This window comes from Noviherbaspirillum sedimenti, assembly GCF_003590835.1.
GTDB classification, from domain to species: Bacteria; Pseudomonadota; Gammaproteobacteria; order Burkholderiales; family Burkholderiaceae_D; genus Paucimonas; species Paucimonas sedimenti.
In genome coordinates, this window is sequence record NZ_QYUQ01000002.1 from 686248 (window position 1) to 743918 (window position 57671).

Consider the following 57671-nt stretch of genomic DNA (forward strand, 5'->3'; position numbering starts at 1 on the left):
GCCAGCGCCACATTCGGTATGGGATGGAAATAGGTGTTGTACGCAACCAGCAGCGCGACGCGCGGATACTGCAATACCATCGCCTCCGGCAAAAGCTTCAACCAGGCGGTGGCGGTTCGCACTTCGCCAAGGGCGAGCATGCCGATCGCGTGACGATCCAGTATCCGGGCAATCAATTCCATGTCTTGCGCGCAGTGTGCATGACGCAACGCGTCGGCCGGAAACTGGTGCTCGGCGTGCCACTGCGCGGCCAGGCTGTGGAGCTCATGAAGCTGGTCCGGCTGCATCTTGCGCAGCCGGCTTTGCAGCAGATCGGCAAACAAATGATGGTATCGATACCATACCCGATCCGCATCGAGCGGAACCAGGAACAAATGGTTGCGTTCCAGGTGAAGCAACATGGCCTGGCTGTCGGACTCGCCGGTGAGCTTCTGGCAAAGTTCGGCATTGAATCGATCCAGGATTGATGTCCGCATCAGAAAGGACTGGATCGCGCCGGTTTGATTGGACAATACTTCGTCGGCCAGGAAATCGATGATGTGGCGCTCCTTGCCGGAAAAGCTGGCGATGAAGCTATCCTTGTTCTGCCCTTGGGCCAGCGACAGGGCCGCCATTTGCAAACCGGCTGCCCATCCTTCGGTATGGAGGCGCAGGGTTTCGCTCTGGCGCTGCGACAACTCAAGTTTCATTACGCGATTAAAAAACTCTTCAGCTTCTTGCGGCGTGAAGCACAAATCGGTTTCCATGAATTTCGCCAACCGGCCATGACTGTGCAGGCGGGCCACCGAAAACGGCGGTTCCTCGCGGGAGGCAATGACGATATGCAGGTTGGCGGGCTGATGGTCGAGCAAAAACCACAAGGCGTCGTGCACCGCTTTCTCCGTCACCAGATGGTAGTCGTCCAATACCAGGATCAGGCGGTGGTTCAAGCCGGCCAATGCGTTGACGAAGCCGGTCATCAGCGAAGCAATCGGCGGCGGATTGGGCGATTGCAGAATGCGCATCAACTCAGGTTCGAATCGAGGTGCTTGATTGCGGATCGAGGCGACCAGATGTGCAAAAAAACGCACGGGATCGTTGTCGTCCCGGTCCAGCGATAACCAGGATACCTGATGCGCCCCGTTATGCACCCATGACGAAACCAGCGTGGTCTTGCCGTAGCCGGCCTGCGCGCATACCAGTGTTAAGCCATTGAACGGCTCATGATCGAAGCGGGCCGCCAGCCGCGGCCGAGACACGAGGTCGGCACGCACCCTGCTCCCGGTAAGTTTCGTCACCAGGATGTCGCTGTTTGCCAAGCGGGCCTCCTTCGCTATCGTGAGCCGGAATCACCTAGTCTACTATGCAGCAGCGGCCGCTCGAAAGCCCTTTATTACTGCAACCGATCCGCCGGCGCAATGATGCGCCTGCTGCGGTCCTGTCATTTCAAAGTGAAATTCAGCGGCCGGGTTGGATCGATGCCCAACTATAGCAGCGACAAACCGGCTTCGGGACAGGCCTGGATCGGCACCGATCGGGTGTCTGATCCAGGCCACAGGAGTGATCTTTGCAATCTTGATCAGGGCCAGTCGTTCGCGCACCCGACGTGCTAATGGCGGGTCACGCGGCGGCGACAGCGAGCGCTCATTGCCGCCGCTGATCTCAATGCGGTCCGTTACGGAACGGGTCGACGTTGGCGGGCAAGGCGTTGAAATCGATCACTTTCCAGACATAGTCTTTCTGCTGCTGCGACAGCAGCTGATAGCGCGGCCAGAAGAAGAGGTGGTCGTCTCCGGACATGAACGAGTTGTTGTCGAAGACCATGCGCTTGGGGCATAGAATGCCACAGGTGTAATTGGTCCAGTCATTCCAGGCAGTCTGGCCGTCGAAGAGCTGGCTGGGTCGGCCGGTACGGGCGAAGGTCGATACATACCTGATGAATTTGTCCGACAGACTCTTCCGCGAAGTCGCGTTGCTGGCATCCCAGGCGAAGTGCATGAAATTCGGTTCGTTCGTCACGTAGTTCCCGAACAGCAGCGCGATGTCGATGCCATGGTAAGCGCCAAGGGTATTCTTCCACGGAGAGGGCGTATCGTCCCAGTTGAAGTTGTAACGATAGAGTCGGTCGGGACCACTGGTCAAACGCAGAAGCCGGACCACGTTGTCGATGGTGAGATCGAGCGCATATGAGATCGCTTCGTGCGTTTGCGTATAGATCGGCTGGAACTCGGGCTTGATCAGGTCGTTGGTCGTCACCGTGCCGGGCGCGGCATAGTTGACCAGATTCCAGAACGCTTGCGGACTCGGCTTGCCCATCCCGAACGAGTAGGCAAAGTACGAGCCCTCGTCGTGCGTGGAGCCGATCATCAGAGGCACCTGGTTGTAGATGCCCGCCACCAGATCGACCAGTCCACCCTTGCGAATGACCGTGCCATCGGTAAAGTGCCCGGGTACGATGGGCGACGGCGTGAATTTCATGATCTGCGCCGCACTGGCGTTGCGCAGAATCGCGCTGATCTGCGCATTGCTCATCCCGGCCCGTTGCGCCGCCGCCTGCGCAGTGTCGGACGCACTGCCCATGTCCACCAGCAGCTTATCGATCATCGAATTGGCCGCCACGGTGCCGACGGCTGCCGGATAGCTGTTGGGGACGCCCGACATGCACATCGCGCGATGGAATTTGTTGGCCGCCAGCGGCGACTGCAGCAGCCCCCAGGCATTGATGCAGCCGGCCGACTGGCCCGCCACCGTTACCAGCCCCGGGTTGCCGCCAAAGGCGCGGATATTGCTCTGCACCCAATCCAGACCGCGTACCAGATCCAGCGTCGCAAAATTGCCCGAATCGTCCTTGGCGTTGCCGGTCTTGAGCGCCGGATGGTTCAGAAAGCCCAGCATGCCGAGCCGGTACTGCACCGTTACCACCACCATGTTGGCCTTGTTGGCGAGATAGGCGCCGTTATACAGAGGCTCTTTTGCCGATCCCTTGGTGTTGCTGCCGCCGTGAATCCAGAAGAATACCGGCAGGTTGTCGGCGTTCGTGTTGGGCCGCCACACGTTCAGGTACAGGCAATCCTCGCTGCCCACCGGCTGGTCGAAGGTAGCCGGATCGGGTTCGCCGAAGAAGTTGCCGACCTGGGCGCACATGCTGGCGAAGCTGGTGGCTGCTTTCGATCCGCTCCAGGGCAGCGGCGGCTGCGGTGCGCGCCAGCGCAGGTTGCCCACCGGTGGCTGGGCAAAGGGGACGCCGAGAAACGCCTGGGTGTTGCTGGCGTCGAATTTGCCATAAATCTGGCCGGCGTCCAGCGTGCGGGTGAGGTTTTGGTCATAGACAGCCGATGCGCTGAGCGACAGGCCGAAGCTGGCGCAGAAGAGTGCAGCGCGAACGAGCGCACGGGGAAAACGCCGGTAATCGCTTAGTTTCATTTTGTCTCATCCATATCTATGTTTTATTAAAAAGCAAACTATTTTTTAGCGAAGCATATAGATGATCTAAAACAATGTCCCTACCCCTTAGGGTAAATTTGGGAGTGGTATTAGCATGAAAGATGTTGGATTCAGCCGACTGGGTGGCGGATTTTTCGGCGCGAACGTACGCGCAGCAGAATGCAGGGATGCCCCGGATTCTGCTGCACGTTAATTAGGGCTTGTTATGAGAATGGAGGCATTACGTCAGTAATGCTCGGCGGGTTTCAGTTGGATGAAAAAGTCTGGAAGGGAACAGGCGCAAAGCCCTGTTTTCCGAGTTTCTTTGCCAGTGCTGCCAGCGCCGCCACGCCTTCTTCGACGCCGGCGACCTGTTTCCTGGCTTGGCCCCCAGGACCGCAGCAGCTGCCAGTCTCCGACAAGATCCTGAATCAGATGGGCCGTATACACTACGCCGTCGCCGACAAATTTTAGGCTGTGCGGGCAGGGCGCTGTGACGGGTAAGGGCAAGGTATTGCCTTGGTCGGCAGGATCGATCATGTTCATGCGCCGCAGCGGCCAGGATTTCTCAGGGGGTGAAAAGCGGTTGGGTGGAAACGTTGCGCTGCAATTATAGTGAGGTAATGGCATTTGCGGCAACGCCCCCAGGAACCGTCGGCCGGTGCCGGGCAGAGATCCCAGCATTCTCGCTCAACGCCATCATCTCCATTGTTTGCTCCACGCCTGACTGTATCTGCCATAGGTCCCTTGCGCTATATCAACAAAACTTTCTCGACAGTTGTCACTTTGGATACTGGTGACAGTAATATGTAGCGGGATATCCTGCCTCCGCACGCAACGATCACAAGGCTGGAATTCGTCAAGAACGCACAATAAACAGGAGGCAGGCCATGGAAGAGAATCTCGTCCGGCGAATCGCATCCAATCCCCGGTATCAGAAACTTGTCGCGGTGCGCACGAAATTCGGCTGGACGCTGGCCGTGCTGATGCTGATAGTCTATTACGGCTACATCCTGCTGATCGCTTTCAACAAGGAATTGCTCGCCAAAAGAATCGGCGATGGCGTGATGACCTGGGGAATACCGATCGGCCTCTTCGTGATTCTGTTTACCGTGATCATCACCGGCATTTATGTCTCGCGCGCCAACAAGGAATTCGACGACCTGACCGCAGCGATCCGCAAGGAGGTGCTGTGATGGCCGACTTCAAGCATATTCCCGCCAGTCTCCTGCTGATGACTTGTGCAGGCGCCGCCTGCGCTGCCGGCGATTCGCTCGGGCAGGCTGTCAAGCAGCCGACCAACTGGACTGCGATCGCCATGTTCGCGGTGTTCGTGGTATTTACCCTGTTCATCACCAAATGGGCGGCGTCCAAGACCAAATCCGCCGCTGACTTTTATACGGCGGGCGGCGGCATCACCGGCTTCCAGAATGGCCTGGCGATCGCCGGCGACTACATGTCGGCGGCTTCCTTTCTCGGTATTTCAGCGGCGGTGTACCTCAACGGCTATGACGGCCTGATCTATTCGATCGGCTTCCTGGTCGGCTGGCCGGTACTGACCTTCCTGATGGCCGAGCGCCTGCGCAATCTCGGGCGCTTTACTTTCGCCGATGTCGCCGCCTATCGTTTTTCACAAACGCCGATCCGCGTGTTCGCGGCTTCCGGCACGCTGGTGGTGGTGGCGTTTTACCTGATCGCCCAGATGGTTGGCGCCGGCCAGTTGATCAAGCTGCTGTTCGGCCTCGAATACTGGATGGCGGTGGTCATCGTCGGCACCCTGATGATGGTGTACGTGTTGTTTGGCGGCATGACGGCAACCACCTGGGTGCAGATCATCAAGGCGATCATGCTGTTGTCTGGCGCCACCTTCATGGTCTTTATGGTGCTGTACCAGTTCAATTTCAGTCCGGAGGCACTGTTTGCGAAAGCGGTGGAGGTGCATCCGAAGGCGCAGGCGATCATGGGGCCGGGCGGTTTCATCAAGGATCCCATTTCGGCGATTTCGTTCGGCATGGCGCTGATGTTCGGTACCGCTGGCCTGCCGCATATCCTGATGCGCTTCTTTACCGTGCCGAGCGCGAAGGAGGCGCGCAAGTCGGTGTTCTGGGCCACCACCTGGATCGCTTATTTCTATATGCTGACCTTTATCATCGGTTTTGGCGCGATCGTCCTGGTCAGTACCAATCCAGTCTACAAAGATATGGCGGGCAAACTGCTGGGCGGCGACAACATGGCGGCAGTGCACCTGGCCACAGCAGTTGGCGGTAATGTCTTCCTCGGCTTCATCTCCGCCGTGGCGTTCGCCACCATTCTCGCAGTGGTGGCCGGCCTGACACTGTCGGGTGCTTCGGCGGTATCGCACGACCTGTATTCCACCGTCATCAAGAAGGGCAGGGCCAGCAGCAAGGACGAACTCGGCGTTTCCCGCATTACCACAGTGGTGCTGGGTGTGGTGGCGGTCATCCTGGGGATCGTCTTCGAGAAGCAGAACATCGCCTTCATGGTGTCGCTGGCCTTCGCCGTCGCGGCATCGGCCACCTTTCCGGTATTGTTCATGTCGGTGATGTGGAAGGATTGCACCACGCGCGGCGCCACCATCGGCGGCTTCATCGGCCTGGTCACTGCGGTGGGCCTGACCATCCTGTCGAAGTCGGTGTGGGTGGATGTGCTGCACAATGCCACGGCGATTTTTCCCTACACGTCGCCGGCGCTGTTTTCCATGACCGCGGGCTTCGTCGGCATCTGGCTGTTTTCGATCATGGACAATAGCGAACGGGCACGCCTGGACCGCGCAGGTTATGAAGCGCAGAAAGTGCGTTCGGAAACCGGCATCGGCGCGGCGGCGGCGTCCGGCCATTGAGCGGGCGGGGGGGCTGCGGCATCCTCGAGGGACGTCCCATGTCGCTGCATAATCTGATCGGACAACGTCTGCTGGCCCTGTTCATGCTGGGCTGGCTGTTGTTCAATTATCCCTTGCTCGCCCTGTTTGGCAGTGGCGAAAACTGGTTCGGCTTGCCGGCGACGTATGTGTACCTGTTTGCCGTGTGGGCGTTGCTGATTGCCCTGATGGCATGGGTGGCGGAACATCGGCAGGACAGGCAACAGCGCACGGCGCAGCCGGACCAGATGGACGACGCCAACGCTGCCGGCGCGCCCGGCGCCGTGGATTGACATGCTGCATGGCTGGACCATCGCGCTGGTATCGTTCGCGTATCTCGGCCTGCTGTTCGCGATCGCCTTTTACGGCGACCGGCGTGCCGCGGCGGGCGCCAGCATCATCGCCAGTCCCTATGTCTATGCCTTGTCGCTGGCGGTGTATGCCACTACCTGGACGTTTTACGGCAGCGTCGGGCGTGCTGCCGTCAGCGGCATCGGTTTCCTGCCGATTTACCTGGGGCCGACGCTAATGGCAGCATTGTGGTGGATCGTCCTGCGCAAGATGATCCGCATCAGCAAGGCCAATCGCATCACCTCGATCGCCGATTTCATCGCTTCCCGCTATGGCAAGAGTGCGCTGCTCGGCGGCATGGTGAGCGTGGGCGCGGTGGTCGGCGTGGTGCCGTATATCGCGCTGCAGTTAAAGGCGGTGTCATCCAGCCTGGCGGTGCTGACGCGATATCCAGACATCCAGGCGATGGGCGCGACCACGGGCGCGTTCTGGTCGGATACCGCACTGTATCTGGCGCTGCTGCTGGCGGCATTTACGATCCTGTTCGGCACCCGCCACCTCGACGCATCCGAGCGTCACGAAGGCATGGTGGCGGCGATCGCGTTCGAGTCGCTGGTCAAGCTGCTGGCGTTCCTGGCGGTGGGACTCTACGTCGGCTACGTCATGTACGATGGCTTGGCCGACCTGTTCCGCCAGGCCCGTGCGCTGCCCGCGCTGGCGTCGCTGCTGAGCCTGGATGGCGCCATGGCGGTGGTCAGCGCGGGCGCCACGGCAACCGAGCAGGCCGGTTTCGGCAGCTGGGCCGCGTTGATCGTGCTGTCCATGCTGTCGATTCTTTGCCTGCCGCGGCAGTTCCAGATCGCGGTCGTGGAAAATATTGACGAGCGCCATGTGGCCCGCGCCATCTGGCTGTTGCCGCTGTATCTGCTGGTGATCAATATCTTTGTGTTGCCGATCGCCTTGGCCGGGCGCATGCATTTCCCCGATGGCGGCGTCGATGCCGACATGTTCGTGCTGATCCTGCCCTTGCTGGAAAACCGCCAGGCACTGGCGCTGCTGGTCTTTATCGGCGGGTTGTCGGCGGCTACTGCCATGATCATCGTCGAGACCATTGCCCTTAGCACCATGCTGTGCAACGACGTGGTGATGCCGCTACTGCTGCGCGCCAAACGCCTGCGCCTTGAGCAGCGTCGCGATTTGAGCGGCATGCTGCTCAATGTCAGGCGGGGCGCAATCCTGCTGCTGATGCTGCTGGGCTATGCCTATTCCCGTCTCGCCGGCGAAGCGTATGCGCTGGTGTCGATCGGCCTGATTTCCTTTGCCGCCGTCGCCCAGTTCGGGCCGGCCATGCTGGGCGGCATGTTCTGGAAAAACGGCACGCGCAGCGGGGCGTTGGCAGGATTGAGCGGCGGCTTCCTGTTGTGGGCCTATACGCTGTTGTTGCCATCGTTTGCCCAGTCCGGCTGGCTGCCGGCAGGCTTCATCGCGCAGGGGCCGTTCGGCATCGAATGGCTCAGGCCGCGGCAGTTGTTCGGCTTGCAGGGCCTGGACCAGATTTCGCACGGCTTGTTCTGGAGCATGCTGGCTAACCTCGGCGGCTATGTCGGCGTGTCGCTGTGGAGCAGCCCTGATGGGGTAGAAAAGGCCCAGGCGCTGCTGTTTGTCAATGCGGATATGCGTGGCCATGCCGCCATGGATGCGCGCCTGTGGCGCGGACGGGCGTCGGGCGATGCCTTGCTCGGCCTGCTGCGGCGCTTTCTCGGCCCGGCCCGTGCTGAGCAGGCTTATGCGCGATTTTTGCGCGAACGTTCCCGCGAGCAGTTATCGGCCGGTGACGCCGGCCTGGTGCGTTTCGCCGAGATCGAACTGGCCGGTGCGATCGGCGCTGCCTCGGCGCGGGCGATGGTGGCCTCGGTGGTGGATGAGGAGCCGCTCGGCCCGGATGAAGTGTTGGCAATCCTCGACGAGACTTCGCAGGTGATCGCCTACAGCCGTCAGCTCGAAAAGAAATCGCGCGAGCTGGAGGCGGCCTCGGCTGAACTTCGGGATGCCAATGCGCGTCTGACTGAACTGGACCGGCTCAAGGATGATTTTCTCTCGACCGTGACGCACGAACTGCGTACGCCGCTGACTTCGATACGCGCCTTCTCGGAAATCCTGCGCGACCATCCAGAGCTGGCGCTGGACAAGCGTATTGAGTACCTCGATATCGTGATTCGCGAGAGCGAGCGTCTCACGCGCCTGATCAACGACGTGCTTGATCTGGCCAAGATCGAGGCCGGCCGCGCGGAGTGGCATGCGGAAACGCTCGACTTGCGGGAGGTGATCGACGCTGCCGTCAAGTCCACCAGCCGGCTGTTTGAAGAAAAAAACATCCACCTGACGCTGGATTTGCCGCATCAGACGTCGCCGGTGCTGGCCGACCGCGACCGCCTGATGCAGGTGATGCTCAACCTGCTGTCGAATGCGGCGAAGTTTTGCGACCCGGTGGACGGCCGCATAGGCGTCAGCCTGCAGGCGCAGGATGGCCAGCTGCGCGTGGCGGTGCGCGACAACGGCGCGGGCGTGCGGCCGCAGGACCGCGAAATCATCTTCGAGAAGTTCCGTCAGGGCGGCGATACCCTGACCGGCAAGCCGCAGGGCACCGGCCTTGGCCTGCCGATCAGCCGCCGGATCATCAGCCATTTTGGCGGCAAGCTCTGGCTGGAAGACGCACCCGGCGGCGGTGCCCGGTTCGTGTTTACCCTGCCGGCGCAGTCGCCGCAGCCAGGCGGGCCAATGCAGTCGACTGACTCGACTAACGGGAGCTGAATTCATGCGCAGCAAGATACTGATCGTCGACGATGAGCCCAATATCGTGCTGTCGCTCGAATTCCTCATGCAGCAAAGCGGCTATGACGTTGCCATCGCGCGCGATGGCGCGCAAGCATTGCAACAGATGGCCGCCTTCCAGCCCGATCTGGTTTTGCTTGATGTCATGCTGCCGATGATCAATGGCTTCGAGGTGTGCCAGCAAATCCGCGAAAACCCAGCCTGGAATGCGGTGAAGATCGTGATGCTGTCGGCCAAGGGCCGTGAATCGGAGGTGAGCAAGGGCCTGGCCCTGGGGGCCGATGCCTATGTCACCAAACCATTTTCCACCAAAGAGCTGGTCGGGCAAGTGGCAGGCCTGCTCGCTGGCGGCGCTTGAGGGAGTGTTGCATGCTTGCGAGGCTATTCGCCAGATACCGCTTCGCGTTAACGCTGACGCTGTTGCTGGCGCTGCAGATGGCGATCGTCGCGGCATTCTTGCTGGTTGCCGGTAGCGCCCTGGCGGCGGGCCAGCGCGCGGCGCTGCTGGCGGCGCTGGCCTTGCTGTTGCTGCTGGCGCTGGGCATGGCCTTGAAGGCGCTGTTCGATGCCTATCTTGCGCCGCTGGCGCGCCTCGGCGAGGAGACGGCATTGCTGGCGGCGAATCCGGCGCATCGCGTCGCGCCGCAGGGGGCAGGCGAGGTGCGCGCGCTGGCTGCCAGGCTGAACGTACTGGCGGCTGCCAGCCAGGCATTGCGTGACGAAGGCCAGGCGCGGGTCGCACTGGCCGGCCGCGCACTGGCGGAAGAAAAGCAGCGCCTGGCGGCCTTGATGTCCGAGCTGGCGGTCGGCGTCCTGGTGTGCAATGTCGGGGGCCGCATTTTGCTCTACAACAAGCGCGCGCGGCAATTGCTGGCGGGCGGCGCGCACGGCGTCGCAGGCATTGGATCGGAGACGGCGCCGATCGGGCTGGGCCGTTCGCTGTTCGGGATGATCGAGCGCGGCCTGGTGGTGCATGCGCTGGAACAGATTCAATATCGCCTGCGTCAGCATGCGCCGGACGATGCGGGGGGGCAGCAAGTGGCGGCATCACGCTTCGTTGCGACCCTGGCCGGCGGACTGCTGGTGCGCGCACGGATGGCGCCGGTGCTCGATGAGGCAGGCGCGCTGAACGGCTTCGTGCTGGTGCTGGAAGACATTACCCGCGAGGTGGAAGCCGATAGCCGCCGCGACGCCTTGCTGCAGGCGCTGACCCGGGATGCGCGGGCAGCGCTGGCCAATCTGCGCGCGGCGGTGGAAACCATGCAATCCTTTCCGGATATGGAGGAGGCCAGGCGCCTGCGCTTCATTGCCGTCATTGACGACGAGTCGCAACGCCTGGTGCGCGAGGTCGGGCGCGCGCTGCGCGAGCATGGCGGCGAGCCCGACAGCCGCCGCGAGTTCGAGGAAATGCGCGCGCTCGATCTGTTGGCGCTGCTGCAGCGGCGGATCGAATCGCCGGCGTTGCGCGTGCGCCTTGCTGCCGAAACTGATATCGATACTGCCGCCGATACTGCCGCCGTGACCGGGACTGTGGCCGGGACTGTGGCCGGGGCCGGGGCTGATACTGCCACGGCCGCCGTCGCTACCGGTGCTGCCGAACTGTGGCTGGCGGTCGACAGCTATGCGCTGAGCCGGGCGCTGGCAACGTGGTGCCAGCGGCTGGCCGATGAGGCCGGCGTGACCGAGTTGCGCCTTGGAGTGCGGCGGGCCGGCGGCCTGGCCCGGTTCGAATTGTCATGGGCAGGCGCGGCGCCGGGGGCGCAGGCGTTGCAGGCATGGGAGCAGTTACCGCAGGCGCCTGGCGCCGGTGACGCGGCGGGTGGCCTGGGCGCCGTGCTGGTGCGCCACGCCGGCGAGTCCGTGTATCGCTTTGATGCCGCCAGCGGCCAGTCGCGCTATTGCCTGCTGCTGCCGGCCAGCGCGGCGCCGGCGCCGCTGGAGATCGCCGCCCGCGGCGCGGGCCGGCCGGTATTCTATGACTTCGACCTGTTTCAGCAAGCCGGCGAGGATGCCGGGCTCGATCAAATGCCACTGGTGCAAATCAGCTATACGGTGTTCGATACCGAAACCACCGGCTTGCAGCCGGCCGGCGGCGATGAAATCATTTCCATCGGTGCGGTGCGCATCGTCAATTGCCGCCTGCTGCAACAGGAATACTTCGACCGCCTGATCCGCCCGCGCTGTCCGCTTTCGGATGAGTCGATCGCCATTCACGGCATCACCGAGGCGATGCTGGCGGCGCAGCCGCGCGTCGAACAGGTGCTGCCGCAATTCCAGCGCTTTACCGAAGACACGGTACTGGTCGCGCACAATGCTGCTTTCGACCTGCGCTTCCTGCAGATGCAGGAGGCGCACACCGGCGTGCGCCTGCGCCAGCCGGTGCTCGACACGCTCTTGCTGTCGCAGGTGATTCACCCCAACCAGAGCGAGCATACGCTGGAGGCGATTGCCGCCCGGCTCGGGGTGACGGTGGTCGGGCGTCACACGGCACTGGGTGATGCCATTGTCACCGGCGAAGTGTTTCTGCGGATGCTGCCGCTGCTGGCGGAACAGGGCATCCGCACGCTGGCGCAGGCGCGCGACGCCGAGCAGCAGACCCGTTATGCGCGCTTGCGCTATTGATGTGGATTCATGGGGGTGATCGGGCCATGGAGAAAATCGTCAATCTCGACCTCGATGCCGCTTTCGGCAACAACACGGCGGCGGCGCGCGGCTTCGCCCGTGATCTGGATCGCGTACGCCTGGCCCTTGCCGAGGCAAACGATAGCGCAGCCATGCAGAAGGTCGCCGCCGAACTGCGTGCACTGGCGCGGCGCGCCCTCGAAATGGCGCCGGCCGAAGTCCTGACCCGGCTGATCTCTGCGCTCAACGATGCGCTGACACGCAGGGTGATCGCGCTGGTGTGCGCGCAGGCGCAAATGTCGCAATTGGCGCCGTCGGACTGGTGCTGGATCGCGCTGGGCAGCGAGGGGCGGCAGGAACAGACCTTCGTCAGCGACCAGGACAATGGCATCATTTTCGCTGACTGCGACGACCCCGATGCGCGGCGCGCGCAACTATTGCCGCTGGCCTTGCGCATCAACCTGATGCTGGCCGACTGCGGCTTTGCTCTGTGCCGCGGCAATATCATGGCAAGCAATCCGCAGTGTTGCCTCAGCCTGCACGAATGGCGCGGGCGCTTCCTCGCGTGGATGATCGAGGGGGATCCGCAGGCGCTGTTGAATGCCACCATTTTTTTTGACTTCCGCCCGCTGCATGGCGCGGCTGGACTGGCGCACACGCTGTGCGCCTGGCTGGCGGCGAACGCCGCAGATAATCCGCGCTTCCTGTTGCAGATGAGTGAAAACGCCTTGCGCCGCGAGGCGCCGCTCGGCCTGCTGCGCGACTTCGCGGTGGAAAAAAACGGCCCGTTCGCTGGCACCATCGACCTGAAACTGCAGGCTGCCACGCTGTTCGTCGATGCTGCACGCGTCTTTTGCCTGGCCTGCGGCAGCTACGCCAGCAATACCGCCGATCGGCTGCGACTGGCGGCACAGGAACAGCTGCTGGATGCGAGCGAGGCGGCGGCATGGATACAGGCGTTTTATTTCATCCAGCGATTGCGGCTGACAACTCAGCACGCCAGTGACGTGCGCGGCGAGGACATGCACAACCATGTCGATCCTGCCCGTCTTGCAGTAGCCGACCGGCGTGCCCTGCTTGCTGCCTTGCGACAGACGCGGACATTGCAGCAGCACCTGGCGCTGGCGCATCCGGGCAGCGGCCGGGAGGGGTAGGCGGGGGATTTGATGTCCCTAGGCCTGTTACCTGGCGGTATCCTGGTAGGCTATAATATTTGTCAGTAATGCAACATTCTTCCGGGTTAGGCGTGCTCGGGCGCTTTGCCGCCGGCGATGATGCATATCTAAAAAAGACAAACTTTCTTAAGGGACGTTTGTTCGGGCAGGCAAAAACTCAATTCGGGTGGCTAATATTGATGGAATATTTGTAGCCGCTTCGATTGCTCACTTGCATGGAGACGACAAAAATGATGCGTTTGATTTCAATGGCTGGCGCGATATTGCTGCTTGCGTTCAGCAGTGCGGCATCTGCCGGGAATGCGGCGCCGAAGAGCGCCTCGCTGCCGGCCGCTTCATCTTCACCCGGCACCGGCGCGCCGCTGCATCCTGACGCGCTCACCGCGGATGGCGGCAAATATTATGGCCCCTTGGTCGACGGCAAGCTGCACGGGACCGGTATGATCGAATGGGCGAATGGCATCCGATATGAAGGCGAGTTCGAACATGGGCAGTTTTCAGGAAAAGGAAAACTCAAGTCGACAAGCTTTGAATACGAGGGGGAATTCAGGAATGGCATGATGGCCGGTCACGGGCGCTCTGTCGGAACCGACGGCGCAGTCTATGTCGGCCAGTTCGCAAACCAGCTTTTTCATGGACACGGTCGCTATGAAACTGCCGGGAAGGAGTCTTATGAGGGCGATTTCGTCAAGGGCGAATTTGACGGTAATGGCGTGCATCAGCGCAGCGATGGTTCCCGGCATGCTGGCTCCTTCCGGGACTGGCGTGCGCACGGTCTGGGTACATATACGGACACGAAAGGCAATATTTATGAAGGCGTTTTCGCAGATGGCGATCTGAACGGAAAAGCGCGGCTGAGCGGTAAGGACGGCCGTCGCTACGAAGGTGAATTCAGGAACTGGCAATACCATGGTCAGGGCGTTTTCCGCGCTGCCAACGGCGATGAATACAAAGGCGGGTTTGCGTACGGCGTATTCGATGGTAATGGCACTTATACATATGCAAGACCGCAGAAAGACGGTCGCGTCAAAGATGTCGGCACCTGGCGCTACGGACGATTGGAAGATCCTGCGGCGGAGCGGCAGGCGAAGGACAATGTCGAAATTGCCTTGTACAACCAGAATGCATTGCTCGCCAGGACCCTGGCAGCTTTATCGCCGCGTGAACCTGGAAAAATCAATCTTTATCTGCTGGCTGTCGGCGGCGATGGTTCGCAAGAAGTTTTTCGACGGGAAGTGGAATTTGTCCGGACGCAGTTTGATCGTGATTTCGGCACACAAGGACGTTCGGTGGCCTTGATCAATAGTCGCAGCACAGTTGCGAAAGTGCCCATGGCGACACTGACTAGTGGACTGTAACAATTGATTCGGGAGTGATTCGCTTGCTTGGATCGAAGTACTTCCACTTCACTGGCTTTGGCTGGGTGTTGTAGTGACGGATGTAACGCATGAGTTTTCTCTTGAGATCAGTCAGCGATGTGAAAACGCCCCGCGCAATGACGTCGCGTTCGATTTTTGCAAACCACAGTTCGACCTGATTCAGCCAGGATGAATATGTAGGAGTGAAATGCATATGCACCGTGGGATGCGCCTCCAGAAATGCCGCGACGAGCTTGGTTTTGTGCGCGGAGAGATTGTCGGCGATGACGTGGATTTCTTTGCCCTTGGGTTGGTTGGCGACGATGTCTGTGAGGAAGGCCACGAACTCAGCCGAGGTGTGTCGCACAGCGGTCTTGCCCAGCACCTCGCCAGTCCTGGTGTTGAAGGCGGCATACAACGACAGCGTGCCGTGCCGGTAGTATTCGAATCCATGGCGTTCGGCGCGTCCGGGCGACAACGGCAGCACTGGGTCTTTCCGATCCAGCGCCTGGATCGCAGTTTTTTCGTCCACGCAAAACACGGCCGCGTGCTGGGGCGGATTCATGTAGAGGCCAATCACATCGGCGGCCTTGGTTTCAAAGTCGGGATCGTTGGAGGCGAGATAGCCTTCGAGGCGATGCGGCTTGATGCCATGCTTGGTCCAAATGCGCGCGACCGCCATGTGCGAAATCCCCCCGCCCAGTTCGGCAGCCAGCTTGCGTGTCGACCAGTGCGTCGAACCATCGGCCGGTTTGTGTTTCGTGGTTCGGGCCAGTACGCGTGCCTCGATGCGGTCGGTGACCTTGTAGCGTTCCCGCCCGGCATGGCGCGAAAACAGTCCGGCAAGCCGGTCTGCGGAAAAACGCTTGCTCCAGAGATCAATGAAGCTGTCGCTGCAATCGAGCTTGGCGCGGATATCGGCCCAGGTATGGCCATCGGCCAGCAGCAAAATCAGCCGGGCGCGACGTGCAGTATCTGCCCGTCCATTCCTCGCACTGACCTGTTGTTGGAGCTCCATGCGTTCGCTTTTGGTGAGTATCATCATGCCCTCCATGAGCATGAGTATACTTCGTTTTTAAATGTTACAGTCCACTAGCATACGCGAAAGCGTGAACACGATCGCCAGGCGGATGGACAGGGAAAAAGACATCCTGTTCCTATTCCTGACCAGTCATGGATCGAAAAAACATGAATTGACGCTGAACCAGAACGGCATCGAATTGCGTGATCTCGAAGCAAAGGAACTCGGCAAGCTGTTGAAGGAGTCTGGCATTCGCTGGAAAGTGGTGCTGGTCTCGGCTTGTTATGCAGGCGGGTTCATCGATCCGCTCAAGGATGAGCATACGATGGTGATTGCCGCCGCGCGCCATGACCGTACCTCATTCGGCTGTTCGGATGAAAATGATTTTACCTATTTCGGCAAGGCGTTTTTCCAGGAGTCCTTGCCGGGTGCCCGATCCTTTGGAGAAGCCTTCCGCACCGCCCGTACCCTGGTGGCGCAATGGGAAGCCAAAGATTTCAACAAGGTCGAAGGCGGCAAGGATGACGAACAAATGCATTCGGAACCGCAAATCCATCACCCCGGATTGATCGAGCAATACCTCGATCGTTGGCGGGCGCAGCTCGTGACGCCCCGGCCGGGCATGGCAGGGCCAATGTCTAAATCAGTATCCGATGAAAAATAATTCAGCTTCGGCGTATTGCGGATGATGCTGTTTCCACGCTAAGCCTTGCCCGGCGCCTTGCGGTCCTTACGCGGCATCGGTGCTGTGCCGCCATCCAGCACCGGCGCTTGCTTTGCAGCCGGTGCCCGGCGCTGGTCTGCTTCGATGAAATTCTCCAGCGCCTTGAACACGTCATCGAACACTTCCTTGCCGAAGGCCTGTTCCATCTCGCGGTAGCGGGCATCGATCAGCGGCGCGATTTCCGTGATCAGCTGGTCACCTTTCGCCGCCAGCCGCACCATGACGCGGCGCTGGTCTTCCGGCATGCGGTTGCGGCTGATCAGGCCCAGGTCTTCCATGCGCGCCAGCACGCCGGCCATGCTGGGGCTGAGGATCTGGCACATCTCGCAGATTTCTCTCGGTTCAAGTTGCTCATATTCATCCAGCGCCCGCAGGATGCGCCATTGTTGTTCGGTCACGCCGAACCGGTTCAGTGTGGGGCGGAAATTCGACATCAGCTGCTCGCGCGCCTTGAGCAATAGCTGCGGCAGGTTTCGGTAGGTAATGCGGGGCTGCATTCAGTCTCCTTGGTTTTATTGTCAGCCTATCCAGTGATTGGATTATACCGCTTGACTCAGGAATATATTAGTGACTATATTACTCACATGTTAGTGAATTATTTTGGCTAAACGAACTTAAAAAAGCGCAGCGTGTCAGGCGCCGCCAATGACCAATCCAACGATATAGAGGAAACAGACATGCCGGACAATCTCGAACAACGGATTCGCTCGTCGCAGCTGCGCGACAAAATTACCACCGCTACCGCGGCGGCAGCATGGATCAAGGATGGCATGACGATCGGCATGAGCGGCTTCACCCGCGCCGGCGATGCCAAGGTGGTGCCGCTGGCGCTGGCCGAGCGCGCCCGCCACGAACCCCTGAAGGTGACCCTGCTGACCGGCGCTTCGCTGGGCGGCGAAGCTGACCGTCAATTGACCGAGGCGGGCGCCCTGGTGCGCCGCATGCCTTTCCAGGGCGACCCGACGCTGCGCGCAGCAATCAACAGCGGCGAAGTGATGTACGTCGACCAGCACTTGTCGGAAACCGTCGAGTTCCTGCGCAGCGGTCAGATCGCCCCGGTCGATGTGGCGATCATCGAGGCGATTGCCATCACCGAAACCGGCGCCATCATCCCCACGACTTCGGTGGGCAACAGCGCCAGCTTTGCGATTCTTGCCGACAAGGTCATTGTTGAAATCAACCTCGCGCATGCGCTGGAACTGGAAGGCTTGCACGATATCTTCATTCCCAAGCGCCGCCCATTGCGCGAGCCGGTGCCATTGACGAAAGTATCCGACCGCGTCGGTACAACCGCGATCGAAATCCCGGCGGAAAAAATCGTCGCGATCGTCATCACCAACCAGCCTGACAGCACCGCGGCAAACCTGCCGCCGGATGCGGATACCGCGGCGATTGCCGGCCATCTGGTGGAGTTTTTCAAGAAGGAAGTTGCGGCGGGCCGCCTGACCGAGCGCCTGATGCCTTTGCAGGCCGGTATCGGCACCATTGCCAACGCCGTGATGTCGGGCCTGATCGACAGTCCCTTCAAGCACCTGACGATGTATTCGGAAGTGCTGCAGGATTCGACTTTCGAATTGTTTGATGCCGGCAAGATGGATTTTGCCTCGGGTTCGTCGATCACGCTGTCGCCGCGCAAGGCCGGCGAAGTCTTCAGCAATTTCTCGAAGTACAAGGATCGCCTGGTCCTGCGGCCGCAAGAGATCAGCAATTATCCCGAGCTGGTGCGCCGCCTGGGCATCATCGCCATCAATACCGCGCTGGAAGCCGATATCTACGGCAACGTCAATTCCACCCATGTCATGGGCACGAACATGATGAACGGCATCGGCGGATCCGGCGATTTTGCCCGCAATGCCTACCTGGCGGTGTTTGCCACCAAGTCGGTCGCCAAGGGCGGCAAGATTTCCAGCATCGTGCCGATGGTCGCGCATACCGACCACAGTTCGCATGATGTGGATATCCTGGTCACCGAGATCGGCCTGGCCGACCTGCGCGGGCTGGCGCCGCGCGAACGCGCACTAGCCATCATCAACAATTGCGTGGCCGAGCCATACAAGCAAATGCTGCAGGAGTACGTCGCCGCAGCCAACGCACGCGGCGGCCAGACCCCGCATATCCTGGAAAAAGCCCTGTCATGGCATGTGAATTTCCTGCAGCATGGCAGCATGTTGCCCGCGGCCGTCGCGGCTGACCTGATGCAGGCCGCCTGAAGCTCGCCTACCACCAAGCTGAGATCTAAATCCCCGCCGGGTAGGTCTCCGGTGCTTCGCCCGCATGCCAGCCGCTGGAGGGTTCCAGCGGCTCGACCGCGCGGGTTTCGTCGAAATGCAGCACGGCGTCGAACTGCCGTGTCAAGCGCGCATGCAGGTAGTGGCTGTGGCGTTCCGTCTGCGGCCGGTAGATCACGCCGATGGCGCGCTCCAGGTACTGTCCGGCGAGCGCTTGCGTGGCGGGATTCGCCGCGTTCAGGGGCAACAGGAAGCGCGGCACGCCGCTGTGGTGGAATGCCGCCTCGATACTGCCGGACAGGGCCGGGCGCACGCGCTTGCGCTCGGCCGGCGCATCCCAGTCGGAGGCGGCCGTGACGGTGCCGTGATGGGTGGTGAAGCCGACCAGCACCGCCTGCCTGCCATATGCTTCGCGCGCCAGTTGTCCGAGCGTCCATTCGCCCTGGTCGCCCATGTCGGTGGCGCGGGCGTCGCCGACATGGGAGTTGTGCTCCCACACCACGATCCTGGCCGGCTTGCCTGCGCCATGCGACAGGTGCTGCGCCAGCGCCTCGAGCGTGTCGGCCATGTGGCGGTCACGCAGGTTCCAGGACGAGACGCGGCCGCGGAACATGGTGCGATAGTATTCCTCGGCATGCATCACCAGCCGCGCATTCTGCTGCGCGTGGAACCAGGCTTCCGCCGCATCGGCTTCCTCGCGGCGCACATAATCGAAGGCGCGTCCCTGCATTTCGCGCAGTTGCGCAATCACCGCATCTTCGCAGGAGGCCGACAGGTCGAGGCTGGCGCCGTAGCCGTAGCGCTGGCTGTCGCCGCCGTAGTGGTCGAAGCAGGCGTAACGCGCGCGCGCCTGCTGCGCTGCCGGCGGATCGACCTGGTCGAGGTAGCGCAACAATTCCGCCATCGAGGTAAACAGGCTGTACAGGTCGAGCCCGTAAAAGCCGGTCTGCGGCATCGACGACGGCAGGCGCCGATTCCAGTCATGCAGCCATTCGACGAATTCGAGCACGTCGGTATTGCGCCACATCCAGGTCGGAAAGCGCTTGAAGCCGGATAAGGCGGCATCGCCGTCGCGGTCATCGCCTTTGCCGCGCACGTAACGGTTGACGCGGTAGGCGTCCGGCCAGTCGGCCTCGACCGCCACGGCGGTAAACCCCAGTTCGGCGATCAGGCGCCGGGTGATGCGCGCGCGCTCGCGATAGAACTCGTGGCTGCCGTGGCTGGCTTCGCCGAGCAGCACGAAGCGGGCGTCGCCGACCAGTTGCAGAAGTGGATCGTAATCGCTGGCGTCGCCATGCAGCGGCAGCGCCGCCGCCGTAACTGCGCCGACGAGGCGGGAATCGATGTGCGCCGCCATGTTATCAATGCAGCAGCTGGCCGTCTTGCGGCTGTGGCGAACTGGCCATATGGTGCGGCACGACGCCGCTTTCGATGAAACTTTTCATGCGGATCAGATCCTCGTCCAGTTCGCGTGCCGGGTCGGCACCGGCCAGCGCGTCGGCGGCGCCAGATGGCGAGCGCAAGCTCAGGCGCAGCGTTACCCGGGTGCCCTGGCGCGTGGGTTCGAACTCGACCCGGCCATCGTGGCCGAAGGCGGCATCGTGTTCGCTGTGCCACGCCAGCATGCGCGGGCGCTCGCGTTTGCTCCAGACCGTATTCCACTCCAGCCTGGTGGTGGGCGTTTCCTGCGCGATCCAGTGGGCGCGCCCATCGCCCAGATCCTGCACCGCCAGCAGCTTCGAAAAGAAATGCGGAAAGTTTTCAAAGTCGTTCCAGGCATCGAACACGGCTTCCGGCGTGGCATGGACTTCGATCGACTGTTCCAGGTGGATGGCGGCGGCTTCATCCGGCTGCAGCCGGTGCGACTGGCGCAGTCTTTCGATTGCGCGCCCCAGCAGCGCCATGCCGGCGCCGGCCAGCACCATGCCGGCTGGGCTCCTGCGCGTCAGTCCGAAGGCGCCGAGGGCGCCGCCGGCCCCGGCCAGGGCCTGCAAGGCCGGTTGCCACGCGGACTGGCCGGCGCTGCGGCGCCGGCCTTGCAGGGCCGGCACACCGACCGCAGTGGCATAGACGGTCAGCCGGTCTTCGACCGAAGTCACGCCCGGAATCCTGCGCGCCCGCGCCAGCAGGGATTGCCGTTCGTCGGCGAGAATGGCGCCGCTCAGGGTCAGATGGCCGCCGTCGGCCGTGACCGAGATCGCATGCGGGTGCGATACCAGCCGCCCCAGTTGCGCGCGCAGGCGGGCGGTCAGGACCGGTTCATCGACGATCTGCCGTCCGCTCAGGGTGCGCCGCAGCTTCGAGCGGACGCCATCGAGACGGTTGCCGAGGTCGCGGCTGGTGGCGGCGCGCGCATGACTGGCGCTCACGCCCATGCTGTAAAGTTTATCGCGCAGCAGTGCGCGTCGGCGCCGGCCATGCCTGGGGTCCGAGAAATACATGAGGGCAGCGCCGAGCGCCGCCCCGGCCAGCCATTTTTCCCATCCTTTTCCTGGTGTCTGATCATGTTCCACGGCTTGCTCCTTTCTGTCGATAGGGCGCAACTTCGTCCCTGCTCATAGGTTCGGCGCCTTTGCTGCGCGCGCAGCCTGGGCGCGATCTGCTTGCGCCAGCAGGTCGATGACTTCATCGTCGCTGGTCTGGTCGAAATGCTCGTACCACTGGCCGACCGCCTGAAATAACTCCGGGCTTTGCAGGCAGACGATGTCGTCGGCCTGCCCGCGCAGGCTGCGGCACGTGTCCGGCGGGGCGACCGGGATGGCGACAATGACGCGCGCCGGCTTGCCGGCTTTGGCCGCCTGCAGTGCCGCCTGCATGCTGGCGCCGGTGGCCAGGCCGTCGTCGATCAGGATGAGGGTGCGGCCTTGCAAGTCCAGGGGCGCTCTGCCGGCCCGGTACAAGCGCTCGCGCCGCGCCAGTTCAGCCGTTTCGCGACGCGTGGCCTGCTCGACCGTCGCCATGGTGATGCCGAGGCTGTTGAGGACGTCGCGGTGCAGCACCGACCAGCCGCCACTGGCGATGGCGCCCATGGCATATTCCTCATGGCCGGGAACGCCGAGCTTGCGAACCAGTAATACATCCAGCGGCAAGCGCAATGCTTGTGAAACGGCAAAAGCCACCGGCACACCGCCGCGCGGCAAAGCCAGCACCAGCACGTCGTCGCGCCCAGCATAGGCAACCAGCCGCTGCGCCAGCAATGCGCCTGCTTCCATGCGATTCTTAAAGCGATGCAAGACGACCATGATGCCTTCAGTATTGTCTGCCCGTTCAATTGGACTATGCCGGCGGCCAATAGGTCGCTGAAGATGAAAATTTTTATGGGCGTCGGGGCGACGATCATGGACGCCGATACAGGCCAGTCAGCTGTGCTTGCGCCAGCACATGCCCATGCATGGCATTTTCCAGTTGCGCCTTGTCCGGTGAATGCAGATCCGGCAACACGACGTCGAGCGCATATAACTTATGAATATAGCGATGGCGTCCGACCGGCGGGCAGGGGCCGCCATAGCCGGTGCGATGCCAGTCGTTGCGGCCTTGCCGCGTGCCGTGCGGCAAATCATGTGGCGCCACCCCTTGCTGCAAGGCGCCGCTGTCCGGCGGCAAATTATAGATGACCCAGTGTACCCAAGTCATTTGCGGCGCCGCAGGATCTGGCGCATCGGGGTCATCGATAATCAGCGCCAGGCTTTTGGCGCCAGGGGGCAGGCCGGCCCAGGCCAGCGGCGGCGAGATATCCAGGCCATCGCAGGTGTGCCGGGCGGGAATCTCCGCGCCATCCTGGAAAGCACTTGAACTGAGGGTAAGGGTCATGATTATCCTGGCAAGGCTATCCTGGCAAGACCTGGGGGGCCCAAAACGCCCACCGCGCCCGCCGATTCCTGATCGCTGATCTGCATTCGACCCGGCGAGCGGCTTGCAGGTTTGCGCATTGCGCGCCTGGAGCGGCTGTGATCTGCGCTGGCGCAAACAATCGCGGGGCCAGGCTAGCCGCATTCCAGTTGATAGGCCTCGGCCATGCGGCGGGCCTTTAACCTGGCCTTTTCAGCAGTCTTGCCAACGGCCATGCTGGCATCTTCCTCGCGCCATTTTTGCCGCTGTGCCAGCCCGTCGCATTTTTTCTGGCGCGCGGCGCGGGCCTTGGCGGCTTTTTGCGCGGCCTTGTCGTCCCGCGCTTCGCGCCGGTGGCGCGTCTGCTCAAGCTGCTGCAGTTCCATCTTTTGTCGTTCCAGAGCGGGGTCGGCCGATTGCGGTTCCGGCCCCACCGTATTGTGCGCCGTGTCGATGGTGCTGGATTTGCCGCCTGGGCAGGGCGTATCGCGATAGCTGACGGCGCCGCCCGTCTCGCATTTGTAGATCGCCAGGGCCGGCAGGGGGCAGGCGAGCAGCAGCAGGGAAATCAGCAGACGCATGGTGGCAGGGCTCCTGTTAAGGGTTTCAGACCAGAGGGTTTCAGACCCGCGGGTTTCAGATCAGTTTGCCGGGATTCATCAGGTTCAAGGGGTCGAGCGCCTGCTTGATGGCACGCTGCAGGCCGATTTCAACCGGGGATTTATAGCGCAGGATTTCCTGGCGCTTGAGGGCGCCCAGTCCGTGTTCGGCCGAGATCGAACCGCCGAAACGGTGCACGCTGTCATGCACCACGCGGTTGACTTCGGCCTGGCGCGCGAGGAAATCCTCGTCGCTCATGCCAGCCGGTGCCGAGACGTTGTAATGCAGGTTGCCGTCGCCCAGGTGGCCGAAACACACCAGGCGGCAAGCGGGAAAGGCTTGCGCCAGCAGGCGGTCGGTGGTGTCGATGAATGCGCCGATGCGGGAAATCGGCACGGCAATGTCGTGCTTGATGTTCTTGCCTTCGGCGGCTTGCGCTGCCGAAATGTGTTCGCGTAATTGCCACAGGCCGGCGGATTGTCCCAGCGATGCGGCAAGCACGGCGTCATCGACCAGGCCGGATTCCAGGGCGGCGCCGATCACGCCTTCCAGCAGCTGCCTTGCATGCGCTTCCGATTCCTGGTCGGATAGTTCCAGCAGCACATACTGTGGGTGCGCCTTGCCGAATGGCGCACGCAATGCCGGGAAATGTTTTCGCACCAGTTGCAGGCACACATCCGACATCAGCTCGAAGCCGGTCAGCGCATCGCCGCAGCGTTCGCGTACGGATGCCAGCAGTTCGAGCGCGGCGGCGGGGCTGCGCAGCGCCGCCAGTGCGGTCAGCTGGGCGCGCGGGCGCGGATAAAGCTTGAGCACGGCGGCGGTGATGATGCCCAGCGTGCCTTCGGCGCCGATGTAAAGATCGCGCAAATCGTAACCGGTATTGTCCTTGCGCAGGCCGCGCAAGCCATCCCAGATCTCGCCCTCGGCGGTCACCACTTCCAGCCCCAGGCACAATTCACGGGCATTGCCGTAGCGCAGCACCGCGGTGCCGCCGGCATTGCTGGAGAGGTTGCCGCCGATCGTGCAACTGCCTTCGGAGGCCAGCGACAGCGGGAACAGCCGGTTGGCGGCGCTCGCCGCGTCCTGGACGTTTTTCAGGATGCAGCCGGCTTCGGCAACCAGGGTATCGTTGACGACATCGATTGAACGGATGCGATGCAGGCGCGTCAGCGACAGGACGATCGCCGCGCCGCTGGTGTCCGGCACGCTGCCCAGCACCAGTCCGGTATTGCCGCCCTGCGGCACCAGCGGCACGCGGTATTGCCGGCACAGGCGTACGATGGCGGCCACTTCGGCGCTGCTGCCCGGCTGGATCACCGCCAGCGCCGCGCCGGTGTGGCGGCGCCGGTGGTCGGTGAGGTGGCCGGCCATGTCGGCCGCTGCGGTGAGGACGTGCGCAGCGCCGACGGCGGCGCGACAGCCCTCCAGGAAGGCTGTCATCTGGAAGCCTTGTCGATGGCTTGCCTGGCCAGTTTCTTTGCGGCCTGTTTGTGGGGGCGCAGGTAAGCCAGCGCGCAAAAGAAATAAATGCAGGTGAGCGCGACTTCGACCCAGCCCAGGGTCGCCGACAAGGGCAGGCGGTCGCTGGTGGCGCGCACGATGCCTTCGGCAAAATACAGCAGGATCAGCATGGCCGACCATTGCAGGGTGTAGACGTCGCGCCGCAAGACGCCGGCCAGCGGCAGCAGCAGCGGCACCACTTTGAGGACCATCCAGGAGCCGCCCGGCCGCAGCGGCGCCAGGAACAACTCCCAGGCAATGCACAGCAGGATCAGCGCAACCAGGCTGGCGCTGGCGCCCAGGTAGCATGCTTTCGACAGGCGCGGCGTCATCGTGGCCCCCGCAGCTTGCAGGCGGTTTCGGCCAGGCGTTTGCCCAGCGCGATGGCCAGGGTCCTGGTGTCCTCGGTAAAACCGTTGTCGCCATTCAGGCCGGACCAGTGGCTGGCGCCATACGGTGTGCCGCCGCTCTTGCTGCTCATGAGTTCGGGATGAGTATAGGGCAAGCCCAGCACCATCATGCCGTGATGCAGCAAGGGCAGCATCATGGTCAGCAAAGTCGATTCCTGGCCGCCATGCAGGCTGGACGTGGAGGTGAATACGCAGGCCGGCTTGCCGGCCAGTGCACCGGCAAGCCACTGGGTCGCTGTGCCGTCCCAGAAATATTTCATGGCCGACGCCATATTGCCGAAGCGGGTAGGCGAACCAAGCGCAAGACCGGCGCATTCTTCCAGGTCTGCCAGTTCGACGTAGGGCGGGCCCTCGGTGGGAATGTCGGGCGCGGTGGCTTCCGCCACCGTGGATACCGCCGGTACGGTGCGCAGACGGGCATCGCAGCCGGCGACGCTCTCGACGCCTTGTGCAAGCAGTTCGGCCAGCTGGCGGGTAGCGCCATGGCGGGAATAATACAGGATCAGGATACTGAGGTTGGATGTGCTCATACTGCTATTATATGGCGCTTTACCAGTGCCGATCCTTGTTGTCGGGCAAGCCGCAACATACAAATGCCGGACAAGCCGGCAACTACAAAATTTCATGACGTCATCGCCAATCCTGTCGCAGCTTCGCAGTTTTTCGTGGTCCCAGGTGCGTGACCTGTTCCGCTTCGCCACGCGCCGCCTGAAAGAGGAACATTTGCCCGAAGTGGCCGGTAGCCTGACGTTTACTACTGTGCTGGCGCTGGTGCCGATCGTGACGATTGCGTTTGCGATCTTTACGATATTTCCGGTATTTAATACTTTCCGCGCCGCGCTGGAAGCGTATTTCATTCAAAATCTCATGCCCAAGGCGATGGCCAACAACATCCTGGGCTACCTGAACCAGTTCGCCGCCAAGTCCAAGGGCCTGTCGGCAGTCGGTGGCATATTCCTGTTCGTCACTGCTGCCATGACGCTGGCGATGATCGACCGTGTCTTCAACCAGATCTGGCGCGTCAAGGCCGTGCGGCCGCTGCCGCAACGGGTGCTGGTGTACTGGGCGATCGTGACGCTGGGGCCGCTCCTGATCGGCATGTCGATCAGCGTCACCTCTTTAGTGTTCACCGCCACCAATGGTGCCGTGATGCAGCGTTCCGGTTTTGGCCCGCTGCTCTACACGCTGATCTCGGTGCTGCTGACCACCGGCGCCTTCACGCTGCTGTACGTGGTCGTTCCCAACCGCGTGGTCGACTGGCGCGATGCGATCTGGGGCGGCTTCCTCGCCGGCGTGGCATTTGAAATCGCCAAGCGCCTGTTCGCCATTTACATCACCAAATTCCCGACTTATACGGTGATCTATGGCGCGGTGGCGGCGATCCCGATTTTTCTGATCTGGATTTATCTGTTCTGGATGATCACCCTGTCCGGCGCCTTGCTGGCGGCCGCACTGCCGGTGGTCAAGTATGAACGCTGGTGGCATCAGCCCACGCCAGGCAGCGAATTCGTCGATGCGATGGCGGTGCTGCAAGTGTTGAGCAATGCCCGCGCCAGCGCGGCTTCGGCGGCGGTCGATACGCGCACGATCCGGACGCTGACCCGGCTCGGCTTCGACGAATCCGAAGCCTTGCTGTCGAAAATGCTGGAAGCTGGCTGGGTCGGGCGGATGCGGCCGGAAATGCCGCATCGCAACCGCTGGAACAAGCGCGTCAGCGAAAGTTACGACAACTGGACATTGCTGGCCAATCCGCAGCAATTGAAGCTGGCTGATGTCTATCGCCTGTTCGTCTTCAATACCGCCCATAATCCGGACCTGGCGCGCGAGGTCGAAAGCGCCGTCGAGCAAGGTTTGCAGCAGACGCTGGCGGCACATTTTGCCGGTAGTCGGCAGACGGGTGTTTGAACTTTATTGCTTTTAGGGGAATAATACGCTGATCAAGCGCCCGCCGGACATGCGTAAAGCTTGCCGGCTGCTATTGATCAATCCTGTCGATCGTGCATTGCAGCTAGATTTTTGCCTGTGCTTAAGTTACATTGATAAAAACTACAACACCCTCGGGATGACACATGAAAGTATCCGAAATCCTCAAAGTCAAAGGCGACATCCTGTATACCGTGACGCCAGACACCGCCATGCTTGACGCCGTGCACACGATGGCGGAAAAGGACATCGGCTCGCTGGTGGTAATGGAGTTCGGCTCCCTGGTCGGCATGCTGAGTTTTCGCGAAGTCATGAAAACCATGGACCGCAACAATGGCTCGGTCGGCAACGATACGGTGCGCAAGCACATGGATGACCATCCGATTACCATCACGCCGGAGACCGAAGTCAATGAAGTGCGTCGCATCATGCTGGAAAAGCATGCGCGCTACGTGCCCGTCATGGACGCCAAGACCCTGTATGGCGTGATCTCGTTTTACGACGTCGCGCGCGCCGTGCTGGAAGCACAAAGCTTCGAAAACAAGATGCTGAAAGCCTATATCCGCGACTGGCCGGCGGAAGGCGACGAATAAATAGCAGGAGTAATGGCTATCCGGGCCGTTCGCCGCAGCCATGCGCGGCGCGCGGCTTTTTTTAATTTCTGCAACGCGCCATGAGCCAACCCAGCCAGTACTCCCTGATGCGGCAACGCCGTTTCGCGCCATTCTTCTGGACCCAGTTTCTCGGCGCTTTCAACGACAATGTCTTCAAGACGGCGTTGCTGACCATTCTCACCTACGATACGCTGAGCTGGACCGAACTCGATCCGGGCCTGCTGAACAACCTGATTCCAGGTCTCTTCATCCTGCCTTTCGTGCTGTTTTCCGCCACCGCCGGCCAGCTTGCCGACAAGTTTGAAAAGTCGCGCCTGGTGCGCTATGTGAAGCTGCTGGAAATCCTCATCATGCTGGTGGCGGCGGTCGGCTGGATGACGCATAATCTCTGGCTGCTGGTGGCGGCAGTGGCTGGCATGGGTCTGCACTCGACCATGTTTGGTCCGGTCAAGTACGCTTATCTGCCGCAAAAACTGCAACAGGATGAACTGGTCGGCGGCAATGGCCTGATCGAGATGGGCACCTTCGTCGGCATCCTGCTGGGCGAAGTGCTGGGCGCGGTGCTGGTGGTGTGGCGGCCCTGGGGTCTTGAATTGGTCACCGGCGTCACCATCGCCATCGCCATTCTCGGCTGGCTCGCCAGCCGCGGTATTCCGCATGCGCCGGCGGCGCAGGCCGATCTGAAGATCAACTGGAACCCGCTGACCGAGACCATCCGCAACATCGGTTTCTCACGCCAGAACCGCCCGGTATTCCTGTCCATCCTCGGCAATTCCTGGTTCTGGTTCTATGGCGCCATCATCATCGCGCAATTCCCGCTGTACGCCAAAAATGTGCTGCACGGCGACCACAGCGTGTTCGTGCTGCTGCTGACAGCGTTCTCGTTCGGCATCGGCGCCGGTTCGCTCCTGTGCGAGCGCCTGTCCGGCCGCAAGATCGAAATCGGCCTGGTGCCCTTCGGTTCGATCGGCCTGTCGGTATTCGGCTTCGACCTTTATCTGGCCAGCCTCGGTTACGTCAATACCGCTACCGTCGACTTCATCGGCTTCGCCGCCCAGCAGGGCAGCTGGCGCATCCTGCTCGACTGCATCATGATCGGCATGTTCGGCGGCTTTTTCATTGTGCCGCTGTTCGCCATGATCCAGACCCGCTGCGACCGCCAGCATATCTCCCGCACCATTGCCGGCATGAATATCATGAATGCCCTGTTCATGGTGGCGGCGGCGCTGGTGGCGATGGTCTTGCTGAAATCAGGCTTCACGATCCCCGAGATTTTCATGGCGACCGCGCTGATGAATGCGCTGGTGGCCGTCTACATCTTTTCGCTGGTGCCGGAATTCCTGATCCGCTTCATTGCGTGGCTGCTGATCCATACCATCTATCGGGTCGAGTGGGTCGACACCGACCGCATCCCCGAAGCAGGGCCGGCGCTACTGGTGTGCAACCATGTCAGCTATGTCGACGCCCTCGTCATCATGGCTGCCAGCCCGCGGCCGATCCGCTTCGTGATGGACCACCGGATTTTCAAGGTGCCTGTGCTGTCCTGGATTTTTCGCAGTGCCAAGGCGATTCCGATCGCCCCGGCCAAGGAAGACCCCTGGCTGATGGAAAAATCCTTTGTCGATATCGCCCAGGCCCTGCACGAGGGCGAACTGGTGTGCATCTTCCCGGAAGGCAGGCTGACCGGCGACGGCGAGCTCAGCGAATTTCGCAGCGGCGTGCGCAAGATCATCGAGCGCAGCCCGGTGCCGGTGATTCCCATGGCCTTGCGCGGCCTGTGGGGCAGCATGTGGACGCGCAGCCCCGGCAACCCGGTGGGACGTTCCTTCAGGCGCGGGCTGTGGTCGCGCCTGTCGCTGGCGGTCGGCGCGCCCGTATTGCCGCAGCAAGCCACGCCGGATTTCCTGCAGCAGCAGGTGGCCAACCTGCGCGGCGACTGGAAATAGCCCGGCGCTGGTAGAATGGCGCCTTTCGCAACCTCACAATTCCTATCATGGCTGGCAATACTTTCGGCACCCTGTTTACCGTAACCACTTTCGGCGAATCGCATGGCAAGGCCATCGGTTGCGTAGTGGATGGCTGCCCGCCCGGGCTGGTGTTGTCGGAAGTCGATATCCAGCCAGAACTGGATCGCCGCAAGCCCGGCACCTCGCGCCATGTAACCCAGCGCCAGGAATCGGACACGGTGGAAATTCTCTCCGGCGTCTATGAAGGCAAGACTACCGGTACGCCGATTGCACTGCTGATCCGCAATGAAGATCAGCGCAGCAAGGACTACGGCAACATCCTGGATACCTTCCGTCCCGGCCATGCCGACTACGTCTACTGGCACAAGTACGGCATCCGCGATCCGCGCGGTGGCGGCCGTTCTTCGGCACGGCTGACCGCGCCGGTGGTGGCAGCAGCGGCGATTGCACGGAAATGGCTGCATCAGCAGTACGGCACCACCTTCCAGGGTTGCATGAGCCAGTTGGGCGAGATCGTCATTCCCTTCGAATCCTGGGAACATGTGCCGAACAACGCCTTCTTCGCCGCCAATGCCGCCATCGTGCCGCAACTGGAACAATACATGGATGACTTGCGCGGCGCCGGCGACTCCTGCGGCGCGCGCATCGACGTGGTGGCGCAGAATGTGCCGGTGGGCCTGGGCGAGCCGATCTACGACAAGCTCGATGCCGAGATCGCCTATGCCATGATGGGCATCAATGCCGTCAAGGGCGTGGAAATCGGCGCCGGCTTCCGTTCGATCGCGCAAAAGGGCACCGAGCATGGCGACGCCCTGACGCCCGAAGGCTTCGTCGGCAACAATGCCGGCGGCGTACTGGGCGGCATTTCGACCGGGCAGGACATCACGGTGTCGATCGCCATCAAGCCGACGTCCTCGATCCGCAGTCCGCGGCCCTCGATCGACCGCGCCGGCAATCCGGTGACGGTGGAAACCTTCGGCCGCCACGACCCGTGCGTGGGCATTCGCGCCACGCCGATCGCCGAAGCGATGCTGGCGCTGGTGTTGATGGACCATGCCCTGCGCAACCGCGCGCAGTGCGGCGACGTCAAAGTCGATACACCGAAAATCGCGGCGCAGGCACCGCTCAAATAAGCCGGCGCGGCATCGGTTTATTGCGTTGTTGTAATGTTTACATTGGCGGCGGCAGCCTGTGCAAAATTATCCTATTCTTGGATAAACGACAACGAGGTGAAATCATGCATATCCGGATCCGGCAAGCGCTTGTAAAGGGGCTTTTGATGGTACTGACTGGCTTGGCCCTGTCATCTTGCGAAACGGTGCAGACCACCCAGGCTGGCGTGGTCGGCGTTGATCGCAAGCAAATGATGGCGGTGTCTTCCGAGCAGATCGACCAGGCATCGCGCCAGACCTACGCCAAGCTGGTTGCGCAGGAGCGCGGCAAGGGCACCCTGGATCGCGACCCGGCGCAAGTCAACCGGGTGCGCGCCATTGCCAATCGCCTGATCGCGCAATCCGGCGCATTCCGTCCGGAGGCGCGCAACTGGCAATGGGAAGTCAATGTGATCACGGCGCCCGAAGTGAACGCCTGGTGCATGCCAGGCGGGAAAATCGCCGTGTACACCGGCTTGATCGAGAAGATCCAGCCAACCGACGACGAGCTGGCGGCGGTGATCGGCCACGAAATCGCCCACGCCTTGCGCGAGCACGCGCGCGAGCGGGCGTCCGAACAGGCCATGGCCGGCACCGGCATCTCGATCCTGGCGGCCGTGGCAGGTCTGGGCGACATCGGGCAAAAAGGCATGGAATACGCGTACATGGGCTTGCTCGGCTTGCCCAACTCGCGCCGGCATGAAACCGAAGCCGACCGCATCGGTGTCGAACTGGCGGCGCGCGCCGGCTATGACCCCCGCGCGGCGATCACGCTGTGGCAAAAAATGGGACAGGCGGGCGGCGGCGCGCCGATCAAGTTCCTTTCCACCCATCCGTCCCGAGAAGACCGGGTTGCCGACCTGACGGTGTATGCGCAGCGGGTCATGCCGCTGTATGAGCAGAGCAGAAGAAGATAGTACGCAGAGCTGATGAAGACGGGATTGGCAAAATTGCATGAATTGAGCGAATTGCGCCTGCGTATGCCTTTGCAGGCGTTTTTTATTGAAGCGACAATGCCCAGCGGCTTGAGTTTGTGGCGCACAAATATGGCATAATCGAACGCTGTTTACCTGATTCTGCGCATAGACGCACCCACCCGAAACATGGCTCAAACGCTCTACGACAAACTCTGGGATTCGCACGTCATTCATGCCGGCGAGGATGGCACAACCCTTTTGTATATCGATCGCCACCTGCTGCATGAGGTCACCAGCCCGCAAGCCTTCGAGGGACTGAAGCTGGCTGGCCGCAAGCCGTGGCGGATTGCCGCCAACCTGGTGGTGGCCGATCACAACGTCCCGACCACCGACCGCGCCGAAGGCATCGCCGACCCGGTGTCGCGCCTGCAGGTCGAAACGCTGGACGCCAACGCCAATGAATATGGCCTGACGTATTTCAGCATGCGCGACAAGCGCCAGGGCATCGTCCACGTGATCGGGCCGGAGCAGGGCGCCACCCTGCCGGGCATGACGGTGGTTTGCGGCGACTCGCACACCTCCACCCACGGCGCCTTCGGCTGCCTGGCGCACGGCATCGGCACTTCCGAAGTCGAGCACGTGCTGGCGACGCAAACCCTGCTGACCAAGAAATCCAAGGCCATGCTGGTGCAGGTCGACGGCGTGCTGCCGGCCGGCGTCACCGCCAAGGATATCGTGCTGGCTGTGATCGGCAAGATTGGCACGGCAGGCGGCACCGGCTATGCGATCGAATTCGCCGGTTCGGCGATCCGCTCGCTGTCGATGGAAGGCCGCATGACCATCTGCAACATGGCCATCGAGGCGGGCGCCCGCGCCGGCATGGTGGCCGTGGACGATACCACCATCAATTACGTCAAGGGCCGGCCGTTTTCGCCGGTCGGGCCGCACTGGGAGAACGCCGTCTCGTACTGGCGCACCCTGCATTCCGATGCGGGCGCGAAGTTCGACCTGGTGGTCACGCTCAATGCCGCCGAGATCAAGCCGCAGGTCACCTGGGGCACCTCGCCGGAAATGGTGGTGCCGGTCGATGGCCGCGTGCCGGACCCCGATCATGAAAAGGATGCGGTCAAGCGCGACGCCATGGAAAAGGCGTTGGTCTACATGGACTTGAAGCCCAACACGCCGATCGAGAACATCCGCATCGACAAGGTATTCATCGGCTCCTGCACCAATTCGCGCATCGAAGACCTGCGCGCCGCCGCCGCCGTCGTGCGTGGCAAGTTCCGCGCCTCCAACGTCACGCTGGCGATGGTGGTGCCGGGCTCGGGCCTGGTCAAGGAACAGGCCGAACGCGAAGGCCTCGACAAGATTTTCCGCGACGCCGGCTTCGAGTGGCGCGAGCCGGGCTGCTCGATGTGCCTGGCCATGAACGCCGACCGGCTGGAGCCGGGCGAGCGCTGCGCTTCCACCTCGAACCGCAATTTCGAGGGCCGCCAGGGGCAGGGCGGGCGCACCCACCTGGTGTCGCCTGCCATGGCTGCGGCCGCCGGCATCGAAGGGCATTTTGTTGATGTGCGCAAGCTGGGTTGATCCAATTCAGGGGGAGAAAAATGAAAAAAATATTCGTGTTCCTGATGTCCGTGATGCTGCTCAATGCCTGCAATACGATTGAAGGCATGGGCAAGGACGTGAAAAAAGCGGGTTCCGCGGTGGAAGAGGCTGCCCGCCGCTAGGCGGTTGGCGGCGGAAGCGCAGGCTTCCGTGAAAACAAGGGCGCTGCAGTCAGCGCTGATACGGTTACTGAGATAGAAAATGGATAAATTTACGGTTCACGAAGGTCTGGTGGTGCCGCTTGATCGCGCCAATGTCGATACCGACGCGATCATCCCCAAACAGTTCCTGAAGTCGATCAAGCGCACCGGCTTCGGCCCCAACCTGTTCGACGAATGGCGCTACCTCGACCATGGCGAGCCTGGCGCCGACAACAGCAAGCGCCCGCTGAACCCGGACTTCGTGCTGAACCAGCAGCGCTACCAGGGCGCTTCGATCCTGCTGACGCGCAAGAACTTCGGCTGCGGCTCCTCCCGTGAACATGCGCCGTGGGCGCTGCAGCAGTATGGCTTCCGCGCGGTGATCGCGCCCAGCTTCGCCGACATCTTCTTCAACAACTGCTTCAAGAACGGCGTGCTGCCGATCGCCCTGACGGAACTACAGGTGGATCACCTGTTCAATGAAGTCAAGGCCTTCCCCGGCTACAAGCTGGTAGTCGACCTCGAACAGCAAGTGGTGCGCACCGCCGATGGCAGTTCCAGCTACGGCTTCGAGGTGGATGCCTTCCGCAAGCATTGCCTGCTGAATGGCCTCGACGATATCGGTCTGACCCTGCAGAAGGCTGACCTGATCCACGCCTACGAAGAGCGGCACCTGGCGACCCAGCCCTGGCTGGCCAATACGATTTAATTTCAGTTAAATAATCATGAAAATTGCAGTCTTGCCGGGCGACGGCATCGGCCCGGAAATCATCAGCCAGGCGGTCAAGGTCTTGAACGCACTGGGCGAATCGTTTGAAATGGAAACCGCGCCGGTCGGCGGCGCCGGTTATGAAGCGCACGGTCACCCGCTGCCGGAAGGCACCCTGAAGCTGGCGCTGGAAGCCGATGCCGTGTTGTTCGGCGCGGTCGGCGACTGGAAGTACGACACGCTGGACCGTCCGCTGCGTCCGGAGCAGGCAATCCTCGGCCTGCGCAAGAACCTCAACCTGTTTGCCAACCTGCGTCCGGCGATCCTGTATCCGGAACTGGCAGGCGCCTCGACCCTGAAGCCGGAAGTGGTCTCGGGCCTGGATATCCTGATCGTGCGCGAACTGACCGGCGACATCTATTTCGGCCAGCCGCGCGGCGTGCGTGTATGCCCGGACGGTCCCTTCATGGGCAGCCGCGAAGGTTTCGATACCATGCGTTACTCCGAGCCGGAAATCCGCCGCATCGCCCATGTCGCCTTCCAGGCGGCGCAAAAGCGCGGCAAGCGCTTAACCAGCGTGGACAAGGCCAACGTGCTGGAAACCTTCCAGTTCTGGAAAGACATCGTCACCGAGGTGGCCAAGGAATATCCGGACGTCGCGCTCGACCACATGTATGTCGACAACGCCGCCATGCAACTGGTGCGCGCGCCGAAGAAATTCGACGTCATCGTCACCGGCAACATGTTCGGCGATATCCTGTCCGACGCTGCCGCCATGCTGACGGGTTCGATCGGCATGTTGCCCTCGGCTTCGCTGGACGCCAACAACAAGGGTCTGTACGAACCGTCGCACGGTTCCGCCCCGGACATCGCCGGCAAAGGCATCGCCAATCCGCTGGCGACCATCCTGTCGGCCGCCATGATGCTGCGCTATTCGCTGAACCGCGCCGAACAGGCCGACCGCGTTGAAGCCGCTGTCAAGAAAGTCCTGGCGCAGGGCCTGCGCACCAGCGACATTTACGAGGAAGGCACCACCAGGGTCGGCACCGAGGAAATGGGTAACGCTGTGGTGAAGGCGCTGGCCTGAGCCTGAAGAAGCAAGAATTTTGAAATTGATGGCGGGGCGACCCGCTTAGCATTTGAGGAAACATGATGAAACAGGTTGGCTTGGTAGGTTGGCGCGGCATGGTGGGTTCGGTCCTGATGCAGCGCATGCAGGAAGAAAACGATTTCGATCACATCGAACCGGTGTTTTTCTCCACCTCGAATGCCGGTGGCAAGGCCCCCGCGCAGGCGAAGAAGGAAACCACGCTCAAGGATGCCAACAGCATCGACGAGCTGAAAAAGTGCGACGTCATCATTACCTGCCAGGGCGGCGACTACACTAGCGAGATTTTCCCCAAGCTGCGCGCCGCCGGCTGGAACGGCTACTGGATCGATGCTGCGTCGACCCTGCGCATGGCCGATGACGCCATCATCGTGCTCGACCCGGTCAACGCCCATGTGATCAAGGATGGCCTGAAGCGCGGCGTCAAGAATTACATCGGCGGCAACTGCACCAACTCGATCCTGCTGATGGGCGTCAACGGCCTGTTCCGCGAAGGCCTGGTCGAATGGGTCAGTTCCATGACCTACCAGGCCGCTTCCGGCGGCGGCGCCAACCACATGCGCGAACTGCTGAAAGGCATGGGCGTGGTCCACGCCGCCGTGGCCGACGAACTGGCGACGCCGTCTTCCGCGATTCTGGACATCGACCGCAAGGTGGCGCACACCATCCGCAAGGACGTGCCGACCGAATACTTCCCGGCGCCGCTGGCCGGCGGCCTGATTCCCTGGATCGACAAGCAGCTCGATAATGGCCAGTCCAAGGAAGAGTGGAAGGGTCAGGCCGAAGTCAACAAGATCCTCGGCAATACCGACACCATTCCGGTGGACGGTCTGTGCGTGCGCATCGGCGCCATGCGCTGCCACAGCCTGGCGCTGACGCTGAAGCTGAAAAAAGATTTGCCGCTGGCCGAGATCGAAAACATCATCCGTTCCGGCAATCCGTGGGTCAAATGGGTACCGAACGACCGTGCCATCACCGAGCAGGAATTGACCCCTGCCTCGATTACCGGTGGCCTGCAAATCGGCGTCGGTCGCGTGCGCAAGCTGAACATGGGGCCGGAATACCTGTCGGCTTTCGTCATCGGCGACCAGTTATTGTGGGGCGCTGCCGAACCCTTGCGGCGCATGCTGCGTATCCTGCTGGAAGACTGAGGCGCCTCGGCGACGACCTCTTCGGTTGTTGTCATGCCGCAACATCAACCCGCCAAGATCCCTGCCAGACAGGGGGCTTGGCGGGTTTTGCGTCTGTTCAGAAGATGGTTCCGCTTGCGAACGTAAGTCCATGATGATATGTTAAAAGTAAGCAACAAAAAATAACGTTCGTCGTGCTCGCGAAACCTGCAACACGCTCCCATGGAATGCCCTCTTATGCCAATTAACATGCATTCAAGCAATCATTCTCAGCTCGCATCTTTCAGCATGAAAACGCTGAGCGCCGCTGTTCTTTCAGCCGTGCTTTGCACCAGTGCCTATGCGGCTGGATTGGGCAAGCTGACCGTGTTGTCGTCGCTGGGGCAGCCCCTGCGCGCAGAAATCGAGCTGACTTCGGTGGCGAAGGAAGAAGCCGGCACGATCGTGGCGAAGCTGGCTTCGTCCGAAGCTTACCGGCAAGCCAATATCGACTTTAATCCGGCGCTGTTTTCCTTGCGCTTTGCCATCGAAAACCGGGGCGACCGCCATTTCGTCCGGGTGACCTCGGCCCAGCCAATCAATGAGCCCTTTGTGGCGATGCTGCTGGAACTCGGCGGCGGCAACAATCGCCTGGTACGCGAATATACTTTCCTGCTGGATCCGGCCGATTTGCGCATGGGGCCGTCGGCCCAGATCGCCGCCGCACCCGAAGCCCGGCCGCGCGCCGGCAGCGCTAGCCAGGCGCCCACAGTACGCACGGCGCCGGTGCCGCAACCGGAGGCTGCGCAACAGTCGGACACGCGTCCAGCCCAGCCGGCCAGGCGGGCCGGGCGCGCCGAATCTGCCGCGACGACGTCGCAGGCGGCGACGGGCGATGGCAACTACCAGGTCAAGAAAGGCGATACGCTGGCCGCGATCGCCGGCCACGTGAAGCAGGAAGGGGTTTCGCTCGACCAGATGCTGGTGGCCTTGTATCGCGCCAATGGCAGTGCCTTTGTCGGCAATAACATGAACCGCCTGCGCGCCGGCCAGATCCTCACGGTGCCGGACGCCGAGGCGGCGAAATCGATCGGCAAATCCGAGGCGCGCGGTGTCGTGGTCGCCCAGGCGGCCGATTTCAACGCCTACCGCAACCAGCTGGCCGGTCAGGTGGCTGCTGCGGCGCAGCCGAAGACATCGGAAGCCAGCCAGAGCGCCGCTGGCAAGATCACCACCCAGGTCGAGGAAAAGCCGAGCGCTGTCAATGACGCCAAGGACAAACTGAAGTTGTCCAAGGCAGGTGCTGGCGCCAAGACGCCGGGCACCGGTCCTGCCGGTTTTGCTGCCGGTACCGAAGACCTCATCGCCAAGGAAAAAGCCCTGGCCGAATCCAGCGCGCGCGTCAAGGAGCTGGAGAAGAACGTCACCGATTTGCAGAAACTGCTGGAAATCAAGAACAAGGATCTGGCAGCGCAACAGGCGCAGGCACAGGCAAGTGCCAAGGTCGCTGCCGCATCCACAGCTGCAGGAGCACCCGCAGCGCCGGCTGCTCCTGCAGCCGCCACAGCCCCCGCCGCCACGCCTGCCGCTCCTGCCGTCACCACACCCTCCGCCGCTGCTCCTGCAGATGCTGGCCAAGCGTCGCAGGCTGCTGCGGGTAGCGACGCAGCGCCTGCCGACAAGGCTGCCGCGCCAGCGCAGCCGGTCGCGGAGACGCCGCCGGCTGCGCCGGCCAAGCCGGCCGTCAAGCGGATCGCGCCACCGCCGCCTCCAGTTGAAGCGCCGAGCTTCCTCGACGAATTGTTGGGCAATACCGTTTTGCTGTCGAGCCTCGCCGCCGGCTTGCTGGCAGGTCTGGGCGCGCTGGGCATCTATGGCATGCGGCGCAAGAAAAATGCCGCACAATATGACGACAGCATCCTGGCTGATTCCAGCCTGAAAGCAAATTCGCTTTTCGGTTCGACCGGCGGACAGAGCGTCGATACCAGCAACAGCGTTTTCAATTCCAGCTTTACGCCGGCGGCCAGCCAGCTCGATGCCAACGAGGTCGACCCGATTGCCGAGGCCGATGTGTATATCGCCTATGGCCGCGATGCGCAAGCCGAGGAAATCCTCAAGGAAGCCTTGCGTACCCAACCGGAGCGCCATGCGGTACGCGTGAAATTGCTGGAAATTTATGCCGGCCGCAAGGATTTGCGCGCCTTCGAGACGCTGGCCACCGAGCTCTACAGCATGACCAGGGGCGAGGGGGAAGACTGGGCGCAGGCTGCCGTCATGGGCGCGGCGCTGGATCCGAACAACCCGCTGTATGCCGGCGCCAGGGCGGATCAAGGCAGCGAAGGCAAGGCAGCTGCGCTGGCGGCCGCCACCGCGTCGCAGGACGATGAGCTGGATGCCTTGCTCAACACTACGGACACGCAGCAATCCACCCTGGGCGTGCTGGATGGCCTGGAAGACAATTCGGCCTATTTCGACAATTCCATGATGAGCGACCTGCCGGCGCCGCCTGCAGCGCCAGCGCCGCAGGCAGAGTCGCCAGCGGCGGAGGACGCGACCGCAGTCAATAGCCTGGATTTCGACCTTGACGGCCTCAATCTGCAGGCACCGGAAATCCCTGTGAGTCCGCTGGCGAACGATGCCGCGTCCGGGCTGGAATTCGGCAGCATGGATTTCAGTCTGGAGCAGAATCCGTCAACTGCAGACGATGAATTCGATGCGCCGGCCACCACGATGAGCGTGGACCTCGGCGGCGACGATCTGGCATTCATGCCAGCTGAAGTGCCTAGCCTGCCGGAAGAAGCCGCACCGCGCGACGCGGCGTCGGCAGAGGTGACTTCGCTGAATTTCGACCTCTCCGACATCAGCCTGGACTTGAATCCGGCCGAGAGCAAGCCGGCGGCAGCGGCGAAGGCGGAACCTGCGCTGCCCGACCTCGGCTCGACGCTGGATTTCTCGACTTCGTCGACCAAGTTCGACCTAACGCAAAGCTTGCCCAGCTTCGATCTTCCCCAGGGAGATTTCGAAGACAGCCTGGTGATCGATACCGAAAGCGACAGCGACAGTACGCCGGACTCGGAAATGGCGACCAAGCTGGACCTGGCGATCGCGTACCAGGAAATCGGCGACCGCGAAGGCGCCCGCGAATTACTGGACGAAGTCATCAAGGGCGGCAATCTGGACCAATCGGAAAAAGCCAGGTCATTGCTGCTCAGCCTGGCCTGATCCTCGCGTGGCACAATAGAGGGCGCAACGCTGTTGCGCCCTTTTTTACGTTTGTTTATACGCACGCTGAAAGACCTGAATTGAAACGCATCGCACTCGGCATCCAATACGACGGCGCGCCCTGGCACGGCTGGCAAACCCAGCCCGATGGCCATACCGTGCAAGACCGCCTGGAAGCGGCCTTGCTGAAATTCGCCCGCACTCCCATCGACGTCACCTGCGCCGGGCGCACCGATACCGGGGTGCACGCGCTGGAACAGGTGGTGCATTTTGATACCGACATCGCGCGCGAGGCGTTTTCCTGGGTGCGCGGGGTCAATGCCTTCCTGCCGCCGTCGATCGCGGTGCGCTGGGCGTGCGAAGTGGCGCCGGACGGGCAGGGCGAGCAATTCCATGCGCGCTTTTCCGCCGCCAGCCGCACCTACCATTACCTGCTGTACAACCATGCGACGCCTTCGCCGCTGTTGGCTGGCAAGGCGGGCTGGGCATTCCGGCCGCTGGAATTGGCGGCGATGCAGGAAGCCGCCCGCCATTTGCACGGTACGCATGACTTTTCCGCATTTCGTGCCGCCGAATGCCAGGCCAAGTCGCCGGTACGCAGCATGCAACGCATCGAGGTCGCCAGGCGCGGCGACCTGATTACCTTCAGCCTGACGGCCAACGCCTTCCTGCACCACATGGTGCGCAATATCGTCGGCTCGCTGATCGCCGTCGGCATTGGCAAATATCCGCCGGCGTGGATGCGGGAAATGCTGGAAGGATGCGACCGCAGCCGCGTTGCGCCAACCTTCATGCCGGACGGTTTGTACCTGGCCAGGATCGACTACGATCCCAAATGGGGTTTGCCGCAGGAAGCAGCCGTGCCTTTCTGGCTGTGATGGCGGGCGTGGAACGGGTATACTTGGCCGCTTCGCCCACTTGCGCACTGAACGTGCCGCTGCAACGATGAGCCACCGTACCCGTATCAAGATTTGCGGCCTGACCCGGCCGGAAGATGTCCAGGCGGCCGTAGCCGCCGGCGCCGATGCGCTGGGTTTTGTCTTTTACGACAAGAGTCCGCGCCACGTCAGCGCCGCCCAGGCGAAGGCGCTGATTGCGCAGATTCCGCCTTTTATCACCCCGGTTGGCCTGTTCGTCAATGCCAGCGCCGAAGCCGTCGCGGATGTCCTCGCCACGGCGCCGATTTCATTGTTGCAATTCCATGGCGATGAAAGCCTGGAACAATGTTGCGAGACTGCCAGCCGGGTGCGACGTCCCTTCTTGCGCGCCGTGCGGGTCAGGGCGGATATGCAGTCCGCCGATTTGGTAGAATACGAGCGGCAATACCGTTCATCCAGCCAATGGTTTGCCGGCTTGCTGCTCGATGCCTTCGTGGAAGGCTATGGCGGCGGCGGAAAGGTCTTTGATTGGTCTCTCATTCCAAAAGAAATCGCGCCTCGGCTCGTTTTGAGTGGTGGCTTGAATGCACAGAACGCGACTGAGGCGGTGGCCCAGGTGCGCCCTTGGGCGGTCGACGTCAGCAGCGGCGTCGAAAGCGGCAAGGGCATCAAGGACGCGGCCAGGATCGCGGCCTTCATCGGCGCGGTACGCGCCGCCGACACGGCAAGCAGCCACTAGAAAATAACTGGAAAACACCCATGACCCAATCGACCCAGCCCGGCGCAACGGGCCAGCACATTGCCTATGACCTGCCCGACAACAAGGGCCATTTCGGCCCCTACGGCGGCAGCTTCGTCTCCGAAACCCTGACCAAGGCCCTGCATGAATTGCAGGAGGCGTACGCCCACTACAGCAAGGATCCGGCGTTCATCGCCGAGTATGAATACGAGCTCAAGCATTTCGTCGGCCGCCCCAGCCCGATCTACCATGCCAAGCGCTGGTCGGAAATTGCCGGCGGCGCGCAGATCTATTTCAAGCGCGAAGACCTGAACCACACCGGCGCCCACAAGATCAATAATGTCATCGGCCAGGCGCTTTTGGCCCGCCGCATGGGCAAGACCCGCATCATCGCCGAGACCGGCGCCGGCCAGCATGGCGTCGCCACGGCCACCATCTGCGCGCGCTTCGGCCTGGAATGCGTGGTCTACATGGGCAGCGAAGACGTCAAGCGGCAGATGCAGAATGTCTACCGCATGGAAATCCTCGGCGCCAGGGTGGTGCCGGTCGAGTCCGGCTCCAAGACCCTCAAGGATGCCCTGAACGAGGCCATGCGCGACTGGGTTACCAATGTCGAGAATACCTTCTACATCATCGGTACGGTCGCCGGCCCGCATCCGTATCCGAAGATGGTGCGCGACTTCCAGGCCGTGATCGGCGAGGAATGCCTTGAGCAGATGCCGGAGATGGCCGGGCGCCAGCCCGACTACGTGGTGGCTTGCGTGGGCGGCGGCTCGAATGCCATGGGCATCTTCTATCCGTACATTCCTTACCCCGAGGTGAAGCTGATCGGCGTGGAAGCCGCCGGCGAGGGCCTCGAGACGGGCCATCACGCGGCATCGCTGACGGTGGGCTCGCCGGGCGTTTTGCACGGCAACCGCACCTATCTCCTGCAGGACCAGAACGGCCAGATCACCGAGACCCATTCGATCTCCGCCGGCCTCGATTATCCCGGTGTCGGCCCCGAGCACGCCTGGCTGAAGGACAGCGGCCGCGCCGAGTACGTGACCATCACCGACAAGGAAGCGCTCAAGGCTTTCCATGATTGCTGCCGCATCGAAGGCATCATCCCTGCACTGGAATCGAGCCATGCGCTGGCGTATGCAGCCAAGCTGGCGGCGACCCTGCCCAAGGACAAGATCGTCCTGGCCAACCTGTCCGGCCGCGGCGACAAGGACATGCATACCGTCGCCGGCTGGAAAGACTGAAGCAACACTCCGGGCGCCGATCAACCAGAAAAACCAATCCCATGTCACGAATCCAAACCACTTTCGCCGCCCTGGCGGCGCACAACAAAAAGGGCCTGATCCCCTTCATCACGGCGGGCGATCCCGCGCCCGAACTGACCGTGCCGCTGATGCATGCGCTGGTGGCGGGCGGCGCCGATATCCTCGAACTGGGCGTGCCGTTTTCCGACCCCATGGCTGAAGGCCCGGTGATCCAGCGCGCCTGCGAGCGTGCCCTGAAATTCAACGTCAGCATGCATGATGTGCTCGGCTACGTGCGCGAATTTCGCAAGACCAACAGCACCACGCCGGTGGTCCTGATGGGGTATGCCAATCCGATCGAGCGCATGGGCGTGGATGCCTTCGTCGCCGCCGCCGCCGAGGCCGGCGTCGACGGCAGCATCGTGGTCGACTATCCGCCGGAAGAATGCGAGGAATTCGCCGCCAAGATGCAGGCCCATGGCATGGACCCGATCTTCCTGCTGGCGCCCACCTCGACCGAGGCGCGCATGGAGCAGGTGGCGCGCTTCGGCAGTGGCTTCAGCTATTACGTTTCGCTCAAAGGCGTGACCGGCGCGCAGAATATCGATACCGCTGAAGTGGCGGACAAGATCGCTACGGTGCGCCGGCATGTCAAGCTGCCCATCGGCGTCGGCTTCGGCATTCGCGATGCCGCCACCGCCAAGGCAGTGGCCAGCGTCGCCGATGCGGTGGTGATCGGCAGCCGCATCATCCAGGAACTCGAAAATACTCCGCGCGAGCAGGCGGTGGCGGCGGTGCAGGCATTCATTTCCGGCATCCGGCAGGCCCTGGACGAATAGCTTGCAGGCAGGGCACCAGTCATTTAGGATGGCGGCCAAGGGTTGGTTGGCGGGCAAGCGAGTTGTGTTAATCTTAATGAAACTTTACTTGCCCCGAACAAAGTAAATTTTGCATTCAGGCAAAACAATAATTGAAAGAGGCGCCATGAGTTGGCTAGACAAATTACTCCCGCCGCGCATCCAGCGCAGCGAATCGGCTTCCCGCAAATCCGTGCCGGAAGGCCTGTGGGTCAAGTGCCCGTCCTGCGAAGCGGTGCTGTATCGTACCGATCTCGAATCCAATCTGCATGTCTGCCCCAAGTGCGACCATCACATGCGCATCCGCGCGCGCGACCGCCTGGACGCCTTGCTGGATGCCGAAGGGCGCTACGAAATCGGCCAGGAAGCCCTGCCGGTCGATACGCTCAAGTTTAAGGATAGCAAGAAGTACTCGGACCGCCTGAAGGCGGCCATGGAAGCCACTGGCGAAACCGATGCCCTGATCGTCCTCGGTGGCGCCATCATGACCGTGCCGGTGGTGGCGGCCTGTTTCGAATTCGAGTTCATGGCCGGCACCATGGGTTCGGTGGTCGGCGAGCGCTTCGTGCGCGGCGCTCAGGCTGCGCTGGAACAAAAGGTGCCATTCATCTGCATCGCCGCTTCCGGCGGCGCCCGCATGCAGGAAGGTTTGCTGTCGCTGATGCAGATGGCCAAGACCACTTCCATGCTGACCAAGCTGTCCGAGAGAAAGCTGCCCTTCATTTCGGTGTTGACCGATCCGACCACCGGCGGCGTTTCGGCGTCGTTCGCCTTCCTGGGCGACGTCGTCATCGCCGAGCCCAAGGCCCTGATCGGTTTTGCCGGCCCGCGCGTGATCGAAAACACCGTGCGCGAGAAATTGCCGGAAGGTTTTCAGCGTTCCGAATTCCTGCTGCAGAAAGGTGCGATCGACATGATCGTCGACCGCCGCAAGATGCGTGAGGAAATCGCCCGCCTGTTGGCATTGCTGCAAAACCAGGCGGCCGAAGTGGTGGCCTGATTTTCCTTGCCAGCCAGACGAGCCCGAACCGCAGCCAGGTTCGGGCTTTTTAATTTCAAAATCGCCCCCATTTAGCTGTCATGCATACTTCCCCCGCCACCCTGGCCGATTGGCTTGCCCATCTTGAAACCCTGCATCCGAAAGCCATTGATCTCGGCCTCGAACGCGTTGCCCAGGTCAGGGAGCGGCTGGGTATCGTCTTCGACTGTCCGGTGATCACCGTCGGCGGCACCAATGGCAAGGGCTCGACCTGCGCCATGCTGGAATCGATCCTGCGCCAGGCCGGCTACAAGGTCGGCATGTACACCTCGCCGCATTTGCTGCATTTCAATGAGCGCGCGCGCCTTGACGGCGAGTCGGCCACCGATGCCGCCCTGGTCGAACAGTTCGTCGCCGTCGAAGCGGCGCGTGGCGAGATCTCGCTGACCTATTTTGAATTCACCACCCTGGCCATCCTGCGCCTGTTCGCCGGCGCCGGGCTGGATGCGGTGATTCTGGAAGTGGGGCTGGGCGGGCGCCTGGATGCGGTCAATGTGATCGATGCCGATGTGGCCATTGTCACCAGCGTCGATATCGACCATCAGGAATACCTGGGCGATACGCGCGAGCAGATCGGCGTCGAAAAGGCCGGTATCTTCCGCGCCGGCCGCCCCGCAATCTGCAGCGACCCGGTGCCGCCCAAATCCCTGCTGGCGCATGCCGAGGCGATCGGCGCCGACCTCTGGCTGGTGGGGCGCGATTTCAATTATTCGGGCGACAAGCAGCAATGGAATTACGGCGGCCGCAGCCAGCGCCGCAACTCGCTGGGTTATCCCAGCCTGCGCGGCGCCAATCAATTGCTCAATGCCAGCGCCGCCCTGGCGGCGCTGGAAGTGCTGCGCCTGCGCCTGCCGGTCGGCGCCCAGGAAGTGCGCAACGGCCTGGTGATGGTCGACTGGCCAGGGCGCTTCCAGGTCTTGCCGGGACGGCCGACGGTGGTGCTGGATGTCGCCCACAATCCGCATGCGGCGGCGACGCTCGCGCAAAACCTCGACAACATGGGTTTCCACCGCTTCACCTATGCCGTGTTCGGCGCCATGCAGGACAAGGATATCGATGGCATCATCGCCCAACTCAAGGACCGCATCGACCACTGGTGCCTGACCGATCTGCCGCTGCCGCGCGCGGCCAGCGCCGACAGTATCCGGCAAAAGCTGCTGGCTGCCGGCGTCGTACCGGGGGACGGACCTGCTGCCGAATCCAGTATTGCCTGTTTTGCCACGCCTGCGGCGGCGTTTGCAAATGCAATCAACAGAGCGGACGAGAATGATAGAATTGCGGTCTTCGGATCTTTCCTGACTGTCGCTGGCGTGATGGAAGCCCGGAATCAGGACAGAAGTCAGGCCCAATTTAGCCTGAGTAGCGCGCAATCCTCTTCTCAACCATAGAACCGATCGCATGAGTTTGTTCTCGTTTTTCCGCAAAAACAAGCAGGAAGCCCCGGATGACGATACGTCGTATTCCCGGGCCAAAGACGAGCCGAACCCAAAGCGCCCCCGCGCCCGACGCCAGTCGGCGAGCGACGATGCAGCGGCGGATCAGATCTTGCCGGAAAAGAAACGCGCACGGCGCCGCCTGGTCGGTGCAGTCGCCCTGGTGCTGGCGGCGGTAATCGGCTTGCCGATGGTGCTCGACTCGGAACCCAAGCCGCTGGCGCAAGACATCGATATCAAAATCCCCTCCAAGGACTCGCCGGCGCATCAGCCGCAGTCGCGGCGTTTGCCGGTGCCGGTGACCGCTTCGCTCGGCCCGGATGAACAAATTCTTGAGCCGGTGGATGGCGGCGGCGCGCCGGTCGCGGCGCCGGATGCCCGCAAACCTGCAATGCCCGCCGTGGTGGCGGCCAGCGATGCGGCCGAGCGCAAGGAAGCGATGCCAGCGGCAAGCCCGAAAGCCGTCGCCGCAGAGCCAACAGCCGCCGAGGCGAAAGTCATGGCCCGGACCGAGCCGAAAGAGAAAGAAGCCGCCAAGCCGGAAGCGCCGGCAAGCGCCAGGAGCGCGCCGAAAGCCCCTGCCGATGAAGACAAGGAAGCCGCACGGGCCAAGGCCATCCTGGAGGGCAAGGGCGTGACCGATGCCGGCAAGGCCCCGGCCGATAAAAAGCCGGGCAAATACATGATCCAGGTTGCGGCACTGGCGAGCCAGGACAAGATCAACGAATTGCGCAGCAAGCTGAAGGCGGCGGGCATCGCCAGCCAGACACAAAAGATTCCTACCGCAAACGGCGAACGCACCCGCGTGCGCGTCGGCCCCTTTGCCAGCAAGGAAGAGGCGGAGAAGACGCGCGCCAGACTGGTCAAGCTGGGTTTGAATGGCAGCCTGGTGCCGCTGGGCGAGTGAGGGGCGATTGCACAGGATGATGGGTAGCGGCGCGTGACGATTTTCGATTACCTGGTGCTGTTCGTGCTGGCCTGCTCCATCGTGATCAGCACGATGCGCGGCCTGGTCAAGGAAGTGCTGTCGCTGTTGGGCTGGGTCGTCGCACTGGTGGTCGCCAATGCCTACGGCCAGGATCTGGCGGCGATGCTGGGGGACGTCGTCCCCGGTGCGGCAATGCGCCTGATCGTCGCCTTCATCGTTTTGTTTATTGGCGTAAGATTGCTCATGGGCCTGTTCGCCATGGCGGTAGATGCCATCATCACGCGTAGCGGCATGAGTGTCGCTGACCGCGGCCTGGGTGGCTTGTTCGGTCTGGCGCGCGGTCTGGTTCTGGTGCTGGCGGCAGTGCTGCTGAGCGGCTTGACGGCGATCCCGCAGCAAGCATTCTGGAAAGACGCCTTGTTGAGCCCGCTGGCGGAAACCGCGGCGCAAACCGTCAAACCTTTTTTGCCGGGCGCATTCGCCCGCAACGTGCATTATTAGTAATTGCGGGACAGAGTTAAGCCTAGCGCTACTCTGTCCCCAACACTTTAGATATATTTTGTCTTAGTTGAGGAGTCCACCATGTGTGGCATAGTCGGCGTCGTTTCCCACAACCCGGTCAATCAGTTGATTTATGACGCATTGCTGCTGCTGCAGCATCGCGGTCAGGATGCTGCCGGTATCGCAACCAATCATGGCAACAAATTTTCCATGCACAAGGCCAATGGCCTGGTGCGGGACGTGTTCCGTACGCGTAATATGCGTTCGCTGCCCGGCAATGCCGGTGTCGGCCAGGTCCGTTATCCAACCGCCGGTTCGGCCAGCAGCGAGGAAGAGGCGCAGCCTTTTTACGTCAATGCGCCGTTCGGCATCGTCCTTGCGCACAACGGCAACCTGACCAACTGGGAACAGCTCAAGATCGAGATGTTCAAGAATGACCGTCGCCACATCAATACGGATTCCGATTCGGAAGTCTTGCTGAATGTGCTGGCGCATGAAATCCAGGAAGCCACCAGCGGCTATTCGCTCGATCCCGCCGCGCTGTTCCGGGCCGTGACGGTGCTGCACAAGCGGGTGCGCGGTTCCTACGCGGTGGTGGCGCAAATCGCCGGTTATGGCTTGCTGGCCTTCCGCGACCCTTACGGCATCCGTCCCTTGTGCATCGGCGTCAATGAAACCGAAAAAGGCACGGAATACATGCTGGCCAGTGAATCGGTGGCGCTGGAAGGCCTCGGCTTCCGTTTCCTGCGCGATGTCACGCCCGGTGAAGCGATCTTCATCGACCAGGATCTCCAGCTTTACACTCAGCAATGCGCGGATAACCCGCTGCTCAATCCCTGCGCTTTTGAATTTGTCTATTTCGCGCGGCCCGATTCGGTCATCGACGGCGCCTCGGTGTACGCCACGCGGCTGAAGATGGGTGAGTATCTGGCGGAAAAAGTGCGGAAGCAATTTTCCAAAGGCGATATCGACGTCGTCATGCCGATCCCAGACTCGTCGCGTCCGGCCGCCATGGAACTGGCGCTGAAACTAGGCATCGAATATCGTGAAGGCTTCATCAAGAACCGCTATATCGGCCGTACCTTCCTGATGCCGGGCCAGGCCGTGCGCAAGAAATCGGTGCGCCAGAAGCTGAATGCGATCGGTTCGGAATTCAAGGGCAAGAGCGTGCTGCTGGTCGACGATTCGATCGTGCGCGGCACGACCAGCCGGGAAATCGTGCAAATGGCGCGCGAATCGGGTGCCAAGCAGGTGATTTTCGCTTCGGCGGCACCGCCGGTGAAATTCCCCAACGTGTACGGTATCGACATGCCCACCCGCAAGGAGCTGATTGCCTTCGGTCGCACCGAAGAAGAAGTCTGCCGCGAAATCACTGCCGACGCCCTGGTGTATCAGGACGTGGATGCCTTGCTGAATTCGATCTCCGACATCAATCCGGCGTTGCAGCGCTTCGAGGCATCCTGCTTTACCGGCGATTACGTTACCGGCGATATTTCGCGCGATTATCTCGACCGCATCGAATTCGCCCGCAACAATCCCAAGCCGGTCAACGAAGACCAGGTCCGCTCGCAATTGAACCTGAACCTGGCGCAGGTGGATTGAGGCGGACGGCAACTCATTGAACTGACATGAACGACAGTAAAAAATACGGCTTCACCACCACCATCCTGCATAGCGACCGGCAAAAGCCGATCGAGCACGGTTCCCTGCACAAGCCGATCCATACCTCGGTGGCCTTCGGCTACCAGGATGCGCGTGAACTGGCGGAAGTATTTCAGGGCAAGAAGCCCGGTTATCGCTACGGTCGCCAGGGTAACCCTACGGTTTCCGCCCTGGAAGACAAGATCACCGGGATGGAAGACGGCCTCGCGACCCTGTGCTTTTCCACCGGCATGGCGGCAATTGGTGCTATGGTGCAAGCCTTGCTGCGCGATGGCGACCACGTGGTGTCGTCGGCTTTTCTGTTTGGAAACACCAACAGCCTGTGGCAGACCGTAAATACCTTGGGAATCGACGTGTCGTTTGTCGATGCCACCGAGGTTGCCAATGTCGAGGCGGCCCTGACGCCGGCCACGCGCATCGTCTTCGTCGAGACCATCGCCAATCCGCGCACGCAAATTGCCGATCTGGCGCGCATCGGCGCATTGTGCCGCCAGCGCGGCATTCTCTACGTGGTCGACAACACCATGACCTCGCCCTATCTGTTCCGGCCGAAGGCGGTCGGCGCCGGCCTGGTGGTCAATTCCCTGACCAAGTCGATCGGTGGCCATGGCAATGCCCTGGGCGGCGCCCTGACCGATACCGGTCTGTACGACTGGAGCGTCTACCCGAACATTTACGACAATTACAAGCGCAACCCGGTGCCGCAGTGGGGCATCGTGCAGTTGCGCGCCAAGGCCCTGCGCGACTTCGGCAGTTCGCTCGGGCCGGAAGCGGCGCACCACCTGGCGGTCGGCGCCGAAACCATGGCCTTGCGCCTGGAGCGGGAATGCGCCAATGCCCTGGCGGTGGCGCAAATGCTGCAGGCAGACCCGCGCGTGGCGGCGGTGCATTACCCGGGACTTGCCACACATCCGCAGCACGCCTTGGCCAGGGACCTGTTCAAGGCGTTTGGCGGCCTGTTCAGTTTTGAACTGCAGGATGGCATCGATTGCTTTGATTACCTGAACCGCCTGAAACTGGCTGTGCCGGCAAGCAATCTGGGCGATACGCGCACCCTGGTGATTCCGGTGGCGCATACCATCTTCTATGAAATGGGTGCGGAGCGGCGCGCCAGCATGGGTATTGCCGAATCCCTGATCCGGGTTTCCGTCGGCATCGAGGATACCGTCGACCTGGTCGAGGATTTCAGGCAGGCGCTTGATGCCTGATCAGAAGTTCATGATCAAGCCCACGCGCAGGGCACGCGGCTCCGCTGGATGGGTATGAATATCGCTGACCGGCGCGGCTTCGTTACGCAGCTGCGATTTGTAGAAATAGTCGATGTCGCTGATCTTGCGGTTGAACAGGTTCAAGACTTCGGCCATGAGCTTGATATCCTTTGTAATCGCGTAACCCAGCTTGGCATTGACCAAGGTCGACGATAATGTTATTGGCTTTGTTTGCGATCGGCAGTCGGCCCGGATTCGATCAGCGGCCGCTTCTGGGCTTCCATGGCGGCTGCATCGATCAGCACCAGCTTGCCGGTTTTCGGGTCCCGGAATACTTCGCCGACGCGATCGTAGCCGCTGCCGTTCTGGGTAACACCGCTGGCGGGCCGCTCGATTTCCTGGCCTTTTTCCACCGGCTTCGGCACATTCAGTGCGCTGTGCGTGCCGGCTGCCAGCGCCGCGAGCAGTCCGCAAGCGAAGACGAGCATGACATCGACCAGGTTGACAAGGCTTGCACGCGGATCTTCGTCATGGTCGTCGAAGCGGGCATCGAGCCGGGAATAGAGGCGCAGGCGTTTGCGTGGCTCGTGGTCACTCATGCCATTGCCTCCAGCGTTTCCTCATACCACCGGCGGCGCAGCTTGCCGACGACCAGGCCTGCGATACCCGCGACGAGGCCGAGCACTGTCGCGTCGAAGGCGACCGTGACGGCACTGGCCAATTGCCCGGGATCGCCTTTGCCGAGCGCCGCGAGTCCCGGCCCCAGCGGGATAATGGTTGCCATCAGGCCAAGCATGGGCGGAATGCGGGCAAGCAGGTCGGCGCGTTCGAGGCGGTGACGGGCGACATGTTGCACGCGCAGCACATCGCCGCTTGCCCTGAGCCTGGCCAGGCCGTAAAAACGTTCGCCGGTGGCGATGCCGGCTTCGATCAGTGCAATCGCGCAGGCCAGTAACAATGCGGCCAGTGCGGGCGCAAGCAGCCAGGTGACAGCATCGTGCAGCCAGGTAAAGGATAGCAACTCATTCATTGAAAACTCCTTGTAAGTGAAATGGGTTTCGCGCCGCGCCACAAGCCGAGGGCAAACAGGGCGAAGCCGGCGGCGAGAAGGCCGAGCAGGTTGATGATGGTGGCAGCGGGATCGCTTGCCGGAGCTTCGGGTTCGGTCAGTTCGTAGTAACGTGGGGCGGCTTCGGGCGTGGCTGGTGCTGCAGCCGCTTCGGCAGGTGCTGCCGGGTTGTTGGCCGTGCCAGTCTTGACAGCTGTGGGCGGAGGTGCAACGGCAGAAGTCTCGCCGCGCGCTTTGGCCAGTGTTACGCCGAGCGCCTGGGCGTCGGCAGCGTCGAGCTGCGGCGCCAGCCATTGCCACATCGGGTGGTCGGGCGCCGTGTGGCCGCTGCCGGGCAGGCCGTTCTTCGCGACCAGACGGGCTAACTCGCTGCCCAGTTGCCTGATGGTGGCAGCGTCTGTTTTCCAGAAGCCCTTTTCCGCGGCGACCATGAAGATGGAAAGCATGTGCGCCTTGACATGGGCATTCTGGCCTTGGCCGAGGAACTGCGGCAGGCCAAGTTTTTTTGCATCGTCGAAGTAGACAGCTTTCACTTCATCCCAGGCCCAGTTCTTGACCAGGTCCGGGCGGGTGACTTGCCAGCCCCACAGGTTTTCGAGGAACTCCGTGCCCATCGTGCGGGCACCTGCATAGCCGTGGCCCATCAATGGCTTGAGCCAGGCGGGATTGAGGAAACGGCCGCGCAGTTCGCCCAGCAGTGCGCTGGCCAGCGGCTCGATGTCGGCCCGGCCGGGTTCAGCATGCTGCAGGATCAGCGCCTCCGGCGGACGGCCGGTGCGGCCCTCGATGGCCAGCGACAATCCGCCGAGATAGTCGAAGGCGTCATTGTTGTCGAGCAGTCCGTACAGGTTGCTGGCACGGCCGTGGTAGGTGCGGCCGATGCCCACGAGCGCAGTGTCGAAGGCTGCATGACTGGCTTCGCCGCTATCGGCAAGGCCGTAGGCGTGACCCATGCGCCTGCGGTAAGCGCGGCCGATCTCGTCGCGCTCTCGCCAGGCGCCGGAGCGTTCGGTCAGGCGGTTGACGCCAGCGCCGTAGGCGCCGGGGGCATCGCCGAAGATGCGCAGCGCGGCGGAACGGCCGGCTTCCGGGGTCGACAGTCCGGATTGTTCGAGTACGGCGAGCCGGTGCAGCCATTCGCGCGCAACACGGTTGTCACTCACCGCTTCGCGGCCCCAGGCAGCTGTCGGCACCGGCGCCAGCGCGGCGGCCAGGGCCTCCTTCAGTTGGGGGCGTTGCTCGGCCAGGCCGGCAGCAGAGGCGGCCAGCGCCAGGCGACCGGCGCGGTCGATCAAATTGATCAGGTTAGGATAGAGGTCGCGGAACAGGCCGGAGGTGGTGACGATCACGTCACGTCGTCCCACCCCCTGCTTGAGGCGAACGTCGGTGACGATGCCGCGGGCGTTCCATACTGGTTCGGCCCCCATCAGCGCGAGCGAGAACGCGACCATCACGCCTTCGTCGCGCACGGCGTCGGATGCCCAGAGGATGACGCCTTCGGAGCCTTGTGCCGGTTTGTCGCGGGCCGCAGCCTTGCTGGCCAGCGCCTCTCCCAGCCGGTAGCCGACCCGGGTAGGCAGGATGTCGCCGTCGATGGCATGGAAATTTCGGCCGGTCGGCAGCGCCTCCGGCGAGCGCAGCGGGTCATTGCCTTTGCCCGGCGCGATATAGCGCCCATCCAGGCCGGCCAGCAGGCCAAGCATTTCGAGTCGTGGCGAGTCGGCCAGCTTGCGGCTGATTGCCGGATCGTCGATGCCGCCTTTTTTCATCGAAGCGAGCATCAGGTCCAGCGACGCCTGGCTCCACTGGCGCCCGAAAATGTGCAGGCCGTAGGGCATGAATTTTTCCTGCAGCTTGGTCAGGTAGTGGCCGATTTCATGGGCCAGCAGGTCGTCGTCGGCTGCTTCAAAACCGATGCCGCGCACGGCCAGCACGTCGGCCATTGAAGCTTCCAGTTCGGCTTTCAGGTTCAGTGCCACAACTTGTTCCCGCATGGTGCGGGCGGCCTGGGCCTTGAGCGATTCGCTGGATGCGGCTTCGAAGCTCTCGACGACCTGGCGCAAGGCCAGCAGCTGGTCATAGAGCGGTGTCGAAGCAAGCGGCGGCGTCAGGTGATCGACGATCACGGCCAGGCCGCGCCGCTTGGCCTGCGTGCCTTCGCCGACGCCGTCGACAATATAGGGATAAATGCCGGGCAGGTCGGCGGCGATCAGGCTGGGATAGTCGTCCGCCGCCAAGCCGACGGCCTTGCCGGGCAGGAATTCATAGGTCGAATGGCGGCCGACGTGCACCAGCGCGTCGGCCTTGAAGCGGTCGCGTAGCCAGTGGTAGAAGGCGAGGTACTGATGCGGCGGCGTGACGCTGGTGTTCGCGTGCAGCAGTTCCTCATCCACTTCCCAGCCGCGCGGCGGCTGCGGGCCGATGAATATGTTGCCGAAGACGATACCTGGCACCAGCAGCTTGCCGCTATCGACCATGACTTTGCCGGGTGCGGGGCCCCAGCCCTTGAGGCCTTCGATACCGTATCCGGTAAGGCGGCGGATGAGCGGCGTGAGGGCAACGCAGGGCCGCTGCGGACGGTCGGCAAGACAGGCGAGGTAAGCGGCTTCGAGTGCGTCCAGATCGCGGAGGGCTTGCTGCCGCTTCGGATGGTCGGCGCCTTCGACCAGGTGACGTAATTCCTTCAGTGCAGTATCGGCCCGCTTGCGGCCCGCGGCGCGTTCGTTGGCGGTCTCCGCTTCAAGCACTTCTGCATGCAGGCGGCCGAGAGGGCCGTCTGTCATCTCGTCGCGGACACGGGAGGGCAGTGTCGAAAACCAGCGCGCGTAGTCGGACGCCGGGACGCTCGCGATGGCGGTGCTGAGCTCGCGTAGCGCGGCACGGTCCTCCGGCAGGTTAACGCCATGCGCCATGATGCGGTCCAGCAAGGCCTCCGGCGAAGCTGGCAATTCGCCTGTCGTGTAGCCGGCCGCCTTGAGTGCATGCAGCATGTCGAATAGCGATGCGGGCACATCGAGGTTATCGGCGCCGATGTTCTGGCGCCCCGGCGGATGGTTGTAATAGACGACGGCAATGCGCTTGTCGCGGTTTGCCTTGCTGCGCAAGGTCAGCCAGCGATGGACGCGCGCGGAGAGGAGGTCGATTTGCGCATCCAATGCGACCGGCGGACGGGTCTGAATACCGGTCACGCCATCTGTTTTGCTTCGTCCCAACGCCGAGACGACGATGGGCTGGCCGATCCCTTGCAACTCAGGCAGGGCGACACGGTACTGCACGGAGTCGGCCGGCAGGCCGTCCGGCGACAGGCGCCACTGGGTCGCGTTGCGCTCGCTCAGGCGGATTGCCTTGAAGACCGGCACATCCAGTTTCTTGAACGCGTCGATGACGGCCTCCCTGCCGTCGGCGGCCCCAACCACGAAATCCTGCAATACGATCAGTGCGGCAGGTCGCGCCGGCGCAACCAGTTCGGACAGACGCTCCAGCGCGTCACGCGAGGCGCTTCCCCAGCGGGTCAGTATCTGCACGCAGGACAGGCCGCGCTGTTCGATGCGCTGGCAGAGGGCAGCGGGCGTGCCGGCATCCATGTTGGCAAGGTCGAGTACGACGACGCTTGGCTTCGGCGCCAAGCCAAGGGAGGCGCCTCCGCCCCAGGCTGAGGCGTCGCTCAACTCTTTGCTGCCGATGCGCATGCGCAACGCCGGTTCCGGCTTCGGGGCCGACAGTGGCTGGCGCAGGTCGAGCAAGTGGGCAAACAGCGCCGTCATGTTTTCGCCGCCCCAGGCTTGCCAGACTTGGCGGGCGGCCAGCCATCGGCGCGCTGTCGGGTGGGCGTTGGCTGCGTTCAATGCCGCCGGGGGCGGGTTTTCCTGCGCCAACTGGAACAATGTGTCGGCTGGAAAGTTGCCCAGGCTTCCGGGACGGTCTGCGTCGAGGTTGCGGCTCATCAGGTTCAGGCTGGATTCCCCGTTCAGTGCGAGCACGGCGGTGCGGGGGCGGGCATGGCGCTCCAGCGCGTCCTTCAGGCGGCGCGCAGGATCACCGAAGACAGCGGCCGCGAGCACGCTGTCTGCCTGGCCGATCCATTGGCTGAGTTGCTTGTCGCTGGCTGCCATCAATTGCGCCGGGGTGCGCAGCACGATGCGGTCACCCGGATGGCTGGCGAGATGACGGTGCGCGGCCTCGATGGCGGTTGGCGCAGTACGTTCGGTGACAACGCCAAACAATGTTCCTGCCCAGCTTTGCGCAGACGTGGCGAAAAGGACGATGCAGAGCAGATAGCAAGCGAAAGGGGGATTTTTTGAGCGAGCCGGCATTTTCTTCGGACGGTGTACTGAAAGGTACCAGACCAGGAGAAAAAAGCTCACGCGTACCTACCGGGCGGCAGGCATCAATCGAACCTTTCCCATCACCCCGGGGATTGGTACTGCATATGCTTCAGGCCGGTCTTCTGGCTCGCCTTCATCCTTCCCCGGCCTTCCCATGCACAGGCACAGTGGTGTTTCCGGAGTCGTCAGGCTTACAGCAGCGGGGGCTGCGCCGGAATGTCTGATCGCTCAGCGTCACCGGCTTCCCGTTTCACCCGCTCTGTGAATACGGAGCAAGGCACCTAAAGTGTCGCCAGTATAACGCAAACGGAAAAATCATATGCCAGGACTTTAACGCCTCGTTTGCCCTTTTCGCTGCAGCATGAGCAAAGCGGCATTGGCTTCGAATCGTCCGGCTTGCTCGACATACCCCCCTGCACGGTTCCATCCTGCCGCAAGCCGCCTGGCTGCTTGATGTCCTGGAACTCGGCGCTTGAGCAGGGCGCGCTGGCGGTCAGTCCGCGCTTGAATCAGACTGGCCGCCGCGGCGGGGTGGCCAGCCCTCGCGCTCGGCCGAGCCTAGGACAACAGGGGCGGTGCGTTGCCCGTATCCAGCAGTTTGTGCCGATGCTGGCCCGGCTGGAAATCGCGCAAGCGCGCCAGCAATCGGTCGACCTGCGTCTCGTGCATCAGCAAGCCGGCTTGCGCAGGTTTCACGAATCCCTGCGTCACCATATGCGCCACGAAAGCCAGCAAGCCATCATAAAAGCCGGCGACATTCAACAAGCCGATCGGCTTGTCATGCAGGTTCAACTGAGCCCAGGTCAAGGTCTCGAACAATTCCTCCATGGTGCCCAGGCCACCGGGCAGGGCAATGAAGCCATCCGACAGTTGCGCCATCATGGCCTTGCGTTCATGCAGGTCCTTGACCACATGCAGGCGTGTCAAGCCATGATGGCCGACTTCCCACTCCAGTAAGGCCTTGGGAATGACGCCGGTGACTTCGCCGCCCAGGCGCATGACTTCATCGGCGATCACCCCCATCAAGCCGACACTGCCGCCGCCATACACCAACGCGATATTGTTCTTGACCATTTCCTGCGCCAGTGCGCGGGCGGCTTCGGTGTAGGCCGGCAGGGTGCCCGGCGATGAGCCGCAATAGACGCAAATAGATTTCATATCGGTATAAATCGGTTGTTGACACTGGAGCGCATTATCCTGCATCCGGTGCCGCCGCGAGGATTTCGTCGATGACGATTTTCTGAACCTGCGGGTTCAAGCCCAGTGCCACGTGGCCGACGCCATGCAAGGCAATATTGCGTGCGCCCGGCAAATGCGCGGAAGTCTGCGGGGCGATGATGTTGTCATGGTGCGAATAGATGGAAGTAAACAAGCCATAGCGCTGCGGGCCTTCGCGTGCGGCCAGTTCCTGCAGCCACGCGCTGGGCGTGCCGCCGCGCCCGTCACCATATTCGCCGCTGCATGCATTGCTGTTTCCATTGCTGCTTTTATTGATTACCCAGCGCATCTGCTCGCTGTTGCTGCCCAGGCCGAAATTGGCCAGCCCGGTGCCATGGTGCGGCGTGCCCAGCGTGATGACCCTGGCGATGCGGGCTTCGCCATGCGCGCACAGATAGGCGCGCGCCACCAGGCCGCCCATGCTGTGCGCCAGCAGTACGACGCGCCGGCTGCCGGTAGCGTGGCACAGGTTTTCCACCGCCGCATGCACCGCCGGCACGAAACTGTCGATATCGCCGAATACCGGTTCCAGGCTGACCGCCCGGTGCGTGATGCCGGCAGTACCCAGCAGCCGGCTCATGCTGCGCCAGTAACCGCTGTTGCAGCCGTAGCCATGGATCAGCAGCACCGGCAAGCCCCGCGATTTTGCACTGTGATGCCCGGCAAAGGCGCCAAACGGCATGCTCCACGAAGAGCTGAACAAGCTTGCGCGGAATTCTTCCAGATACAGGCGCCATGCATGGCGCAGGGTGATGCGCTCGGCGGGCGGAGTGTCGCTGCGAAAGCGCCATGACAATCGAAAATTGTTGGCGGTAATCAGCATGCGCAGCAGAAGCAGCATGCCGGCAGCGCTCAACATGGCTGAAGCAATGTGCATGCCGAAAAAATGCTTCAGGACGTAGGCGATCGCTGCCGCAATGGCTAGCTGCACGAGCAACAATATCCTGGTAATGAATGCAACCATGTGCGCGCAATTATGCCCCGGGGCGGCGTAAAGTGTATCGCAACAAGCACTGAGTCGCCTCGCACCGGTTGGCCTGAAAGCGCAGGCTTGCCAGTGAAACCCAGGGGAAGTCAGGCAGCATCGCCCGAATCAACCGGAGCGATGGGCTCAGCGCGGCACGGACCTGGCTGCTGCCCCTGGCTTGACTGGCTGCTGCATGATCAGTCGTGTGCCCGCCAGGCGGTCATGGAGGAATTGGCGTTGCGGGTCAAGATAAGTGG

At 62.2% G+C, this 57671-nt stretch carries 52 protein-coding genes and 1 riboswitch (2 of these 53 only partly in view); of the genes, 32 read left to right on the forward strand and 20 right to left on the reverse strand.

Translation table 11 applies throughout. The features are described from left to right. The 3 genes from D3878_RS03275 to D3878_RS23385 form a co-directional block, all read right to left on the reverse strand. A protein-coding gene (locus D3878_RS03275; RefSeq protein ID WP_119784179.1) for a winged helix-turn-helix domain-containing protein crosses the window boundary here: on the reverse strand, nt 1-1298 show its 5' portion. 1342 nt of this gene lie to the left of the window's left edge; the window shows 1298 of its 2640 coding nt (coding positions 1-1298); it begins with the start codon at nt 1296-1298; the stop codon falls past the left edge of the window. A 343-nt stretch (nt 1299-1641) separates the two neighbouring features. After that, nucleotides 1642-3402: a carboxylesterase/lipase family protein gene (locus D3878_RS03280; RefSeq protein ID WP_119784180.1), complete on the reverse strand. Its 1761-nt coding sequence runs from the start codon at nt 3400-3402 to the stop codon at nt 1642-1644. 246 nt (nt 3403-3648) lie between these two features. Then, on the reverse strand, nt 3649-3948 hold the full coding sequence (locus D3878_RS23385) for a hypothetical protein (RefSeq protein ID WP_147383875.1): 300 nt from the start codon (nt 3946-3948) through the stop codon (nt 3649-3651). Nucleotides 3949-4292: 344 nt separating this feature from the next. Between D3878_RS23385 and D3878_RS03290 the strand changes: the two genes are divergently transcribed. From D3878_RS03290 to D3878_RS03325, 8 genes are all read left to right on the forward strand, one after another. Then, the gene (locus D3878_RS03290; RefSeq protein WP_119784182.1) at nt 4293-4598 is read left to right on the forward strand and encodes a DUF485 domain-containing protein; all 306 of its coding nucleotides are present in this window, start codon (nt 4293-4295) and stop codon (nt 4596-4598) included. Next, entirely contained in the window at nt 4598-6262 is a 1665-nt protein-coding gene (locus D3878_RS03295; protein ID WP_199688071.1) for a cation acetate symporter, read from the forward strand. The genes D3878_RS03290 and D3878_RS03295 overlap by 1 nt, the downstream gene beginning before the upstream one ends. 38 nt (nt 6263-6300) lie before the next feature. Continuing rightward, nucleotides 6301-6573, forward strand: coding sequence for a hypothetical protein (locus D3878_RS03300; protein ID WP_233556214.1), 273 nt, complete (start codon nt 6301-6303; stop codon nt 6571-6573). A gap of 1 nt (nt 6574) precedes the next feature. Further along, entirely contained in the window at nt 6575-9382 is a 2808-nt protein-coding gene (locus tag D3878_RS03305) for a sensor histidine kinase (RefSeq protein ID WP_119784184.1), read from the forward strand. A 4-nt stretch (nt 9383-9386) separates the two neighbouring features. Further along, nucleotides 9387-9761, forward strand: a complete 375-nt coding sequence (locus tag D3878_RS03310) for a response regulator transcription factor (RefSeq protein WP_119784185.1) — start codon at nt 9387-9389, stop codon at nt 9759-9761. Nucleotides 9762-9772: 11 nt separating this feature from the next. Beyond that, nucleotides 9773-12025: a 3'-5' exonuclease gene (locus D3878_RS03315; protein ID WP_119784186.1), complete on the forward strand. Its 2253-nt coding sequence runs from the start codon at nt 9773-9775 to the stop codon at nt 12023-12025. Between the two features lie 26 nt (nt 12026-12051). Continuing rightward, nucleotides 12052-13179, forward strand: coding sequence for a DUF294 nucleotidyltransferase-like domain-containing protein (locus tag D3878_RS03320; protein ID WP_119784187.1), 1128 nt, complete (start codon nt 12052-12054; stop codon nt 13177-13179). 251 nt (nt 13180-13430) lie between these two features. Continuing rightward, nucleotides 13431-14558 carry an MORN repeat-containing protein gene (locus tag D3878_RS03325; protein ID WP_158592165.1) on the forward strand — a complete coding sequence of 376 codons (1128 nt, stop codon included), beginning with the start codon at nt 13431-13433 and terminating at the stop codon, nt 14556-14558. Here the strand turns inward: D3878_RS03325 and D3878_RS03330 are convergent. Next, nucleotides 14545-15600, reverse strand: coding sequence for an IS630 family transposase (locus tag D3878_RS03330; RefSeq protein WP_119787672.1), 1056 nt, complete (start codon nt 15598-15600; stop codon nt 14545-14547). The genes D3878_RS03325 and D3878_RS03330 overlap by 14 nt on opposite strands. Before the next feature lie 67 nt (nt 15601-15667). Between D3878_RS03330 and D3878_RS03335 the strand changes: the two genes are divergently transcribed. Next, nucleotides 15668-16243 (forward strand): C13 family peptidase, encoded by a 576-nt coding sequence (locus tag D3878_RS03335; protein WP_199688072.1) that lies wholly within the window; start codon nt 15668-15670, stop codon nt 16241-16243. Between the two features lie 38 nt (nt 16244-16281). On the opposite strand, the gene hpaR is transcribed toward D3878_RS03335, so the two are convergent. After that, the gene (gene hpaR, locus D3878_RS03340) at nt 16282-16800 is read right to left on the reverse strand and encodes a homoprotocatechuate degradation operon regulator HpaR (protein WP_119784190.1); all 519 of its coding nucleotides are present in this window, start codon (nt 16798-16800) and stop codon (nt 16282-16284) included. A 180-nt stretch (nt 16801-16980) separates the two neighbouring features. Between hpaR and D3878_RS03345 the strand changes: the two genes are divergently transcribed. Further along, a complete protein-coding gene (locus D3878_RS03345; RefSeq protein WP_119784191.1) occupies nt 16981-18513 on the forward strand; it encodes an acetyl-CoA hydrolase/transferase family protein in 1533 nt (510 codons plus the stop codon). A 25-nt stretch (nt 18514-18538) separates the two neighbouring features. On the opposite strand, the gene D3878_RS03350 is transcribed toward D3878_RS03345, so the two are convergent. The 8 genes from D3878_RS03350 to wrbA all read right to left on the reverse strand — a co-directional run bounded on the left by D3878_RS03350 (nt 18539) and on the right by wrbA (nt 25402). Then, entirely contained in the window at nt 18539-19888 is a 1350-nt protein-coding gene (locus D3878_RS03350) for an erythromycin esterase family protein (protein ID WP_119784192.1), read from the reverse strand. A 4-nt stretch (nt 19889-19892) separates the two neighbouring features. Continuing rightward, a complete protein-coding gene (locus D3878_RS03355; RefSeq protein ID WP_119784193.1) occupies nt 19893-21044 on the reverse strand; it encodes an SRPBCC family protein in 1152 nt (383 codons plus the stop codon). 42 nt (nt 21045-21086) lie between these two features. Beyond that, nucleotides 21087-21743 (reverse strand): phosphoribosyltransferase, encoded by a 657-nt coding sequence (locus D3878_RS03360; RefSeq protein ID WP_233556215.1) that lies wholly within the window; start codon nt 21741-21743, stop codon nt 21087-21089. Nucleotides 21744-21867: 124 nt separating this feature from the next. Continuing rightward, nucleotides 21868-22341: a YbhB/YbcL family Raf kinase inhibitor-like protein gene (locus D3878_RS03365; protein WP_119784195.1), complete on the reverse strand. Its 474-nt coding sequence runs from the start codon at nt 22339-22341 to the stop codon at nt 21868-21870. A gap of 173 nt (nt 22342-22514) precedes the next feature. Further along, the gene (locus D3878_RS03370) at nt 22515-22940 is read right to left on the reverse strand and encodes a DUF4124 domain-containing protein (RefSeq protein WP_119784196.1); all 426 of its coding nucleotides are present in this window, start codon (nt 22938-22940) and stop codon (nt 22515-22517) included. 55 nt (nt 22941-22995) lie between these two features. After that, nucleotides 22996-24402: an FAD-binding oxidoreductase gene (locus D3878_RS03375; protein WP_119784197.1), complete on the reverse strand. Its 1407-nt coding sequence runs from the start codon at nt 24400-24402 to the stop codon at nt 22996-22998. Beyond that, a complete protein-coding gene (locus D3878_RS03380; protein WP_119784198.1) occupies nt 24399-24794 on the reverse strand; it encodes a DUF2069 domain-containing protein in 396 nt (131 codons plus the stop codon). Before D3878_RS03380 ends, D3878_RS03375 begins: the two co-directional genes overlap by 4 nt. Next, nucleotides 24791-25402, reverse strand: a complete 612-nt coding sequence (gene wrbA, locus D3878_RS03385; protein ID WP_119784199.1) for an NAD(P)H:quinone oxidoreductase — start codon at nt 25400-25402, stop codon at nt 24791-24793. Before wrbA ends, D3878_RS03380 begins: the two co-directional genes overlap by 4 nt. Nucleotides 25403-25496: 94 nt before the next feature. On the opposite strand from wrbA, the gene D3878_RS03390 reads away from it, so the two are divergent. From D3878_RS03390 to D3878_RS03490, 22 genes are all read left to right on the forward strand, one after another. Beyond that, entirely contained in the window at nt 25497-26777 is a 1281-nt protein-coding gene (locus tag D3878_RS03390) for a YihY family inner membrane protein (protein ID WP_119784200.1), read from the forward strand. Between the two features lie 164 nt (nt 26778-26941). Beyond that, entirely contained in the window at nt 26942-27388 is a 447-nt protein-coding gene (locus tag D3878_RS03395; RefSeq protein WP_119784201.1) for a CBS domain-containing protein, read from the forward strand. A gap of 80 nt (nt 27389-27468) precedes the next feature. Further along, the gene (locus tag D3878_RS03400) at nt 27469-29355 is read left to right on the forward strand and encodes an MFS transporter (protein WP_119784202.1); all 1887 of its coding nucleotides are present in this window, start codon (nt 27469-27471) and stop codon (nt 29353-29355) included. Nucleotides 29356-29402: 47 nt separating this feature from the next. Further along, a complete protein-coding gene (gene aroC / locus D3878_RS03405; RefSeq protein WP_119784203.1) occupies nt 29403-30509 on the forward strand; it encodes a chorismate synthase in 1107 nt (368 codons plus the stop codon). 104 nt (nt 30510-30613) lie between these two features. Next, on the forward strand, nt 30614-31444 hold the full coding sequence (locus tag D3878_RS03410) for a M48 family metallopeptidase (protein ID WP_119784204.1): 831 nt from the start codon (nt 30614-30616) through the stop codon (nt 31442-31444). Between the two features lie 12 nt (nt 31445-31456). Then, nucleotides 31457-31582, forward strand: coding sequence for a hypothetical protein (locus D3878_RS24555; RefSeq protein ID WP_274381895.1), 126 nt, complete (start codon nt 31457-31459; stop codon nt 31580-31582). Between the two features lie 48 nt (nt 31583-31630). Beyond that, nucleotides 31631-33034, forward strand: a complete 1404-nt coding sequence (gene leuC, locus D3878_RS03415; protein ID WP_119784205.1) for a 3-isopropylmalate dehydratase large subunit — start codon at nt 31631-31633, stop codon at nt 33032-33034. A gap of 20 nt (nt 33035-33054) precedes the next feature. Then, the gene (locus tag D3878_RS03420) at nt 33055-33177 is read left to right on the forward strand and encodes an entericidin A/B family lipoprotein (protein WP_119784206.1); all 123 of its coding nucleotides are present in this window, start codon (nt 33055-33057) and stop codon (nt 33175-33177) included. Nucleotides 33178-33256: 79 nt separating this feature from the next. Beyond that, nucleotides 33257-33904, forward strand: a complete 648-nt coding sequence (gene leuD / locus D3878_RS03425; RefSeq protein WP_119784207.1) for a 3-isopropylmalate dehydratase small subunit — start codon at nt 33257-33259, stop codon at nt 33902-33904. Between the two features lie 16 nt (nt 33905-33920). Further along, nucleotides 33921-34991, forward strand: a complete 1071-nt coding sequence (gene leuB / locus D3878_RS03430; RefSeq protein ID WP_119784208.1) for a 3-isopropylmalate dehydrogenase — start codon at nt 33921-33923, stop codon at nt 34989-34991. Between the two features lie 62 nt (nt 34992-35053). Then, the gene (gene asd, locus D3878_RS03435; RefSeq protein ID WP_119784209.1) at nt 35054-36163 is read left to right on the forward strand and encodes an aspartate-semialdehyde dehydrogenase; all 1110 of its coding nucleotides are present in this window, start codon (nt 35054-35056) and stop codon (nt 36161-36163) included. A gap of 267 nt (nt 36164-36430) precedes the next feature. Then, nucleotides 36431-39343, forward strand: a complete 2913-nt coding sequence (locus D3878_RS03440) for a motility hub landmark protein FimV (protein WP_233556216.1) — start codon at nt 36431-36433, stop codon at nt 39341-39343. Between the two features lie 80 nt (nt 39344-39423). Continuing rightward, the gene (gene truA, locus D3878_RS03445) at nt 39424-40221 is read left to right on the forward strand and encodes a tRNA pseudouridine(38-40) synthase TruA (RefSeq protein WP_119784211.1); all 798 of its coding nucleotides are present in this window, start codon (nt 39424-39426) and stop codon (nt 40219-40221) included. Nucleotides 40222-40261: 40 nt separating this feature from the next. After that, nucleotides 40262-40960, forward strand: a complete 699-nt coding sequence (locus D3878_RS03450) for a phosphoribosylanthranilate isomerase (RefSeq protein WP_274381896.1) — start codon at nt 40262-40264, stop codon at nt 40958-40960. 20 nt (nt 40961-40980) lie between these two features. Then, nucleotides 40981-42207 (forward strand): tryptophan synthase subunit beta, encoded by a 1227-nt coding sequence (gene trpB, locus D3878_RS03455; protein ID WP_119784213.1) that lies wholly within the window; start codon nt 40981-40983, stop codon nt 42205-42207. A gap of 41 nt (nt 42208-42248) precedes the next feature. After that, nucleotides 42249-43046, forward strand: coding sequence for a tryptophan synthase subunit alpha (gene trpA, locus D3878_RS03460; protein ID WP_119784214.1), 798 nt, complete (start codon nt 42249-42251; stop codon nt 43044-43046). A 145-nt stretch (nt 43047-43191) separates the two neighbouring features. Beyond that, nucleotides 43192-44064: an acetyl-CoA carboxylase, carboxyltransferase subunit beta gene (gene accD, locus D3878_RS03465; RefSeq protein WP_119784215.1), complete on the forward strand. Its 873-nt coding sequence runs from the start codon at nt 43192-43194 to the stop codon at nt 44062-44064. A gap of 80 nt (nt 44065-44144) precedes the next feature. Continuing rightward, a complete protein-coding gene (gene folC / locus D3878_RS03470) occupies nt 44145-45491 on the forward strand; it encodes a bifunctional tetrahydrofolate synthase/dihydrofolate synthase (protein WP_119784216.1) in 1347 nt (448 codons plus the stop codon). Between the two features lie 10 nt (nt 45492-45501). Beyond that, nucleotides 45502-46443, forward strand: a complete 942-nt coding sequence (locus D3878_RS03475) for an SPOR domain-containing protein (RefSeq protein WP_119784217.1) — start codon at nt 45502-45504, stop codon at nt 46441-46443. A 33-nt stretch (nt 46444-46476) separates the two neighbouring features. After that, nucleotides 46477-46965 (forward strand): CvpA family protein, encoded by a 489-nt coding sequence (locus tag D3878_RS03480; RefSeq protein WP_119784218.1) that lies wholly within the window; start codon nt 46477-46479, stop codon nt 46963-46965. Between the two features lie 81 nt (nt 46966-47046). Next, nucleotides 47047-48567, forward strand: coding sequence for an amidophosphoribosyltransferase (purF, locus tag D3878_RS03485; protein WP_119784219.1), 1521 nt, complete (start codon nt 47047-47049; stop codon nt 48565-48567). Nucleotides 48568-48593: 26 nt separating this feature from the next. Next, nucleotides 48594-49835, forward strand: a complete 1242-nt coding sequence (locus tag D3878_RS03490) for a cystathionine gamma-synthase family protein (RefSeq protein WP_119784220.1) — start codon at nt 48594-48596, stop codon at nt 49833-49835. Here D3878_RS03490 and D3878_RS24205 read toward each other — a convergent pair whose 3' ends face one another. From D3878_RS24205 to D3878_RS03525, 7 genes are all read right to left on the reverse strand, one after another. Continuing rightward, entirely contained in the window at nt 49836-49991 is a 156-nt protein-coding gene (locus D3878_RS24205) for a hypothetical protein (RefSeq protein WP_233556217.1), read from the reverse strand. A gap of 62 nt (nt 49992-50053) precedes the next feature. After that, nucleotides 50054-50434: a DUF2149 domain-containing protein gene (locus tag D3878_RS03500; RefSeq protein WP_119784221.1), complete on the reverse strand. Its 381-nt coding sequence runs from the start codon at nt 50432-50434 to the stop codon at nt 50054-50056. After that, on the reverse strand, nt 50431-50865 hold the full coding sequence (locus D3878_RS03505; RefSeq protein ID WP_119784222.1) for a MotA/TolQ/ExbB proton channel family protein: 435 nt from the start codon (nt 50863-50865) through the stop codon (nt 50431-50433). The genes D3878_RS03500 and D3878_RS03505 overlap by 4 nt, the downstream gene beginning before the upstream one ends. Further along, nucleotides 50862-55127: a cobaltochelatase subunit CobN gene (locus tag D3878_RS03510; protein WP_233556218.1), complete on the reverse strand. Its 4266-nt coding sequence runs from the start codon at nt 55125-55127 to the stop codon at nt 50862-50864. Before D3878_RS03510 ends, D3878_RS03505 begins: the two co-directional genes overlap by 4 nt. A 197-nt stretch (nt 55128-55324) precedes the next feature. Next, a riboswitch (cobalamin riboswitch) is annotated at nt 55325-55529 on the reverse strand. A gap of 258 nt (nt 55530-55787) precedes the next feature. Beyond that, a complete protein-coding gene (locus tag D3878_RS03515; RefSeq protein WP_119787674.1) occupies nt 55788-56387 on the reverse strand; it encodes an LOG family protein in 600 nt (199 codons plus the stop codon). Between the two features lie 34 nt (nt 56388-56421). Next, nucleotides 56422-57378: an alpha/beta fold hydrolase gene (locus D3878_RS03520; RefSeq protein ID WP_338016798.1), complete on the reverse strand. Its 957-nt coding sequence runs from the start codon at nt 57376-57378 to the stop codon at nt 56422-56424. Between the two features lie 180 nt (nt 57379-57558). Further along, nucleotides 57559-57671 carry the 3' portion of an RDD family protein gene (locus tag D3878_RS03525; RefSeq protein ID WP_420799478.1) on the reverse strand. The gene runs 409 nt beyond the window's last position, so the window shows 113 of its 522 coding nt (coding positions 410-522); its start codon lies off the right edge, out of view — the gene reads right to left on this strand; the stop codon is at nt 57559-57561.

Excerpts from the sequence above, each read along its gene's own strand:
- D3878_RS03280 (WP_119784180.1), bottom strand. The coding sequence starts at position 3,402 with ATGAAACTAAGCGATTACCGGCGTTTTCCCCGTGCGCTCGTTCGCGCT.
- D3878_RS23385 (WP_147383875.1), bottom strand. The coding sequence starts at position 3,948 with ATGAACATGATCGATCCTGCCGACCAAGGCAATACCTTGCCCTTACCC.
- D3878_RS03290 (WP_119784182.1), top strand. The coding sequence starts at position 4,293 with ATGGAAGAGAATCTCGTCCGGCGAATCGCATCCAATCCCCGGTATCAG.
- D3878_RS03295 (WP_199688071.1), top strand. The coding sequence starts at position 4,598 with ATGGCCGACTTCAAGCATATTCCCGCCAGTCTCCTGCTGATGACTTGT.
- D3878_RS03300 (WP_233556214.1), top strand. The coding sequence starts at position 6,301 with ATGTCGCTGCATAATCTGATCGGACAACGTCTGCTGGCCCTGTTCATG.
- D3878_RS03305 (WP_119784184.1), top strand. The coding sequence starts at position 6,575 with ATGCTGCATGGCTGGACCATCGCGCTGGTATCGTTCGCGTATCTCGGC.
- D3878_RS03310 (WP_119784185.1), top strand. The coding sequence starts at position 9,387 with ATGCGCAGCAAGATACTGATCGTCGACGATGAGCCCAATATCGTGCTG.
- D3878_RS03315 (WP_119784186.1), top strand. The coding sequence starts at position 9,773 with ATGCTTGCGAGGCTATTCGCCAGATACCGCTTCGCGTTAACGCTGACG.
- D3878_RS03320 (WP_119784187.1), top strand. The coding sequence starts at position 12,052 with ATGGAGAAAATCGTCAATCTCGACCTCGATGCCGCTTTCGGCAACAAC.
- D3878_RS03325 (WP_158592165.1), top strand. The coding sequence starts at position 13,431 with ATGATGCGTTTGATTTCAATGGCTGGCGCGATATTGCTGCTTGCGTTC.
- D3878_RS03330 (WP_119787672.1), bottom strand. The coding sequence starts at position 15,600 with ATGATACTCACCAAAAGCGAACGCATGGAGCTCCAACAACAGGTCAGT.
- hpaR (WP_119784190.1), bottom strand. The coding sequence starts at position 16,800 with ATGCAGCCCCGCATTACCTACCGAAACCTGCCGCAGCTATTGCTCAAG.
- D3878_RS03345 (WP_119784191.1), top strand. The coding sequence starts at position 16,981 with ATGCCGGACAATCTCGAACAACGGATTCGCTCGTCGCAGCTGCGCGAC.
- D3878_RS03350 (WP_119784192.1), bottom strand. The coding sequence starts at position 19,888 with ATGGCGGCGCACATCGATTCCCGCCTCGTCGGCGCAGTTACGGCGGCG.
- D3878_RS03360 (WP_233556215.1), bottom strand. The coding sequence starts at position 21,743 with ATGGAAGCAGGCGCATTGCTGGCGCAGCGGCTGGTTGCCTATGCTGGG.
- D3878_RS03365 (WP_119784195.1), bottom strand. The coding sequence starts at position 22,341 with ATGACCCTTACCCTCAGTTCAAGTGCTTTCCAGGATGGCGCGGAGATT.
- D3878_RS03370 (WP_119784196.1), bottom strand. The coding sequence starts at position 22,940 with ATGCGTCTGCTGATTTCCCTGCTGCTGCTCGCCTGCCCCCTGCCGGCC.
- D3878_RS03375 (WP_119784197.1), bottom strand. The coding sequence starts at position 24,402 with ATGACAGCCTTCCTGGAGGGCTGTCGCGCCGCCGTCGGCGCTGCGCAC.
- D3878_RS03380 (WP_119784198.1), bottom strand. The coding sequence starts at position 24,794 with ATGACGCCGCGCCTGTCGAAAGCATGCTACCTGGGCGCCAGCGCCAGC.
- wrbA (WP_119784199.1), bottom strand. The coding sequence starts at position 25,402 with ATGAGCACATCCAACCTCAGTATCCTGATCCTGTATTATTCCCGCCAT.
- D3878_RS03390 (WP_119784200.1), top strand. The coding sequence starts at position 25,497 with ATGACGTCATCGCCAATCCTGTCGCAGCTTCGCAGTTTTTCGTGGTCC.
- D3878_RS03395 (WP_119784201.1), top strand. The coding sequence starts at position 26,942 with ATGAAAGTATCCGAAATCCTCAAAGTCAAAGGCGACATCCTGTATACC.
- D3878_RS03400 (WP_119784202.1), top strand. The coding sequence starts at position 27,469 with ATGAGCCAACCCAGCCAGTACTCCCTGATGCGGCAACGCCGTTTCGCG.
- aroC (WP_119784203.1), top strand. The coding sequence starts at position 29,403 with ATGGCTGGCAATACTTTCGGCACCCTGTTTACCGTAACCACTTTCGGC.
- D3878_RS03410 (WP_119784204.1), top strand. The coding sequence starts at position 30,614 with ATGCATATCCGGATCCGGCAAGCGCTTGTAAAGGGGCTTTTGATGGTA.
- D3878_RS24555 (WP_274381895.1), top strand. The coding sequence starts at position 31,457 with ATGAAGACGGGATTGGCAAAATTGCATGAATTGAGCGAATTGCGCCTG.
- leuC (WP_119784205.1), top strand. The coding sequence starts at position 31,631 with ATGGCTCAAACGCTCTACGACAAACTCTGGGATTCGCACGTCATTCAT.
- D3878_RS03420 (WP_119784206.1), top strand. The coding sequence starts at position 33,055 with ATGAAAAAAATATTCGTGTTCCTGATGTCCGTGATGCTGCTCAATGCC.
- leuD (WP_119784207.1), top strand. The coding sequence starts at position 33,257 with ATGGATAAATTTACGGTTCACGAAGGTCTGGTGGTGCCGCTTGATCGC.
- leuB (WP_119784208.1), top strand. The coding sequence starts at position 33,921 with ATGAAAATTGCAGTCTTGCCGGGCGACGGCATCGGCCCGGAAATCATC.
- asd (WP_119784209.1), top strand. The coding sequence starts at position 35,054 with ATGATGAAACAGGTTGGCTTGGTAGGTTGGCGCGGCATGGTGGGTTCG.
- D3878_RS03440 (WP_233556216.1), top strand. The coding sequence starts at position 36,431 with ATGAAAACGCTGAGCGCCGCTGTTCTTTCAGCCGTGCTTTGCACCAGT.
- trpB (WP_119784213.1), top strand. The coding sequence starts at position 40,981 with ATGACCCAATCGACCCAGCCCGGCGCAACGGGCCAGCACATTGCCTAT.
- trpA (WP_119784214.1), top strand. The coding sequence starts at position 42,249 with ATGTCACGAATCCAAACCACTTTCGCCGCCCTGGCGGCGCACAACAAA.
- accD (WP_119784215.1), top strand. The coding sequence starts at position 43,192 with ATGAGTTGGCTAGACAAATTACTCCCGCCGCGCATCCAGCGCAGCGAA.
- folC (WP_119784216.1), top strand. The coding sequence starts at position 44,145 with ATGCATACTTCCCCCGCCACCCTGGCCGATTGGCTTGCCCATCTTGAA.
- D3878_RS03475 (WP_119784217.1), top strand. The coding sequence starts at position 45,502 with ATGAGTTTGTTCTCGTTTTTCCGCAAAAACAAGCAGGAAGCCCCGGAT.
- purF (WP_119784219.1), top strand. The coding sequence starts at position 47,047 with ATGTGTGGCATAGTCGGCGTCGTTTCCCACAACCCGGTCAATCAGTTG.
- D3878_RS03490 (WP_119784220.1), top strand. The coding sequence starts at position 48,594 with ATGAACGACAGTAAAAAATACGGCTTCACCACCACCATCCTGCATAGC.
- D3878_RS24205 (WP_233556217.1), bottom strand. The coding sequence starts at position 49,991 with ATGGCCGAAGTCTTGAACCTGTTCAACCGCAAGATCAGCGACATCGAC.
- D3878_RS03500 (WP_119784221.1), bottom strand. The coding sequence starts at position 50,434 with ATGAGTGACCACGAGCCACGCAAACGCCTGCGCCTCTATTCCCGGCTC.
- D3878_RS03505 (WP_119784222.1), bottom strand. The coding sequence starts at position 50,865 with ATGAATGAGTTGCTATCCTTTACCTGGCTGCACGATGCTGTCACCTGG.
- D3878_RS03515 (WP_119787674.1), bottom strand. The coding sequence starts at position 56,387 with ATGAAATCTATTTGCGTCTATTGCGGCTCATCGCCGGGCACCCTGCCG.